This window comes from Streptomyces pseudovenezuelae, assembly GCF_001513955.1.
In the GTDB taxonomy this organism is placed as follows: Bacteria; Actinomycetota; Actinomycetes; order Streptomycetales; family Streptomycetaceae; genus Streptomyces; species Streptomyces pseudovenezuelae.
The window spans coordinates 56,748-113,740 of sequence record NZ_KQ948156.1; the positions used below are offsets into that span (position 1 = coordinate 56,748).

General features: G+C 70.1%; 47 protein-coding genes and 2 pseudogenes (2 of these 49 cut by a window edge). 18 read left to right on the plus strand and 31 right to left on the minus strand.

What is annotated here, in order from left to right:
• The 8 genes from AQI94_RS41600 to AQI94_RS41630 all read right to left on the minus strand — a co-directional run.
• Positions 1-742, minus strand: the start of a protein-coding gene (locus AQI94_RS41600; RefSeq protein ID WP_031055515.1) for an alpha-L-fucosidase. Its footprint begins 1,619 nt before the window's first position; only the first 742 of its 2,361 coding nucleotides appear in the window; the start codon lies at positions 740-742; its stop codon lies off the left edge, out of view.
• A gap of 157 nt (positions 743-899) precedes the next feature.
• Positions 900-1,076, minus strand: a complete 177-nt coding sequence (locus AQI94_RS43750; RefSeq protein ID WP_234438836.1) for a hypothetical protein — start codon at positions 1,074-1,076, stop codon at positions 900-902.
• Between the two features lie 67 nt (positions 1,077-1,143).
• A complete protein-coding gene (locus AQI94_RS41605; RefSeq protein WP_031055519.1) occupies positions 1,144-1,749 on the minus strand; it encodes a dihydrofolate reductase family protein in 606 nt (201 codons plus the stop codon).
• A gap of 46 nt (positions 1,750-1,795) precedes the next feature.
• Positions 1,796-2,272: a DUF3618 domain-containing protein gene (locus AQI94_RS41610; protein WP_031055522.1), complete on the minus strand. Its 477-nt coding sequence runs from the start codon at positions 2,270-2,272 to the stop codon at positions 1,796-1,798.
• Positions 2,269-2,688, minus strand: coding sequence for a phage holin family protein (locus tag AQI94_RS41615; RefSeq protein WP_031055524.1), 420 nt, complete (start codon positions 2,686-2,688; stop codon positions 2,269-2,271). Before AQI94_RS41615 ends, AQI94_RS41610 begins: the two co-directional genes overlap by 4 nt.
• Positions 2,689-2,796: 108 nt before the next feature.
• Positions 2,797-3,858: a YihY/virulence factor BrkB family protein gene (locus tag AQI94_RS41620; RefSeq protein ID WP_031055526.1), complete on the minus strand. Its 1,062-nt coding sequence runs from the start codon at positions 3,856-3,858 to the stop codon at positions 2,797-2,799.
• Positions 3,859-3,978: 120 nt separating this feature from the next.
• Complete coding sequence (locus AQI94_RS41625; RefSeq protein ID WP_037944869.1) at positions 3,979-5,034, minus strand: WD40 repeat domain-containing protein; 1,056 nt, start codon at positions 5,032-5,034, stop codon at positions 3,979-3,981.
• A gap of 158 nt (positions 5,035-5,192) precedes the next feature.
• Positions 5,193-5,729 (minus strand): TetR/AcrR family transcriptional regulator, encoded by a 537-nt coding sequence (locus tag AQI94_RS41630; RefSeq protein WP_031055531.1) that lies wholly within the window; start codon positions 5,727-5,729, stop codon positions 5,193-5,195.
• A gap of 75 nt (positions 5,730-5,804) precedes the next feature.
• On the opposite strand from AQI94_RS41630, the gene AQI94_RS41635 reads away from it, so the two are divergent.
• Genes AQI94_RS41635 through AQI94_RS41645 form a run of 3 tightly spaced genes read left to right on the plus strand, consistent with a single transcriptional unit; the run spans position 5,805 to position 8,603 of the window.
• Positions 5,805-6,854: an aldo/keto reductase gene (locus AQI94_RS41635; protein WP_031055534.1), complete on the plus strand. Its 1,050-nt coding sequence runs from the start codon at positions 5,805-5,807 to the stop codon at positions 6,852-6,854.
• Positions 6,851-7,570 (plus strand): DUF998 domain-containing protein, encoded by a 720-nt coding sequence (locus AQI94_RS43755; RefSeq protein WP_031055537.1) that lies wholly within the window; start codon positions 6,851-6,853, stop codon positions 7,568-7,570. Before AQI94_RS41635 ends, AQI94_RS43755 begins: the two co-directional genes overlap by 4 nt.
• 10 nt (positions 7,571-7,580) lie before the next feature.
• Positions 7,581-8,603, plus strand: a complete 1,023-nt coding sequence (locus AQI94_RS41645; RefSeq protein WP_031055540.1) for an SDR family oxidoreductase — start codon at positions 7,581-7,583, stop codon at positions 8,601-8,603.
• Positions 8,604-8,767: 164 nt separating this feature from the next.
• Here the strand turns inward: AQI94_RS41645 and AQI94_RS41650 are convergent, their stop codons facing one another.
• Positions 8,768-9,709 (minus strand): LysR family transcriptional regulator, encoded by a 942-nt coding sequence (locus tag AQI94_RS41650; protein ID WP_062230331.1) that lies wholly within the window; start codon positions 9,707-9,709, stop codon positions 8,768-8,770.
• 71 nt (positions 9,710-9,780) lie between these two features.
• Here AQI94_RS41650 and AQI94_RS41655 point away from each other — a divergent pair, with 71 nt between their 5' ends.
• From AQI94_RS41655 to AQI94_RS41665, 3 genes are all read left to right on the plus strand, one after another.
• Complete coding sequence (locus tag AQI94_RS41655; protein ID WP_031050383.1) at positions 9,781-10,668, plus strand: SDR family NAD(P)-dependent oxidoreductase; 888 nt, start codon at positions 9,781-9,783, stop codon at positions 10,666-10,668.
• A 161-nt stretch (positions 10,669-10,829) separates the two neighbouring features.
• Entirely contained in the window at positions 10,830-11,645 is an 816-nt protein-coding gene (locus AQI94_RS41660; protein ID WP_037943322.1) for a class I SAM-dependent methyltransferase, read from the plus strand.
• A gap of 267 nt (positions 11,646-11,912) precedes the next feature.
• Positions 11,913-13,844: an RICIN domain-containing protein gene (locus AQI94_RS41665; RefSeq protein ID WP_031050379.1), complete on the plus strand. Its 1,932-nt coding sequence runs from the start codon at positions 11,913-11,915 to the stop codon at positions 13,842-13,844.
• 81 nt (positions 13,845-13,925) lie between these two features.
• Here the strand turns inward: AQI94_RS41665 and AQI94_RS41670 are convergent, their stop codons facing one another.
• Positions 13,926-15,656, minus strand: a complete 1,731-nt coding sequence (locus AQI94_RS41670) for a glycoside hydrolase family 6 protein (RefSeq protein ID WP_031050376.1) — start codon at positions 15,654-15,656, stop codon at positions 13,926-13,928.
• Positions 15,657-16,298: 642 nt separating this feature from the next.
• Here AQI94_RS41670 and AQI94_RS41675 point away from each other — a divergent pair.
• Both AQI94_RS41675 and AQI94_RS41680 read left to right on the plus strand, forming a co-directional pair.
• A complete protein-coding gene (locus tag AQI94_RS41675) occupies positions 16,299-19,217 on the plus strand; it encodes a glycoside hydrolase family 48 protein (protein ID WP_062230333.1) in 2,919 nt (972 codons plus the stop codon).
• A 215-nt stretch (positions 19,218-19,432) separates the two neighbouring features.
• A pseudogene (locus AQI94_RS41680) lies at positions 19,433-20,239 on the plus strand (GH12 family glycosyl hydrolase domain-containing protein); the annotation flags it as partial.
• 44 nt (positions 20,240-20,283) lie between these two features.
• Here AQI94_RS41680 and AQI94_RS41685 read toward each other — a convergent pair.
• The gene (locus AQI94_RS41685) at positions 20,284-20,985 is read right to left on the minus strand and encodes a FadR/GntR family transcriptional regulator (RefSeq protein WP_031061263.1); all 702 of its coding nucleotides are present in this window, start codon (positions 20,983-20,985) and stop codon (positions 20,284-20,286) included.
• A gap of 338 nt (positions 20,986-21,323) precedes the next feature.
• On the opposite strand from AQI94_RS41685, the gene AQI94_RS41690 reads away from it, so the two are divergent.
• A complete protein-coding gene (locus AQI94_RS41690) occupies positions 21,324-23,552 on the plus strand; it encodes an alpha-L-fucosidase (RefSeq protein ID WP_031061260.1) in 2,229 nt (742 codons plus the stop codon).
• 99 nt (positions 23,553-23,651) lie between these two features.
• Here AQI94_RS41690 and AQI94_RS41695 read toward each other — a convergent pair whose 3' ends face one another.
• The 12 genes from AQI94_RS41695 to AQI94_RS41750 form a co-directional block, all read right to left on the minus strand.
• Positions 23,652-24,371, minus strand: a complete 720-nt coding sequence (locus tag AQI94_RS41695; protein WP_031061257.1) for a FadR/GntR family transcriptional regulator — start codon at positions 24,369-24,371, stop codon at positions 23,652-23,654.
• On the minus strand, positions 24,362-25,393 hold the full coding sequence (locus AQI94_RS41700) for an aldo/keto reductase (protein ID WP_225890412.1): 1,032 nt from the start codon (positions 25,391-25,393) through the stop codon (positions 24,362-24,364). The genes AQI94_RS41695 and AQI94_RS41700 overlap by 10 nt, the downstream gene beginning before the upstream one ends.
• Before the next feature lie 22 nt (positions 25,394-25,415).
• Positions 25,416-26,453, minus strand: a complete 1,038-nt coding sequence (locus AQI94_RS41705) for a sugar kinase (protein ID WP_031061251.1) — start codon at positions 26,451-26,453, stop codon at positions 25,416-25,418.
• Entirely contained in the window at positions 26,450-27,079 is a 630-nt protein-coding gene (locus tag AQI94_RS41710) for a bifunctional 4-hydroxy-2-oxoglutarate aldolase/2-dehydro-3-deoxy-phosphogluconate aldolase (protein ID WP_062230335.1), read from the minus strand. Before AQI94_RS41710 ends, AQI94_RS41705 begins: the two co-directional genes overlap by 4 nt.
• Positions 27,076-27,837: an SDR family oxidoreductase gene (locus AQI94_RS41715; protein WP_031051620.1), complete on the minus strand. Its 762-nt coding sequence runs from the start codon at positions 27,835-27,837 to the stop codon at positions 27,076-27,078. The genes AQI94_RS41710 and AQI94_RS41715 overlap by 4 nt, the downstream gene beginning before the upstream one ends.
• Positions 27,834-28,877, minus strand: coding sequence for a (R,R)-butanediol dehydrogenase (locus AQI94_RS41720; RefSeq protein WP_031051618.1), 1,044 nt, complete (start codon positions 28,875-28,877; stop codon positions 27,834-27,836). The genes AQI94_RS41715 and AQI94_RS41720 overlap by 4 nt, the downstream gene beginning before the upstream one ends.
• A complete protein-coding gene (locus AQI94_RS41725) occupies positions 28,874-29,311 on the minus strand; it encodes an RbsD/FucU domain-containing protein (RefSeq protein WP_031051616.1) in 438 nt (145 codons plus the stop codon). Before AQI94_RS41725 ends, AQI94_RS41720 begins: the two co-directional genes overlap by 4 nt.
• A 12-nt stretch (positions 29,312-29,323) precedes the next feature.
• Positions 29,324-30,211 (minus strand): amidohydrolase family protein, encoded by an 888-nt coding sequence (locus AQI94_RS41730; RefSeq protein ID WP_031051615.1) that lies wholly within the window; start codon positions 30,209-30,211, stop codon positions 29,324-29,326.
• Positions 30,204-31,529 (minus strand): L-fuconate dehydratase, encoded by a 1,326-nt coding sequence (locus AQI94_RS41735; RefSeq protein ID WP_031051613.1) that lies wholly within the window; start codon positions 31,527-31,529, stop codon positions 30,204-30,206. The genes AQI94_RS41730 and AQI94_RS41735 overlap by 8 nt, the downstream gene beginning before the upstream one ends.
• A gap of 93 nt (positions 31,530-31,622) precedes the next feature.
• On the minus strand, positions 31,623-32,663 hold the full coding sequence (locus AQI94_RS41740; protein ID WP_031051611.1) for an ABC transporter permease: 1,041 nt from the start codon (positions 32,661-32,663) through the stop codon (positions 31,623-31,625).
• On the minus strand, positions 32,656-34,221 hold the full coding sequence (locus tag AQI94_RS41745) for a sugar ABC transporter ATP-binding protein (RefSeq protein WP_062230336.1): 1,566 nt from the start codon (positions 34,219-34,221) through the stop codon (positions 32,656-32,658). Before AQI94_RS41745 ends, AQI94_RS41740 begins: the two co-directional genes overlap by 8 nt.
• A gap of 47 nt (positions 34,222-34,268) precedes the next feature.
• A complete protein-coding gene (locus tag AQI94_RS41750) occupies positions 34,269-35,330 on the minus strand; it encodes a sugar ABC transporter substrate-binding protein (RefSeq protein ID WP_031056702.1) in 1,062 nt (353 codons plus the stop codon).
• Positions 35,331-36,177: 847 nt separating this feature from the next.
• Here AQI94_RS41750 and AQI94_RS41755 point away from each other — a divergent pair.
• On the plus strand, positions 36,178-37,143 hold the full coding sequence (locus tag AQI94_RS41755) for an expansin EXLX1 family cellulose-binding protein (RefSeq protein ID WP_031056699.1): 966 nt from the start codon (positions 36,178-36,180) through the stop codon (positions 37,141-37,143).
• A 64-nt stretch (positions 37,144-37,207) separates the two neighbouring features.
• On the opposite strand, the gene AQI94_RS41760 is transcribed toward AQI94_RS41755, so the two are convergent.
• From AQI94_RS41760 to AQI94_RS46170, 3 genes and pseudogenes are all read right to left on the minus strand, one after another.
• Complete coding sequence (locus tag AQI94_RS41760; protein WP_031056698.1) at positions 37,208-45,580, minus strand: non-ribosomal peptide synthetase; 8,373 nt, start codon at positions 45,578-45,580, stop codon at positions 37,208-37,210.
• A gap of 135 nt (positions 45,581-45,715) precedes the next feature.
• On the minus strand, positions 45,716-45,844 hold the full coding sequence (locus AQI94_RS46495) for a hypothetical protein (RefSeq protein WP_318658140.1): 129 nt from the start codon (positions 45,842-45,844) through the stop codon (positions 45,716-45,718).
• Between the two features lie 109 nt (positions 45,845-45,953).
• Positions 45,954-46,049: pseudogene (locus tag AQI94_RS46170) on the minus strand (RNA polymerase sigma factor); the annotation flags it as partial.
• A 278-nt stretch (positions 46,050-46,327) separates the two neighbouring features.
• Here AQI94_RS46170 and AQI94_RS41765 point away from each other — a divergent pair.
• From AQI94_RS41765 to AQI94_RS46175, 4 genes are all read left to right on the plus strand, one after another.
• Positions 46,328-46,780, plus strand: coding sequence for a DUF5707 domain-containing protein (locus tag AQI94_RS41765; protein ID WP_079062584.1), 453 nt, complete (start codon positions 46,328-46,330; stop codon positions 46,778-46,780).
• A 48-nt stretch (positions 46,781-46,828) separates the two neighbouring features.
• A complete protein-coding gene (locus tag AQI94_RS41770; protein ID WP_031059602.1) occupies positions 46,829-47,059 on the plus strand; it encodes a hypothetical protein in 231 nt (76 codons plus the stop codon).
• A gap of 259 nt (positions 47,060-47,318) precedes the next feature.
• A complete protein-coding gene (locus AQI94_RS41775) occupies positions 47,319-47,744 on the plus strand; it encodes an SMI1/KNR4 family protein (RefSeq protein WP_225890413.1) in 426 nt (141 codons plus the stop codon).
• A 449-nt stretch (positions 47,745-48,193) separates the two neighbouring features.
• Positions 48,194-48,769 carry a hypothetical protein gene (locus AQI94_RS46175; RefSeq protein WP_225890414.1) on the plus strand — a complete coding sequence of 192 codons (576 nt, stop codon included), beginning with the start codon at positions 48,194-48,196 and terminating at the stop codon, positions 48,767-48,769.
• 93 nt (positions 48,770-48,862) lie between these two features.
• Here the strand turns inward: AQI94_RS46175 and AQI94_RS41785 are convergent, their stop codons facing one another.
• Positions 48,863-49,459 (minus strand): TetR/AcrR family transcriptional regulator, encoded by a 597-nt coding sequence (locus AQI94_RS41785; RefSeq protein ID WP_031059611.1) that lies wholly within the window; start codon positions 49,457-49,459, stop codon positions 48,863-48,865.
• Between the two features lie 368 nt (positions 49,460-49,827).
• On the opposite strand from AQI94_RS41785, the gene AQI94_RS41790 reads away from it, so the two are divergent.
• Positions 49,828-50,697 carry an alpha/beta fold hydrolase gene (locus AQI94_RS41790; protein ID WP_031059613.1) on the plus strand — a complete coding sequence of 290 codons (870 nt, stop codon included), beginning with the start codon at positions 49,828-49,830 and terminating at the stop codon, positions 50,695-50,697.
• A gap of 159 nt (positions 50,698-50,856) precedes the next feature.
• Here AQI94_RS41790 and AQI94_RS41795 read toward each other — a convergent pair whose 3' ends face one another.
• A complete protein-coding gene (locus tag AQI94_RS41795) occupies positions 50,857-51,429 on the minus strand; it encodes a TetR/AcrR family transcriptional regulator (RefSeq protein WP_031059617.1) in 573 nt (190 codons plus the stop codon).
• Between the two features lie 34 nt (positions 51,430-51,463).
• The gene (locus AQI94_RS44900) at positions 51,464-51,712 is read right to left on the minus strand and encodes a hypothetical protein (RefSeq protein ID WP_158806486.1); all 249 of its coding nucleotides are present in this window, start codon (positions 51,710-51,712) and stop codon (positions 51,464-51,466) included.
• A gap of 103 nt (positions 51,713-51,815) precedes the next feature.
• Here AQI94_RS44900 and AQI94_RS41805 point away from each other — a divergent pair, with 103 nt between their 5' ends.
• Positions 51,816-52,829, plus strand: a complete 1,014-nt coding sequence (locus tag AQI94_RS41805) for an NADP-dependent oxidoreductase (RefSeq protein WP_031059624.1) — start codon at positions 51,816-51,818, stop codon at positions 52,827-52,829.
• Positions 52,830-53,041: 212 nt separating this feature from the next.
• Here the strand turns inward: AQI94_RS41805 and AQI94_RS41810 are convergent, their stop codons facing one another.
• Positions 53,042-54,049, minus strand: coding sequence for a carbon-nitrogen hydrolase family protein (locus AQI94_RS41810; RefSeq protein ID WP_031059627.1), 1,008 nt, complete (start codon positions 54,047-54,049; stop codon positions 53,042-53,044).
• Positions 54,050-54,403: 354 nt separating this feature from the next.
• Positions 54,404-55,522, minus strand: coding sequence for an FAD-dependent oxidoreductase (locus tag AQI94_RS41815; protein ID WP_031059629.1), 1,119 nt, complete (start codon positions 55,520-55,522; stop codon positions 54,404-54,406).
• A gap of 53 nt (positions 55,523-55,575) precedes the next feature.
• Here AQI94_RS41815 and AQI94_RS41820 point away from each other — a divergent pair, with 53 nt between their 5' ends.
• Together AQI94_RS41820 and AQI94_RS41825 are read left to right on the plus strand one after the other, a co-directional pair.
• Entirely contained in the window at positions 55,576-56,268 is a 693-nt protein-coding gene (locus AQI94_RS41820; RefSeq protein WP_037945323.1) for a TetR/AcrR family transcriptional regulator, read from the plus strand.
• Between the two features lie 257 nt (positions 56,269-56,525).
• A protein-coding gene (locus AQI94_RS41825; RefSeq protein WP_031059636.1) for an AAA family ATPase crosses the window boundary here: on the plus strand, positions 56,526-56,993 show its 5' portion. Its footprint extends 66 nt past the window's final position; the window shows 468 of its 534 coding nt (coding positions 1-468); it begins with the start codon at positions 56,526-56,528; its stop codon lies off the right edge, out of view.

Sequence of the window (56,993 nt, forward strand, 5' to 3'; positions counted from 1 at the left end):
AGTGCGTGGAACGCACGTCGCGCAGGACCAGGGCGCGTCCCCGGGCGACCGGCTGGAGGGAGAGCGCGAACACGTGCAGCGAGGTCTGGTTGGGTTCGGGCGCGGCGGTGACCGGCAAGGTGATGGCGATCGCCTCGCGCTGGGGGTCGACCCACACCTCCGAGGTGCCGATGCCGACGCTGTGTTCGTCCTTCGCGCCGTCGGGACCGTAGCGATACGGCGTCGACAGCGAACCGCCCGCCGCGTACCAGTCGGCTCCGGTGAGGCCGGCCGTCGAGGTCGAGCCGTCCGCGTAGTGCACGCTCGCCCTGCCCGAGGCGTTGCCGTAACTCCCCGAGGTGAGGAAGTAGGCCGCCATGTAGCGGCCCTTGGGCAGGTCGACGCGCTGTCCGAGCGCGACGACGTTGTTCTTGGCGCCCGTGCCCGCGCCCGCCGCCGAGGACGGGAAGACGAACGGGACGCCGTCCACCTCCACCCGGCCGGCCGGGAGCTCCTCGCCGGGGAACGTGTAGCCGGAGCCGTCGAAGTCGCCGCCTCGCGCGGAGGCGGTGTCGATCCCGTCGTTGTCGTAGAGGCTGTCGAGCGGAACGGGAACCGGAGGGGGCACGACCGCCCAGGTTTCCGTGTGCCGCTCGCCTTCCTGAGCCGCCTGGGCGTCGGTCGCCGGGATGAGGGAAAGGGCGGCCGAGGCAGTGACACCCGCGGTGACGCCGAGGACCTGACGTCTTGGATACGTACTCATGACGGCTCCTCAATCATCGGATGTCTTGATGATTGAGGAGCCGTGAAGAGGTGTCAATGGGGTGGGCGCGCAAGGGAGTTGAATCAGAGATCGGAGGGGTTGGGTGTCGCATTCCGCGCGCGGGTCGTACGGCTGACCTGGTGGGGCCGGGAGGGCCTCAATGCCTGAGCAGCCACAGAACCCGGTCCCAGGACAGCAGGTGGTACACGACCAGCGCCGCGCCGAGCAGCAGGAGGCCAGGAGTCGCGATCACGGTCTTCCCGGACCGTGACGCATCGTCGGGCGTCGCGAACGCCCCCCACAGCACGGCCACCGCCACGGGTGCGGCGATCACGGAGACGTACTGCAGGGGTGCGGGTGTGGTGACTCATGCCCAGAGGCCGAAGCGGTTGGAACAGCTGCTAGTAGCTGTCGTAGCCAGGCTCGCCGCTCGGCCGGTAGACGCCGACGACGGTGCCGTTCTTCGTCGTCGAGACGCTGACCGGTTCCAGCGCGGTGGGGATGGCTCCGTCGGCGAACAGCCGCTTGCCGGTACCGATGATCACCGGATGGATGGTCAGCCGGTATTCGTCGACAAGGCTGTGCTTCATGAGGGTCTGGGCGAGGTCGCCGCTGCCGACGACGTTGATGTCGCCACCGTCGGACGCCTTCAGCGCGCGGACGGCGTCGACGACGTCCCCCTCCAGCAGCGTGGAGTTCTGCCACTCGACGGACGTGAGGGTCCGGGACGCCACGTACTTGTGCATGCTGTTCATTCGGCCGGTGAACGGGTTGTCGGGATCGGCGGTCGGCCAGTACGACGCGAAGATCTCGTACGTCTTGCGGCCGAGCAGCATCGCGTCGGCGGGCTCGTACCAGCCGGCGATGGCCGCGCCGACCTCGTCGTCGGTCACCGGCTTCTGCCATCCGCCGTGCTCGAAGCCGCTCTCGGCGTCCTCGTCCGGCCCGCCCGGCGCCTGCATGACCCCGTCCAGTGTCAGGAACGTACAGACAATGATCTTGCGCATGGTGCGCTCCCTTCGTCGGGGGGTAGACGACACGACCGCCGAAAACTCATCGGTGGGGGTGTTTCCTGAAGCGGCGGACGGACAGCACCGCGATCAGTACGCCGGCCGCGACGAGCAGCGGGGTGCGGTTGTCCCGTGCCGCCCGCACACCCTGGCCGGCCTTCGCTCGCACCGGCTCAGGTGCCCGCTCCCGGGCCAGCTGACCGGCATGCGCCGCTTTCTCGCGGACCTGCTCGGAAGCGGCGGCGGCCTTCGCCCGTACCGGCTCCTGGGTCTTGTCCTGCACCACGTGCGCGGCGTGTGTCGCCCTGTCGCGCAGCTGGGACCTGACCTGTGTCGTCCGGTGCGCGACCTGGTGCCTGACCGCGGTCGTCTTCTCGTGGGCCCGGCTCTTCACGTCGGTCCTGGCCGCGAGCGCCTCGACGGTCGTGCCGAGCTCCTGACGGGTCGACTCCACCTGTTCACGCAGTTCCTCCGGGGAGGGTGCTTTCTCATCGCCGCTGTGTGGCTTGTCCGGGGTCATCGCTGTGCCTTCTCCCTGATCTCGGCCATATCGGCCTTGACGCTGTCCATGGTCTGTTCCGGTGCAGGCGGAGAGGCCTTGCTGATCTGCCGCTTGCCCAGAACCGACATCAGCGCGGTGACGGCGGCCAGGACGCCGGTGACGATCAGAGCCGCCGCCCACACGTCCAGGACGAGCGCGAGCGCGGCGATCGCGGTGGCCACCAGTGCCTGGAGGGTGAGGACACCGATCAGGCCGGCGCCGCCGAACAGTCCGCCGCCCTTGCCGAATCGCTTGCCCTTCTGGGTCATCTCCGCCTGCGCCAGGCGCATTTCCTCGCGGACCAGCTGCGACAACTGCTGGGAGGCGCGCTGGACCAATTCACCGACCGGCTCCTGCGCTGCGCTGCCGGTGCGGGGGGAGCCTTCTGCGGTCATGGGGTTTCACCTGTCCTTCGTCGGCGTCCGTCGGGTTCTGTGCTGTCCGAGGTCGATGGGGAGGCGTCGACGGTGCCCCTACCGGGTCGTGGCCATGACCTCGACCGCTCACGACTCAAGGCGGCGGCGGTCCTCCTCGTCCCACTTGCGGGTGTCGCGCGGCTGGACATAGGGCTCCTGTCCGGCTGGATGGCCGCCCGCGACGGCCCGCTCGCGGTTCATCTCGGCGTCGAACTCCAGGCCGAGCAGGATCGCCAGGTTCGTGATCCACAGCCACACCAGGAAGATGATCACGCCGGCGAACGTGCCGTAGGTCTTGTTGTACGAGGCGAAGTTCGCCACGTAGAGCGCGAAGGCGGCGGAGGCGATCATCCAGATCGTCAGAGCCAGCAGGCTGCCCGGTGTGATCCAGCGGAAGCCTCGGATCTTCGCGTTCGGCGCCGCCCAGTACAGGATCGCGATCATGACGGTCACCAGGAGCACGAGCACGGGCCACTTCGCGATCGACCACACGGTCAGGAACGTGTCCCCGACTCCCAGCGTGGTGCCGGCCTGCCGTGCCAGGCTGCCGGTGAAGACGACGATCAGCGCGCTGATCACGGCCAGGACCATCAGCACCACCGTCACACCGAACCGGACCGGCAGCACCTTCCATGCCGGGCGGCCCTCGGGGACGTCGTAGACCGCGTTGGCGCTGCGGATGAACGCGGCGACGTAGCCGGAGGCCGACCACACCGCGAGGACCAGGCCCACGATCGCCATGACCGAGCCGATTCCGGCGTTGCCCTGCATCTGCTGCACGGCGCTGGTGAGGACGTCGCGCGCCGCGCCCGGGGCGAGTTTCTGGATGTTGTCCAGTACCTTCTGCGTCGCCGCATGGCCGGCGATCCCGAGCAGCGAGATCAGTGCCAGAAGGGCCGGGAACAGTGCCAGGATCGCGTAGTAGGTCAGCGCTGCGGCGCGGTCGGTCAGTTCGTCTCTCTTGAACTCCTTCAGAGTGCCTTTCAGTATGGTCCCCCAGGAGCTTTTGGGCAGGTCGGTCGGGGTGTCCGGTGACTGCCGCTCCACTTGCTCATCCGGTCCGGCACCCGTCCCCCGACCAGCCTCGACCTCGCGGTCGGCCACGCTGTGCCCGCCGTGCCTTCCATGCCGTTTCAGTGTCCGTACCATGCCGTGCGGGTTGCCGGACCTGCGGGTCTCATACCGGGCATTTTTAGAAAAATGGCACTTAGTAGGATTTGCGCTACTCCATTAATGCCTATGCATGTTTCTGGCTTGAGTCTCGCCCGCTCAGAAAGTGGACGTCCACAGACGGACCACGCCGTCGGTGAGTTGCAGGAACTGCCGGGCGCCCAGGTGGTGGCGGGTGGGGGAAAACCCCGGAACGTCGCCCAGGAGCTTTCCCCTGACCGGGTCCCATATCGACAGGCCGGTGTCGCCGCGGCTGAACAGGTGGGTGCCGTCGCTGAAGAAGGGTCCGGTCGGGCCCTCGAAGGCAAGGAGTTCCACGGCCGCACCACTCCGGCCGGCTCGACTCGTATCGAAGATCCGTGCCCCGGGCCGCATGCCGGCGTCGTGGTCGCCGATTCCCCCGATGGCGACCCGGGCGGAGTCGATCCAGGTCATGGCGTGATCCCAGTAGTCCGCCCGGCCGCACACCTCGACCCAGCTCGGGCCGTCCTCGGACTCCCGGACGTTGCCCTCGATCCATGGGCCGAGATCCCACACCGAGGGGACGCCGATCGGATGCCAGATCCAGCCGTCGTCCAGGATCCGCTTGCCGTCAGGGCTCACGAGCAGTGCGCCGTGGAAGTAGTCGAGGTAGTGCTCCGGCAGGTCGACTCCGTCGGTCGGCGCGGGGGACGACCGAGCGGTCAGTGGCTCTCCGGTTTGCGCGTCCGACACATCCAGCCGGTTCCATTCCGTGCGGTGGATCACGACGCAGCGCCCGAGGCGCTGTCCGAACGCCAGCGAGAACGGCACGGTCTCCGAGTGGTAGCCCTCGCTCTCCAGGTTCAGCGTGAGCTCGCCGGTCCGCAGGTCGATCACCTCTCCGAACCGGCCGTAGTCGTTGACCACCGCGGCGAACATGCCGTCGGGGGAGGAGTGCAGGCGCCTGCGAAGCTCGCGGTCGTTCCATGGTTCGTGGCCGGGTTCCGCCCGTACGGCTGTGGCCCCGACGGCCTCGTGATCACCGGCTGCCACGTCCCAACGGCTGATCGTCCCGTCCTCGCCCAGCGTCAGCCACACCGGCCGCTCGCCGTCGGTCACCGGCGTCAGATCGGCGATCGCCCCCAAGCGCGACGGCACCTCCACCGTACGGACGGCGTCATGACCACCTGTCATTACTGCCCTCCACGCCCCGGATCGGGCCAACAGTCTACCGGGGGGGCGAGTTGGGGTGTCTCGTGATCAACCCGGCCCTCCCGATCAGGAATCCGCCGGAACGCTTGTCATGCTGAGACGGTCCCGCCTCGCTCCCGGCCGGGTGCGCGGCGCCGCGTCTACCGGTGGGTGCCGAGTCCGTCGAGGATGAGCGCGAGCATGTGGGGAGCGCGGTCCTGTGGGGTGGACGCGGCGCGCCAGAGTGCGCCGGTGAGCTGGAGGAAGTCGCCGGGGTCGGCGTCCGGGCGGATGCTGCCGTCCTTCTTGCCGGCGTCGAGGAGTTCGGTGATGGCGGCGACGACGGGGCCGTAGCTCTGCTCGCTGATCGCCTGGTGGGCGCCGGGGCTGAGGGCGTCCCCGAGGCCGTGCTTTCTGCGCATGGCCTCGACGAGGTCGGTCGTCCAGTGGCGGAGCGCTTCCAGCGGCGGCATCTTCGCGAGCAGCCCCGGCACGGTGCCGACGATGCGGGTGACCTCGTCCTGGTAGACGGCCAGGACCAGCGCTTCACGCGTGGGGAAGTTGCGGTAGAGGGTGCCGGCACCGACTCCGGCGCGCAGCGCGATCTGGTTCATCGACGTGCTGCCGTCCGCGGTGAGCGCTTCGCGGGCGGCAGCGAGGATGCGCGCTCTGTTCTCACGGGCGTCTGAGCGGACCACGGGACCTCACCTTGCTAAGTGGAGAGTTCTCCACTACGTTATGTGGAGAGCTCTCCGCATACTCTAAGGAGCGTCATGCAATACATCAAGCTCGGCACCACCGGCCTCGACGTGTCCCCGATCGCGATCGGCGCGATGACCTACGGCGAGCCCGACCGGGGCCACCCCGTCTGGTCGAAGGGTGAGCAGGAGGCGCGCCCGCTGATCAAGCACGCCCTGGACGCGGGCATCAACTTCTTCGACACCGCCAACATGTACTCGAACGGTTCCGGCGAGGAGATCCTCGGCCGCGCGCTCAAGGACTTCGCCGACCGCGACGCCGTGGTGATCGCCACCAAGCTCCGTCACCCGATGCGGCTCGGACCGAACGGCCGGGGGCTGTCGCGCAAGGCGGTCATGGCCGAGGTCGACCATTCGCTGCGCCGGCTGGGCACGGACTACATCGACCTCTACCAGATCCACCGCAACGACCACGCCACCCCGTGGGAGGAGACGCTCGAAGCGCTCAGCGACCTCGTGAAGGCCGGCAAGGTCCGCTATCTCGGTGCCTCGTCCATGCACGCCTGGGAGTTCGCGAAGGCGCTCAACCTGCAGAAGCAGCACGGCTGGGCACGGTTCGTGTCCCTGCAGAACCACTACAACCTGCTCGCCCGTGAGGAGGAGCGGGAGATGATCCCGCTGTGCCTGGACGAGGGCGTCGGCACGATCATCTGGTCGCCGCTGGCCCGCGGCCGTCTCGCCCGCGGCTGGGACGACGCCCGCGCGACGCCGCGCTCCGAGACCGACGGCGCCTACGCGGACCTGCTGTACTCGCCCGCCGAGGAGACGTCCAACCACGCGATAGTCGACGCCGTCGGACAGGTCGCGGACGCTCACGGAGTCAGCCGTGCGCAGATCGCGCTCGCCTGGCTGCGCCGCCAACCGGTCGTCACCGCGCCACTGGTCGGCGCCGGCTCGATCCGGCAGATCGACGAGGCCGTGGCCTCCCTCGACATCGAGCTCGCCGACGACGAGGTGCGCGCCCTGGAGTCGCCGTACACCCCTCGCTATGACTGGCAGGGCGTCTCCGACGAGGCCGAGATGGAGGCCATCCGCCATCGCGTCCCCGGCATGGCTCTGGCATGAACTCCATCGTCCGCCCGGGTGCGGCCGCGCGCGCAGGGGCCCTTCTCATCCTCCTCGGCCCGCTCGTGTCCTGGACCGCCGAGTTCGTCACCGCCGCCGCATGGCAGGACCCGCCGTACTCGCCCCTGTACAACTGGGTCAGCCACCTCGGCCTGACCGGCCCGCCGCAGACCGCGTTCGGCCAGGTCGCCCATTCCCCGCTCGGCGCCGTCATGGACACCGGCTGGGTCGTCTACGGCGTCCTCCTGATCGTCGGTGCCTTCCTCGTGTTCGACCCGCGCCAGGGCGTCCGGCCGACCGTCATCGTGACGCTCGCGGTCCTCGCGGGTACCGGTGTCTCGCTCGTCGGCATCTTCCAGGGGTCCAACGCGAACGTCGACAACGGCCTGATCGCGTTTCACACCTTCGGCGCGCAGGGCGTCATGCTCGCCGGGAACCTCATGGCGATCGCCGTCGGATCCGGCGGTGCCCGCATCGGTCTCAGCAGGGGCCGGTCCCGCGCGATGGTCGCGCTCGGCACCGGGGGACTGGTCGCCTTTCCCCTCTTCATGGCCGACGTGCTCACCGGCTGGATGTGGAACGTGGGCATGTTCGAACGCGCCGTGATCTACCCCATCATGATCGGCCACGCCCTCCTCGGAAGCACCGTGGCCGCTGCCCGACGACGTCATGCGAACAGCCCGCTGAAACCTCTCGACACACGACTCGCCAGTTGAGGAGACACCCATGACACGCGTACTGGTCACCGGAGGAACGGGATTCATCGGGAGCTGGTGTGTGCTGGCCCTGCTCGACGCCGGGCACACCGTCCGCACCACTGTCCGCAACCCACGGCGCGAGCCGGAACTGCGCTCCTGGCTCCACGCGGCCACGACGTTCGACGACGACCGTCTCACCGTCGTACGCGCCGACCTCGAACACCCCGACGGCTGGGACGACGCCGTCGCCGGCTGCGACCACGTCCTTCACGTCGCCTCGCCGACGCTGCGCCTCACCCCGGCCCACGACGACGAGTTGGTCGTCCCGGCACGGGAGGGCGTCCTGCGGGTGCTGCGCGCCGCCCGAGACGCCGGTGTCCGTCGGGTCGTCCTCACGAGCGCCTTCGGAGCCGTAGGAATCGGGCATCCCGCGCGCTCGACCCCGTTCACCGAGGAGGACTGGACCGACGTCGACGCCGACATCCCGCCCTATCAGCGGTCCAAGACGCTCGCCGAGCGCGCCGCCTGGCAGTTCATCAAGGAAGAGGGCGGCACGCTGGAGATGGCGGCGGTTCACCCGGTAGGGGTTCTCGGGCCACTGCTCGGCCCCGACGACCCGCCGTCCCTGCGTCTCGTGCGCCGAATGCTCGAAGGGCGGGTGCCCGCGTGCCCTCCCTTCGGCATGGGCTTCGTCGACGTCCGGGACGTCGCGGATCTGCACCTGCGGGCGATGACCGATCCGGCAGCCGCCGGTGAACGCTTCCTCGCCGTCGCCGGGCACAGCCTGCGTGTCGTCGAGATCGCGCGCATCCTGCGTGACCGGCTGGGTGAACGCGCCGCGAAGGCCCCGACCCGTGAACTGCCCGTGTGGCTCGCACGCGCGCTTGGTGTCGCGAACCCGGAACTGCGACTGCTGAGGCATCAGCTCGGCCGGGATCTCGACGCCACGAGCGCCAAGGCGGAGCGGCTGCTGGGTTGGCGGGCGCGTCCCATCGAGGACACCGTCCAGGACACCGCGGAGAGCCTTCTGGCCCACGGTTTCGGGAAATGACCCCGCTCGTAGGCGGAGCAGCAGCTCGAACGCGGCGTCCCGCGCGGCATCCCGGTCGGTGAAGTGTGTGACCCGCCTACGCGCCTGGCCGTCCCAGGAGCCGATGGCGCGGGAAGCGAACGTCGAGCATGGGTGGGGCGCCGCCGTACATGCCCGCTCCGCCGTCATGAGGGAGGTGTGCCGGGAAGGGGTGTGTCGGCGTCGAGGGCGGTGGCGCGGAGGGCGGCGGCCACGCGGACGCTCGGGGTGGTCAGCGGGTGGGGGAGGTGGGCCAGGAGGAGACGCCGTTGTTCCTGGGGGCCGCCACGAACCGGCAGCACGCGGACGCCCGGTGGCGCGGCGGAGGCGAGCACGGCGGGCACGGTGGTCAGCCCGCAGCCGGCGGCGACCAGGTGGAGCTTGGCGAGCCAGTCGCGGGCGGTGTGGGCGATCTCGGGACGTTCGTCCAGGCCCGGCCAAACGCCCATGAGCTTGTCCTCTCCCGAGGAGGAACCGGCGATCCACCGCTGCCCGCGCAGGTCGGCCACGTCGACGTGGTCGCCGCGGGCCAGGGGATGGGCGGCGGGCACCGCGAGGCACAGGACGCGCTCGGTGAGTGTCCGCAGCGTGAGCGGGGGCGACTCGGTGTCCGGCGGCCGGAACGGCGGGGCCGAGGCGAGCAGGGCGAGGTCGATGCTGCCGGCCCGCAGGGCGCGCACCAGTGCGGGAGTGCTGCCCTCGCGGCCGACGACCTGCAGCTCCGGGTCCGTGCGGCGCAGCGCGGCCAGGGCGCGGGGCACCAGCACGGCGCCGGCGCTGGGGAACCAGCCCAGGCGGACCGTGCCCGCCTGGCCGGGCAGGCCGGACAGTTCTCGGGTCGCCGCGTCGATCTCGTCGACCACGGTCGTCGCACGGCGCAGCACGACCCGGCCGGCCGCGGTGAGCCGTACGCCGTCCCGCCGCCGCTCCAGCAGCTCGGCGCCCGCGGCCCGTTCGATCGAGGCGATCTGCCGGGAGACCGCGGACTGGGTGTAGCCCAGCGACACGGCGGCCGCGGTGAACGTTCCCTGTTCGGCGACGGCGCGGAAGACGCGCAGCGCGGTGAGTGACACATCCGAGAAGTCCATGACGTTTACGCATACTACCCGTGTCGAACTTTTGTTGGACTCATGGAACCGGGGTTCCTAGCGTGGCAGGCATGAACGCATCCCGCATCGCCCTCGTCACGGGCGCCAACCAAGGACTCGGCCGCGCCCTCGTCGAAGGACTGGCGGCCCGCATGAGCCCGGACGACCTGGTCCTGCTCACCGGCCGCAACCATCGGCGCGTGACCGACGCCGCCCACGAGGTCGGCCGGCTGCCCGGTACCCGCGCCCGTGTCGAGGGCCGGGTCCTGGACGTCACCGACACCGACGCCGTGACCCGTCTCGCCGAGGACCTCCACGCCGGCCACGGAGGGGTCGACGTCGTCATCTCCAACGCGGTCGCCCGCGTAGGGCCCGAGGAGTCACAGGCCGAGCGGGCGGACGAGTTCATCGACGTCTCCAACACCGCCACGCACGCGATCCTGCGCTCCTTCGGCCCTGTCCTACGTCCGGGAGGCCGACTGCTCGTCGTGGCCAGCAGCCTGGGCACCCTCGGCCACCTCGATCCGCGGCTGCGCCACCTGTTCGACGGTGCGACCCTCGATCAGGTCGAGTACGCCGTCGAGTCCTGGCGCGGTGCCATCCACAACAGGACCGCACAGGAGGCGGGTTGGCCGGTCTGGCTGAACGTGCCCTCGAAGGTGGCCCAGGTCGCCGCCGTCCGAGCCCTCGCCGCCGAACGCCGCGCACGCGACCTCGCCACCGGCACACTGATCGCCTCCGTGTGCCCCGGCATGGTCGACACCGCTACCTCGCGCCCCTGGTTCAGCGACTACAGCCAGGCACAGTCACCGGCCCAGGCCGCCGCAGCCCTGCTCGACCTTGTCCTCACCGAAGGCGCCGATCCCACCCTCTACGGCGAGTTGATCCGCTTCGGCAAGCCCCTGGACTGGCACGACGGCACACCCCCGGTGGAGCAGGACGGGATCCTCACTCCCTGAACGCCCGGCGCGGTCACGCCACACCGGAGCACACGGCAAGGAGGCGCGTGCCGCCCTGGCCGCCGACGGCAACGCCCTCGTCCTGGTGGTGAGTTCCACTGGAACCGACTATCTAGGCTGACGTGGTGACTGATGAGCGGGAGCGGGTGCGGCCGTCGGGAGTGTGGGCCACGGCGGTGGGGGTGGCCCGAGTGCGGGCGCTGGAGACCGCGCGGGAGAACGCGCTGTTCCGTGACCCACTGGCACGGGCCTTCGCCGCCGCCGGTGGCCTGTGGCCCTCCTCGTCGCCGCTGCCCGACGACGAGGCCGCGCGACGCCGCCGGGCAGCGGTGGCGTTCTCCATCGTCATCAGGACGAAGTTCCTGGATTACCTGTTGCGGCAGGCCTCGGCGTCCGGGGTCCGTCAGGTCGTACTGCTCGGTGCCGGCATGGACAGCCGGGCGTTCCGGATGGACTGGCCCGAGGGCACCCGGCTGTTCGAGGTGGACACCGCCGCCCCGCTGGAGTTCAAGGCTTCGGTGCTGCGCCAGGAGCGGGCGGTCGCGCGCTGCGAGCGGATCACCGTCGCGGTGGATCTGCGCGAGGACTGGCCGGGCGCGCTGGCCGCCGCGGGGCACGACCCGGCCGTGCCGACCGCGTGGATCGCCGAAGGACTGCTGATCTATCTGCCCGAGGACGCGGTGGAGGTATTGCTCTCCAGGATCAGCGCGCAGTCGGCGACAGGCAGTCGGATGGGGCTGACGCTGGGCTCGCGCGGAGTGATCGAGCGCTTCGGCGCGGGCGCCGTACCGGGATCGCCGGCCTCCATGTGGCTCTCGGAGATGCCCGAGGACCCGGTTGCCTGGCTCGCCGGGCACGGCTGGGAGGCCCAGAGCCACAGCCTGCGCGCATGCGCTGCCGCCTACGGCCGCCCGATCAGCACCCCGCCGCGGCGCGAGGAACTGCCCGGCGGACTGATCTCGGCGATCCGCCGGTAGAACCCTCCGGTCTGTCCGGCTGCAGCGAGACATGGCATGTCTCGGCGTCCATAAACAGGCACAAAGGTGCAGAAGCCTCTTCAATTGCCCTGCGGTGTATGGCTTTTCATCCCTGCACATCTGTTGACACGCGTGGGATACATGCAGGACCTTCATGCGTAACATCCGGTACCCCAGCCCCAGGCGTACCGCGCCACCCGTGTGCCTCATGTCGCCAGGGAGCGCGTGGCCTCCCTGGCGAACCGCCCTGGACGTAGGAGTGAGCTCATGTCGTCAGGAAGACTGTCCCGCCGTACGCTGCTGGGCGCGGCGGGCGCCGCCGTGGCCGCGACCGCGCTGCCCGCGTTGTCGCCCCTGCTCGCGGAGGCCGCCGCCGCGGACGCCCAGACCAATCTCGGAAACCTGGTGAACCTGCGGTTCGGCATGTTCAACCACTTCAACCTGGGAACCTTCACCAACGAGGAGTGGGCGGCCCCGAACCAGAGTCCGACGCGATTCGCTCCCACGGCGGTGGACTGCGCGCAGTGGGCGGCCGCGGCCGCGGCGGCGAAGATGAGCTACGGAGTGCTGACCACCAAGCACCACGACGGCTTCGCCCTGTGGCCCAGTGCGTACGGCACGCAGAACGTGGCCAACAGCTCGTACAAGCACGACGTCGTGCGGCAGTACGTCGACGCGTTCCGCGCCCAGGGACTGCGAGTGGGCCTGTACTACTCGATCTGGGACCGCACCTACAACGTGCAGGCCTACGACAGCCGCCACGGCGTGCCCGCAGACCAGGTGATCCAGCCCGGTGACCTGACGTTCATCCTGAACCAGATCACCGAACTGCTCACGAACTACGGCACCATCGACATGTTCATCACCGACGGCTACGCCTGGCAGATGGGCCAGCAGGCGATCTCGTACCAGCGCATCCGGGAGCACGTGAAGTCGCTCCAGCCGGACATCGTCATGATCGACCACGGCGGCCTGTCGGTGCCCTTCCTCGGTGACGCGATCTACTTCGAGGAGCCGTTGGGCGTGACGGCTCCGGCGGGCAACACCTTCGCCGCCCTTCAGGGGCAGACGGTCAGCAACGGCTGGTTCTGGCATCCGACCACGCCGACCACCGACCCCATGAGCAAGGCGGCGATCCTGTCGCACCTGGCGGACCTGGAGCCGAAGTACACCTCGTTCATCCTCAACTGCCCGCCCAACCGCGACGGGAGGCTGGACACCAACATCGTCACCCGGCTCGCGGAGGTCGGCGCCGCCTGGAGCCCGAACACCTCCCGCCCGCCGCTGCCCGCCCAGATGCCCCGCGCGGAACACCCCGTGACCCCTGTCAGCGCCTACGCCACCGGCTTCCACACCGGTGAGGGCCCCATGAGGGCCATCGACGGACTCAGCGACAAGGACTACGAGACCTGCTGGTCGACCTGGAGCCAGGCGACGCTGCCCCACGCGATCACCATCGACCTGGGCGGGGTCTGGAGCAACATCTCCACCCTGGAGTACCTCCCCAAGCAGTGGAACCGCAGCAACACCACCGACGGCGACATCACCTCGTACACCATCTCCACCAGCACCGACGGCACCAACTTCACGGTGGCCACCAGTGGCACCTGGGCCGGTGACCGCGTCACCAAGGTGGCTGAATGGCCGGCGAGGAACGCCGGATACGTCCGCATCCAGGTGAACGCCGCGACCGGCGGCTACGCCAACGTGAACGCCGTCAGGATCGGCGGCCGCACGGCCACGCCCGTCCTCGTCTCCTCCGTCCTCCCGGGCAACGGCACGGTCTACCGCATCGTCAACCGCAAGAGCGGCAAGGTCGCCGACGTGTACAACTTCGGCACCGCCGACCGGACGAACATCCAGCTGTGGCCCTGGCTGAACAACACCGCACAGAAGTGGACCTTCACCTCCACCGGCGACGGCTACTACAAGATCAAGAACGTCAACAGCGGCAAGCTGATGGAGGTGGCCGACCTCTCGCGGGCGGACGGCGGCAACGTCTCCATCTGGGGAGACGACAGTGTTCCCCAGCAGCACTGGGCGGTCACGCCGACCGGTGACGGCTACTTCTACCTCACCAACCGGCTGAGCGGACTGTCACTCAACGTCGAGGGTGGCTCGACCGCCGACGGCGCCAACATCAATCAGTTCACCTACACCCGTGCGCCCGAGGAGCAGTGGCAGATCATCGCGGTCTGACATGCCCGGCGGACACGCGTGGCTCGCCGGGGCCGGACCCTCTCGGGACCGGCCCCGGCGAGTACTCACCGTCTCGCAGTGCTACGGCAGGGGCGGGTAGGCGTTCTGCATCAGTTGCTGGAACTGGGCGGAGAACCAGTGTCCGGCCAGCGGGGCGTTCGGCAGGGACCCGGTGGGGTTGTTGCCGTTGCGGGCGTTGCCACCGTAGGTGGGGTCACACATGCGGTCGAAGCCCTTGCCCTCGTCGTTGGGAACGGCGGCGCTGGCGCCGTCGGACTCACCCGGAGGCTTGACCCACACGTAGGCGTCGATGCCGGCGGCCGGAGCCGCGGTGGGCCGTTCGCCGATGCCCGCGCCGCTCTGGTTGCACCAGTTGCCGGCATGGATGCGGCGGTCGACCCGGCTGCCGTCGACGTAGGCGTCGACCGAGGTCAGCGGGCCCGGGCCGGTGGGACGGGCGGAGCCACCCCAGCCGTTGCGGGAGGTGTCGATCAGCATCCCGATGCCGGAGTTGAACCCGGCGGCGACCAGCTTGTCGCGCAGTCCGACCGCGAAGGACTGCTCGTCCACGTACTGGTTCCAGTCCACCCACTTCGACTGGCGCACGGTCTGCCCGTTGACGCTGTCGGTGACCTTGAAGTTCGGCTCCTTCGCGGGGCTGTAGTTCGCGGTGTTGACGATGAACCCGGCCACGTCGTTCACGCTCGCGCCGTTGGTCGTGGCGACCTTGGCGAACTCCTGGACGGACGGGCCGAGGTTGCTGTCCCAGCCGAGCCAGCCGTGGTGGCCTGCGTCGATGTAGTTGTAGACGTTCGGGATGGCGCCGAGCTTGTCCAGGGCGTAGGAGACGCCCTTCTCGTAGTTGCCGTTGCTCTTCATGGTCACGCAGGCGTCGGTGGTGGTGGGGGTACCGCCGGCATTGGTGACCAGGTTGGGCAGCGAGTCGGGCTCGATGACGGTGGCGATCCGCAGACCCGCGTACTTGGACTCGGACAGGAGGGAGGCGATGGGGTCGATGTACTGGGACTTGTACTTGTCGAGGTCGCCCGGGCCGAGTTCGCCGTTGGAGGCGAGGGCTGCGCAGTCGCGGCCCGGAAGGTCGTAGATGACCAGCTGGACGACCAGGTCACCGGAGCCCTTCTGCTTCAGCGCCTCGTCGAGGTGGGCTCGCAGCCCCATGCCTCCGTTGACGCCGTTGATCGCCGCGATCCGGTCCAGCCAGACGGCGGTGGGCTGGTTGGCGATCTTGCTGCCGCCCGGTTCGGCCGCGGCCTTGGCGGACCACTCCGGGTTCACATAGACCTTGGCCCCGGAGTAGGGGTTGGCGGCCTGGGGTCCGGTCGGACCGGGGTCCGTCGGGCCCGGGTCGGTGGGGCCGGGGTCGGTCGGTCCGCCGTCGACGTTGCAGGTCACGCCGTCGAGGGTGAAGGTGGCCGGGACGGCGTTGGTGCCGCTGTAGGAGGCCTGGAAGCCGAAGCTGACCGAACCGCCGGTGGCGAGCGTGCCGTTGTAGCTCTCGTTGGCGGCGGTGACCGAGGTCCCGCTCTGGCTGACCTTCGCGTTCCAGCCGTTGGTGACCTTCTGGTTACCGCCGTACGACCACTTCACCGACCAACTGGACTTGGACGCGCTGTTGTTGGTGACGGTCACGGCGGTGGTGAAGCCGGTGTCCCACTGGTTCTGCACCTTGTAGTCCACAGTGCAGGGTGCCGCGGAGACGGCGGCGCCGGCCGGTGCCGTGAGGATCGCCGTCCCCGACGTCCCGGCGAGAACCGCCAGGGCAGCGAGAAGTGACATTCTGGTGCGACTCATCAGTGTGGGTCCTTTGTGTGGTGAGGGTTGTCGGTCGAGGGCGCGCAGGTGATCGCGCAGGCCGATGCCGTACCCGGTGCGCGTGCCGCCGTGGAGGCATCGCGGGCGGCCCCGCGGAGCTGTCCCAGGCGTCCGAAGGTGCAGGTGCAGCAGCAGCTCCCACTCGGGCACGAGTGGTGGAGCTGCCGGGCGGTGGCGAGGTTGCCGGCCCGGTCAACGGGCCCGTCGGTCGGCCACCTGTCCGGGTGTCGGAGTGCGTCGGAGCGTTCGACGCCGAGCGGCTCGTGACTCTTGCCATCGGCGTCCACGAGCCTCTCGCCCGGGACTTGCGGCGCAGACGTGCAGGTGAACTGGAGTGCAGTCGAGCGAAGGGGGGTGTCGCATGAGCGACTCCTAGCAGCTTGGCGCGCCGTGACGGCCGCGTCGACTGATGGAAGCGCTCCCACTGGTGCGAACGAAGCTAGCGTCAACCGCCACCGTTTCACAGGGTTGTTACTTAAGTTTTTTCGTCAGGTTCAGTTCAAAACGATTCAACTCCTCAACGTCTTGACGGGGTAAGCCTCCATCCTCACTATGGGAGCGCTCCCACTGGTTCAAGCCTTGACCCCCACCAAGTCGCCCCTCGCGAGGAGGACCAGAACCATGGATCCAGGACGTAGGCGCAGAGCTGCGCGGCGGCTGTGGACCGCTGTCGCGGCCGCGTTCGCCCTGCCTCTGTCGATGCTTGCCACCAGTTCAACGCCCGCTCAGGCGGCGGGCGTTCAGTGCAGCGTCGACTACAGGACCAATGACTGGGGTTCCGGTTTCACCGCCGACCTCACCATCACCAACCGTGGAACCGACGCGATCAACGGCTGGACGCTGACGTACGCCTACGCGGGCAACCAGAAGCTGAGCAACGGCTGGAACGGCACCTGGTCCCAGTCCGGCCAGGCGATCACCGTGAAGGACGCCGGCTACAACGGCACCATCGCGGCGGGCGCCGCCGTCTCCGCCGGGGCCCAGTTCAGCTACAGCGGCGCCAACACCGCGCCCACGGCCTTCGCGGTCAACGGCACCACCTGCACCGGCGCGCACCAGCCGCCGGTCACCGTGCTGACCAGCCCGAAGCCGGGTGCGGTGTACTCACAGGGCGACGCGATCCCGCTCGCGGCGACCGCCGCCGCGGCCGACAACGCGACGATCGGCAAGGTCGAGTTCTACGACGACACGACCCTGCTGGGCACCGACACCACCGCGCCGTACGCGCTCTCGACCTCCACCTTGTCCGTGGGCAGTCATTCGCTGGTGGCGAAGGCGTACGACAGCCTGGGTGCCTCCGCCGTCTCGACCCCGGTCGGCGTCACGGTGGCCTCGGGTCCCGCCCTGGTGGCCTCGCCGGGTCAACTGGGCGTCCAGCAGGGCAAGTCGGGCACCTTCACGCTCAAGCTGTCCTCGCAGCCGAGCGCCGACGTCACCGTCACCACGGCCCGGACCGAAGGCAATGCGGGGCTGTCCGTGACGGGCGGATCGTCGCTGACCTTCACACCGTCGAACTGGAACACCGCGCAGACGGTGACGGTGACGGCCGACTCCTCGGGCACGGGGGCGGCTACCTTCACCTCCACCGCGGCCGGTTATGCCAAGGCGACGGTCACCGTGACGGAGCTGGCTGCCTCCAAGGCGTACGACGCCCGTTTCCTGGATCTGTACGGCAAGATCACCAACCCGGCGAACGGCTACTTCTCTCCCGAGGGCATCCCGTACCACTCGGTGGAGACGCTGATCGTGGAGGCCCCGGACCAGGGGCACGAGACGACGTCGGAGGCGTACAGCTACCTCCTGTGGCTGCAGGCCATGTACGGCAAGGTGACCGGTGACTGGTCCAAGTTCAACGGTGCCTGGGACATCATGGAGAAGTACATGATCCCCACGCACGCCGACCAGCCGACCAACTCCTTCTACAACGCCTCCAAGCCGGCCACCTACGGTCCTGAGGCGGACACGCCGAACGAGTACCCGACGAAGCTGGACCAGTCCGTGCCGGTCGGTTCGGACCCGCTCGCGGCCGAGCTGAAGTCGACGTACAACACGGACGACGTCTACGGCATGCACTGGCTGCAGGACGTCGACAACGTCTACGGCTACGGCGACACCCCTGGCGGCACCTGCGAGGGCGGTCCCACGGCCAAGGGTCCCTCGTACATCAACACCTTCCAGCGCGGTCCGCAGGAGTCGGTGTGGGAGACCGTTCCGCAGCCGACCTGCGACGCCTTCAAGTACGGCGGCAAGAACGGCTACCTGGACCTGTTCACCGGCGACTCCAGCTACGCCAAGCAGTGGAAGTACACCGACGCCCCGGACGCCGACGCGCGCGCGGTGCAGGCCGCGTACTGGGCCGACCTGTGGGCCAAGCAGCAGGGCAAGGGCTCCGACGTCTCCGGGACCGTCGGCAAGGCGGCCAAGATGGGCGACTACCTGCGCTACGCCATGTACGACAAGTACTTCAAGAAGATCGGCAACTGTGCCGGTCCGTCCACCTGCCCGGCCGGCACCGGCAAGGACGCCTCGCACTACCTGCTGTCCTGGTACTACGCCTGGGGCGGTTCGACCGATACGAGTGGAGGCTGGGCCTGGCGCATCGGATCCAGCTACGCGCACGGCGGTTACCAGAACCCGCTGGCGGCGTACGCACTCAGCAATTACGCCGACCTGAAGCCCAAGTCGGCGACGAGCGCGGCGGACTGGAGCAAGTCGCTGACCCGGCAGCTGGAGTTCTACCGCTGGCTGCAGTCCGATGAGGGCGCGATCGCCGGTGGCGCGACCAACAGCTGGGCGGGCCGCTACGCGACTCCTCCGGCCGGCACGTCGACCTTCTACGGCATGTACTACGACGAGCAGCCCGTCTACCACGACCCGCCGTCCAACCAGTGGTTCGGCTTCCAGGCGTGGTCGATGGAGCGGGTGGCGGAGCTCTACCAGCAGACGGGGAACGCGCAGGCCAAGGCCGTCCTGGACAAGTGGGTCAAGTGGGCGCTGTCCCAGACCACGATCAACCCGGACGGCACCTACCGGATCCCCTCGACCCTGCAGTGGTCGGGCCAGCCCGACACCTGGAACGCGTCGAGCCCCGGCGCCAACAGCGGGCTCCACGTCACCGTCGCCGACTACACCAATGACGTCGGGGTGGCGGCCGCGTTCGCCAAGACCCTGACGTACTACGGTGCCAAGTCCGGTGACACGAAGGCCAAGTCGACGGCGAAGGCTCTGCTGGACGGCATGTGGGCGAACTACCAGGACAGTCTGGGCGTCGCGGTCCCGGAGACCAGGACCGACTACAGCCGGTTCGACGACAGCGTGTACGTGCCGAGCACCTTCAGCGGCAAGATGCCCAACGGTGACGCGATCACGTCGTCGTCGACCTTCGCGTCGCTGCGCTCCTTCTACAAGAACGACCCGGCCTGGTCGAAGATCGAGGCGTACCTCAAGGGCGGAGCCGCCCCCGTCTTCACCTACCACCGGTTCTGGGCCCAGGCGGACATAGCCCTCGCCATGGGCTCGTACGCGGAGCTGCTCGAATGAGCCCCCGCTGAGGTTCCGCGTACACGACTCCGTCGCCGGGAGACGGAGTCACCCCCGCCGGGCGGTCCTCGCCCCCCAGAGGGCCGCCCGGCCTTTGTCGGGAGCGTGATCGCCACGGATGTCGCGACGGCGCCTGTCAACGGAATTGGGAGCGCTCCCAAAATGAGGGCGCTCCCCTTGATCCCTGATGTGGATCTGCATGCAACAGTTGAAGCAAAGGGGCAGGGCCCGTCCAGAACAACCGCTGGGGCACCAGCGCCCCCCAGTGCATCGCCGTCACGGACTCCGGCTTCCGGATCACCCGGGCCGACGGATCGGTCCCGACGAACGGCGCCCCGAAGTCGTACCAGTCCGTCTGCAACGGCTGTCACTACACCAACTCCTGGCTCGACCCGACGCCCCGTACCGACGGTGTGAACCGAGATCATGATCTGGTTCAACCATGTGGGAGGCGTGCAGCCGGTCGGCTCGCAGACCGGCACCGCCTCCGTGGCCGGGCGTTCATGGCAGGTGTGGTCCGGCCGCAACGGCTCCAACGACGTGCTGTCCTTCGTCGCGCCGTCCGCGATCGACAGCTGGAACTTCGACGTGATGGACGTCGCCCGCCAAGCGGTCTCCCGCGGACTGGCCCAGGACAACTGGTACCTGACGAGCGTCCAGGCCGGTTTCGAGCCCTGGAACAACGGCGCGGGACTGGCGGTGACGTCGTTCTCCTCCACCGTCACCATCGGTGGCAGCGCCCCTGGCGGGCCGGGCGGAGGCTCCGGCGGCGCGTCGGCGTGCAAGGTGAACTACGGCACGAACGTGTGGCCGGGCGGCTTCACCGCCGGCGTCACCGTGGCCAACACCGGCTCTTCCCCTGTCGACGGCTGGAAGCTCGCGTTCACAGTGCCCGCCGGGCAGCGTGAACGCGAGTGCCTGGAGCGCCGGGGTCTCCTTCGGGTTCCAGGGCACCTACGACGGCAGCTTCGCCAAACCGGCCGGCTTCAGCTCTGAACGGCACGTCCTGCACCGTGACCTGACCTCGGCGGCGGGCCGAGCGGCGGTGGACCGTGAAACGCCGACGCTATGCCGGATCGGCGCTCGATCGCAGGTGCTCCCGCAGCCAGTGCTCGGTGTTGCTGACGTGCAGCAGGGCCGCGGCCTGGCTCACCGCGGAGTCGCGGGTGAGGAGCGCGTGATAGATCGCCTCGTGTTCGGCGAGGGTCCGCCCGGTGGACTGGTCGTCCACCTTGCCTCGCCAGACCCGGGCGCGCAGGGTGCGGCCCGAGATGCCTTCGAGCAGGGCGAGCAGGCTCTCGTTCCCGGTGGCCGCCACCACGGAGCGGTGGAAGGCGGCGTCGTGGGCGTTCAGCCGCTCGACGTCGTCGCTCGCCTCCCGCATCGCGTCCAAGTGGCCCTTGACCTCGGCCAGTTGGTCGTCCGTGATTCTCGCGGCGGCGAGTCCGGTGGCGAGCGGTTCCAGAAGCCGACGGACCTCCATCAGATCCAGCAGGGCACCCTTGTCGCCCTGCAGCAGCTCCACCGCACCGCCGAGCCCGTCCAGCAGCAGGCTGGGCTGGAGGCTGGTCACGTAGGTGCCGTCGCCTCGGCGTACTTCGAGCACCCGGGCCACGGCCAGCGCCTTGACCGCCTCGCGGGCCAGGTTGCGGGAGAGGCCGAGCTGGGCGGCGAGTTCCGGCTCCGGGGGCAGTTTCGCGCCGGGCGACAGCGCGCCGGAGCGGATGAGCTCACGGATCTGCCCGATGGCCCTGTCGGTCAGGGACAACGTGAGCTCCTTCCGTGAGAGTGCCGTGCGGTCCGGTACGCGGATGGCCGGGGCGGCGCGTCGAGTGTGGCGCCGATGATACGGGAGGGTGTGCGCGGCCCGTCGGCTGGGTCGCTCCAGCGCCTCAAAACATTCTATGTTTGGTGATGAACAAAAGGCATCGAAAGCGGCATACTTGTACAAAACTGCAGGTGAGAAGCCGTTTTCATCCCTGCACACCCGTTGACATGGTGAGGACATATGGCGGACCTTCTTCCGTAACAACCGACGCGAGGGGTGGTGGCCGTCGCGCCGGTCCCACCTCTTCCGTCTGTCTCCGTCCGTCACAGGGATGCCCGATGCCCAGTTCGATCAACAGACGTCAGTTCCTGGCCGGTGCCACCTGCGTGGCCGCGACAGCCGTCGCGGGGGGAGTGTTCGGCGCCGGCAGTGCGCAAGCCGCTCCCAGCACCTACACACCCACATGGAGTTCGGTGAACCAGCACCCGCCCGCCCCGGAGTGGTTCCAGGACGCCAAGTTCGGCATCTACTTCCACTGGGGTGTCTTCAGCGTCCCGGCGTACGACAACGAGTGGTACCCGCGCAACATGTACATCGGCGGGAGCAACGCCAACACGCACCACATCGCGACCTACGGCGACCCCTCGGTGTGGCCGTACCACAACTTCATCAACGGAGCGAACGACAAGGCGGGCAACTTCAACCAGTTCGCGCCCAGACTCAAGTCCGCCGGTGGGAAGTTCGACCCCGACGAGTGGGCCCAGCTCTTCGTCGACGCCGGAGCGAAGTTCGCCGGACCCGTCGCGGAGCACCACGACGGGTACTCCATGTGGGACTCCCAGTCCAACGAGTGGAACTCGGTCGCCAAGGGCCCCAAGCTCGACCTGCTGAAGCTGTTCACCACGGCGATCCGCGCCAAGAACCTCAAGCTGCTGGTGGCGATGCACCACGCCTACCACTTCAACGGCTTCTACGACCACGTGCCCGCCCAGAGCGACCCGAGCCTGAAGAAGTTCTACGGACAACTGGGTGCCACCGCGGAGAACCAGCTCTGGTACGACAAGCTCAAGGAAGTCATCGACCGCTCCCAACCGGACATCCTCTGGCAGGACTTCAAGCTGGACGCGGTCGACGAGACGCAGCGCCTGAACTTCCTGTCGTACTACTACAACCAGGCCAACTCCTGGGGCAAAGAGGTCGTCGCCACCTACAAGGACGGCTTCGACGGCCACGGCGAGGTCTTCGACTACGAGCGCGGCGGCCCCGCGGACCTGACCGCCCCGTACTGGCTGACCGACGACAGCATCTCCAGCTCCAGTTGGTGCTACACCCAGGGGATCGGCTACTACAGCATCCAGCAGATGCTGCACTCCCTGATCGACCGCGTCAGCAAGAACGGCAACGTGCTGCTGAACATCGCGCCGATGGCCGACGGCACCATTCCCCAGGCGCAGAAGGACATCCTGCTCGGCATCGGCGACTACCTGAAGCGCTTCGGGGAGTCGGTGTACGGGACCCGGGCATGGACGCAGTACGGCGAGGGACCCACCCGGATGGGCGGCGGCTCGTTCACCGCCCCGCTCGTCGGCACCGCCCAGGACATCCGCTTCACGCGCAGCAAGGACAACACCGTTCTGTACGCCACCGTCCTCGGCTGGCCCGGCAGTTCACTGAAGATCAAGACCCTGGGCTCGGACCGCATCAGCCTCTCCTCGCTCGCCTCGGTGAAGCTGCTCGGCTCGACGGCCGGCACCTACATCGACCTGGCCGCACCGAGCCAGGACTCCTCCGGGCTGACCGTGACGCTGCCCTCCTCGGCGCCGTACACCGCGGGCGCCTACGTCCTCAAGCTCACCTTCTCGGGCCGGATCCCCCCGCTGCGTCCCGCGGTCGGCGCCGTGGTCTACGGGGACGTGAACTACTCCGCGAAGTACGCGGTGCTCGGCCCGGGCACCTACACGGCCGACCAACTGGCGCTGGCCGGAGTGGACGCGCAGAGCATCTCCTCCCTGAAGCCGGCGGCCGGGAACCAGGTCGTCGCCTACAGCGGTGACAACTTCACCGGCACCTCCTGGACGTTCACCGCCGACAACCCCGACCTCAGGGTCACCGGTCAGAACGACCAGATCACCTCCCTGAAGGTGCAGTTCGATCCGTCCGCCTACTTCCGCATCACCAACGTCACCGACGGTCTCGCCCTGGACAGCGGCGGGAACGTCGCCTCGGGCTCCAATCTGAAGCAGTACACATGGGACGGCAGCCCCAACCTCCAGTGGCAGCTCGTGGAGGTCGGCGGCGGCTACTACAAGCTGGTCAACCGGACCAACGGCATGGTCGCCGACGGCTGGGGCGCCACGTCCGGCTCCGCGGCCCGGCAGGCGGCGTGGACCGGCAACAACAACCAGCAGTGGACCGTCACCCACCGCGGCGAGGGCATGTGCACCATCGCCAACCGGGCCACCGGTCTCGTCCTGGACGGCGGCGGCAACGTGGCCTCCGGCTCCGTCACCAAGCAGTGGACCTACGACAGCAGCACCAATCTGCTGTGGACCTTCACCGCCCAGTGAGACCGGCGCGCAGGCGCTGAACGGAGGTGTCGCCCGGACGGAGAACCGTCCGGGCGACACCTCGCTCTCGTCGACGCGGTGCGGGCGTCGCTGTCTGTCTCAGCCATCGGATCCCGTCATCGGCAGGGCCTGTGTGGACTCCAGGTGCTCGCGCAGCCACCGCTCGGTGTTGTCGACATGCACCAGAGCCGCGGCATGGCTCAAGAAGGCGTCACGCGTGGCCAGCGCCGCGTAGATCGCCTCGTGCTCCGCGAGGGTGCGGGCCGCCGCACGGGTGTCCACCAGACCGCGCCAGATCCGGACGCGCAGGGTGCGGCCCGAGATGCCTTCGAGCAGCGCGATCAGCGTTTCGTTGCCCGTGACGTCGACGATGGCCCGGTGGAACGCCACGTCGTGCGCGTTGAGGCGCTCGACGTCGTCGCGCGCCTCGCGCATGGCGTCCAGATGCCGCTTCACCTCGGCCAGTCCGTCGTCCGACAGCCGGGCGACGGCCAGGGCGGTGGCGGCGGGTTCGAGCAGGCGCCGCACCTCCATGAGGTCCAGTACGGCAGTGGGGTCGCCCTGGAGCAGTTCCACCGCGCCGCCGAGGCCTTCGAAGAGCAGGCTCGGCTGCAGGCTGGTGACATACGTGCCGTCGCCCCGTCTGATCTCCAGGACACGCGCCACGGCCAGGGCCTTCACCGCCTCGCGCGCGAGGTTGCGGGAGAGCCCGAGCTGGGCGGCCAACTCCGGTTCGGGGGGCAGTTTCGCCCCCGGAGGCAGAGCCCCGGAGGCGATGAGTGCGCGGATCTGTGTGATCGCCTTGTCGGTCAGGGACACCCCGGACTCCTCTCACCCGGTGCGAGGACACCGGCGCCGTCGGCGAAGGGGGTGTCGGGTCGGAGCAGGCCTCGGGAGCGCAGATCGTGCCAGAGGCCCGGGGGAAGGTCCTGCCGGTGCAGTCGCGCGTTGCGCCGGACCTGTACGGGGTCACGCATGCCGAGGGTGACGTTGAGGACGCTGGGGTGGGTGAGGGGGAAGGTGATGGCGGCGGCCGGCAGGGTGGTGCCGTGGGCCTCGCAGACGTCGGCGATGGCACGCGCGCGGTCGACTAGCTCGGGCGGGGCGGCCTGGTAGTCGTACTTCATGCCTTCGGTGGGGCGGTCGCGCGAGAGCAGGCCGGAGTTGAAGACGCCGACGGCCACGACGCCCTTGCCGTGTTCCTGAGCGGCGGGCAGGACGTCGTCCAGGCCCGACTGGTCGAGGAGGGTGTAGCGGCCGGCCAGCATCACCACGTCGGCGGCGGTCTCTCGCAGGAAGCGGGCGAGCATGGCGGACTGGTTCATGCCGGCGCCGATCGCACCGATGACGCCCTGGTCGCGCAGCGCGGCGAGGGCGGGCATGGCTTCGTCGGCGGCCTGTCGCCAGTGGTCGTCGGGGTCATGGAGGTAGACGATGTCGAGCCGGTCCAGGCCGGTGCGGGTGAGGGTGTCGTCGATGGAGCGCAGGATGCCGTCACGGCTGAAGTCCCACTGGCGGCGCAGGTCGTCACGGACGACGAAACCCTCGGTGTCGACGCCCTGCGGGTGCTCGTTGGGGACGAGGAGGCGGCCGGCCTTGGAGGAGATGACGTACTGGTCGCGGGGGCGGTCGCGCAGGGCGGCGCCCAGCCGGTGTTCGGACAGGCCCAGGCCGTAGTGCGGAGCGGTGTCGTAATAGCGGATGCCCGCGTCCCAGGCGGTGTCCAGGGCGGCGGCCGCGTCCTCGGCGGTGGTGGAGCGGTAGAGGTTGCCGATGACGGAGGCGCCGAAGCCGAGCTCGGTGAGCTCCACGGCGGTGCGGGGGATCTTTCGGCGGTGCAAGGGGTGCTCCTGAAAGGGTCGTTCAGCGTCGGACATGTGCCGTGGCGCCCGCGAGGAGCGCTTCGACCTCGGCGAGAGTGGCCATGGAGACATCGCCGGGCGTGGTCATGGTGAGGGCGCCGTGGGCGGTGCCGTAGGCGAGGGCGCGCTCCAGTCCGGCCCCGGTGAGCAGCCCGTAGATGAGGCCGGAGGCGAAACCGTCACCGGAGCCGATGCGGTCCAGGACCTGCAGACCGGGCATGCGGGGGCCGTGCACCAGCCCGTTCTCGGACGACCAGGCGAGCGAGGACCAGTCGTTGACCCCGGCCGAGGGCACCTCGCGCAGGGTGGTCGCCAGCACCGTCGCCCGCGGCAGCCGGGAGGCGACCGAGGCGAGCGCGTCGGGCACCTCGTCGTCGGTCAGCCGCACGGCACCCGGCTGCGGGCCCGCGAGTCCCAGCGCGCCCACGACGACGTCGGCGTGCCGGGCCAGACGCAGGTCGATCTCGCGGGCACGGTCGGCGCCGCCCCGGCCGTCCCAGAGACTGGGCCGGTAGTTGGGGTCGTAGGAGACGGTGACGCCGTGGCGGCGGGCGGCCGCCATGGCCTCGTCGGCGACGTCCACGGTGGTGTCGGACAGCCCGGCGAAGATGCCGCCGGTGTGGAACCAGCGCACCCCGGCCGAGAACACCGCGTCCCAGTCGACGTCGCCCTTGCCCAGCTGGGAGACGGCCGTGTGCCCGCGGTCGCTGACGCCCAGGGCGCCGCGGATGCCGAAGCCGCGCTCGACGAAGTTCAGGCCGTTGCGTGCCGTGCGCCCCATGCCGTCCGCCGCGACCCAGCGAATGTGCGAGGTGTCGACGCCGCCCTGCAGGATCAGGTCCTCCACGAGCCGGCCGACCGCGTTGTCGGCGAGAGCGGTGACCACGGCGGTGCGCAGACCGAAGCAGCGGCGCAGTCCGCGGACCACGTTGTACTCGCCGCCGCCCTCCCACACCTGGAAGCTGCGGGCGGTGCGGATCCGGCCCTCACCGGGGTCGAACCGCAGCATCACCTCGCCCAGGGCGATCACGTCGGTCATGCCGCGGCCCTCTCCACTGCCTCGGCGGTGAGCCGACGGATCTCGTCGTACTCTCCGCGTTCGAGGTGGCCGGGGGTGGCGATCCAGCTGCCGCCCACGGCGAGGACCGAGGGGTGGCCGAGGTAGGCGGCCAGCTGGCCGGGGCCGATCCCGCCGGTCGGCACGAAGCGTGCCTGCGGGAAGGGAGCCGCGAGCGCGCGGAGCATCCCGGTGCCGCCGAGCGGTTCGGCGGGGAACAGCTTCACCGTGTCGACGCCCGCCTTCAACGCGCGCATCAGCTCGGTCGCCGTCGCCACGCCAGGCGCGACAGGTACCCCCAACTCGCGTGCCTTGTCGATGACTTCCTCGTCGAATCCGGGCGAGACGAGGAAACGGGCGCCGGCCGCCACGGCCCGTTCCGCCTGTTCCGCGGTGAGCACGGTCCCGGCGCCGACGGTCAGAGCGCCGTGCGCCGCCATCGCCTTGACGACCTGTTCGGCGTCGGGTGTGCGGAAGGTGACCTCCGCACAGCGGGCGCCGCCCGCCGCGAGCGCGTCGGCCAGCGGGCCGGCACTCGCGACGGACGGCACGGTGAGCACGGGCAGGAGACGCGAACCCGCCAGTACGGCGGCCAGGCCGGTGGTCATCGTCCGAGCCATCCGCCGTCGACGGGCAGGGTGGTGCCGTGGATGTAGTCGGAGGCGGGGGAGGCGAGGAAGACGGTGGCGCCGGCGAGGTCGTCGGTGCTGCCCCAGCGTCCGGCGGGGATGCGTTCCAGGATGGCCTTGCTGCGGACCGGGTCGTCCTGCAGGGCCTGGGTGTTGTCGGTGGCGATGTAGCCGGGGGCGAGGGCGTTGACGTTCACGCCGTGCGGGGCCCATTCGTTCGCCAGGGCCTTGGTCAGCCCGGCGATGCCGTGCTTGGCGGCGGTGTAGCCGGGGACGTTGATGCCGCCCTGGAAACTCAGCAGCGACGCCGTGAAGATGACCTTGCCCTGTCCGCGGTCCACCATGGTGGCACCCACGGCCCGGGTGAGCGCGAACTGCGCACTGAGGTTGACCTGCAGCACCAACTCCCAGTCCGCGTCGCTGTGCTGGGCGGCCGGGGTGCGGCGGATGGTGCCGGCGTTGTTGACGAGGATGTCCACCGGTCGTTCCCGGGCGGCGAGATCCTGGCCCAGGGCGTGGACGGCGGCCGGATCGGCGAAGTCGGCGCGGATCGCCTCGAACGAGCGCCCGGCGGCCAGGATGTCCTTCTCCACCTGACTGCCGGACTCCTCCAGGGTGGCACTGACCCCTACGATGTCGGCGCCGGCCTCGGCGAGCGCCCGGGCCATCGCCCGGCCGATCCCGCGCCGCGCCCCGGTCACCACGGCGAGCTTCCCGGTGAGGTCGAAGGCGTTCATACGGCGGCTCCCTGGGTGTCGTCGGTGCAGTCCACGAGGATCTTCATCACGTCCGCGCCGCCCTCCAGGGCCTCGAACGCGGCCGAGGCCTCGGTCAAGGGCACGACCTTGCTGATCAGCCGGTCGGCGGGGACGGTTCCGTCGGCGACCAGGGTCACGGCCCGCTCGAAGTCGCCGCGCTCGTACAACCGGGCACCCACCAGGCTCAGTTCACGCCAGAAGAAGCGGTGCAGATTCACCTCGCGGGGACGGGAGTGGATCGCCACCAGACACAACCGGCCCCGAACCCCGAGGACATCGACCGCCGTCTCCACCCCTGCCGCCGCACCCGACACCTCGAAGGCGACGTCCGCGCCGGCCTCGCCGGTCCACTGCTGGACGAGTCCGGTGATGTCGTCGGCGGCCGGGTCCCAGGTGCTCAGACCCAACTCCCCGGCGAGCAGGCGGCGGTGGGCGTTGAGTTCCACCACCCGCACCTCGGCGCCGGTGGCCCGGGCGACCAGGGCGATGAGGATGCCGACCGGTCCGCCGCCGACCACGACGACCTTCTCACCCTCCCGCACTCCGGCCCGGCCCACGTCGTGCACCGCGACCGCGGTCGGCTCCACGAGCGCGGCCCGGTCCAACGGCAGGGATTCGGGCAGCCGGACGAGAGTGGCGGCGGGCACGGTCCAGCGCTGCTGCATCGCGCCGGGCGAGTCGATCCCGATGAAGTCGAGATGCTGGCAGATGTGCTGGTGACCGGCGAGGCAGGCCGGGCAGGTGCCGTCCCAGCGCAGCGGGACCACGGTGACCGCGTCCCCCGGCTGCCAGCCCTCCACCCCTTGGCCCACGCGCACGACGCGGCCCGCCATCTCGTGCCCGAGCACGGCGGGCGCCGAGACCCGGGCGTCCATGTCCCCGTGGAAGATGTGCAGGTCGGTGCCGCAGATGCCGACGTAGGCGGGGGCGAGTTCCACCTCCCCCGGCCCGGGCTCGGAGTCGGCGGCGGGCGCGGTGTCCAGGGTGCGGGCCGAGGTGTAGCGCACAGCGAGAGTCATCGTGGGGTCAGGGTCCCTTCCGCGCGGACGCCGATGGTCAGCAGCAGGTTGGCGTAGGTACGGGTGTCGCCGGTGACGACGGCGAGTGCCAGGTCGGGGGAGCGGGCGGCGTCGTAGAAAGCGAAGCGGTCGAGCGTGTCGACGGGGACCGGTGCCAGTCGGTCGCGGTACTCGGCGATGGCCGGTGGCTCCGGCTCGCCCTCGGGCGGCACCATCACCTGCGCCGACTCCACGGGCAGGGCGCGCAGCAGCACGTCCAGGACGGTGGTGACGTCGAGGGTGCCGGGTGCCAGGTTGAGGTGGACGGTTCTGGCCCGTTCTCCGACAGCGGTGCTGGCGGGGTAGTGGCCGTCGGCGAGCAGGACACGGGCGCCGTGCCCGGCGCCCGCGAGCGCTTCGAGGATGCCGGGGTGCAGCAGTTCGGTCAGCAGCACGCAGTCCTCTCCTTACTTCTCGTTCTCGTGGTCGGTCAGCCGGTAGAAGGCGGTCGCCGTGTCGCGGAGCACCGCCTGCCTCTCGTGCGGGGAGCAGTCGCCCAGCAGGTGCTCGACCGCTTCGGCCCAGCGGGCCCAGCCGCCGGCGAGGACGCAGACGGGCCAGTCGGAGCCGAACATCAGCCGCTGGGGGCCGAAGGCGTCGAGCAGGATGTCCCACACCGGGCGGATGTCGTGGAGGGCCCAGGTGCGGTGGTCGGCCTCGGTGATCAGCCCCGAGACCTTGCACACCGCCTGCGGATGCGCGGCCAGCGCTCGTATTCCGCGTTCCCAGTCGGCGAGTTCGTGCCGGGCGATGGGCGGCTTGCCGGCGTGGTCGAGGACCAGCGGCAGGCCGGGAAGACGCTCGGCGAGGCGGACCGCCTGGGGGAACTGGTGGCTGCGGATCAGCACGTCGTAGCCGAGGCCCCGGTCCTGCACGGCGCGCAGGCCCCGCTCGACGGACTCCCGCTGCAGCCACTCGGGGTCGGACTCGCCCTGCACCAGGTGGCGCAGGGCTCGCAGATGTCCGCCCCCCGGCGCGGAACGCAGTGCGTCGAGTACGTCGCCGATCGCCGGGGAGGTCAGGTCCGCCCAGCCGACCACCGCCCCGATCAGGGGCTCTTGGCCGGCAAGGGCGAGCAGTTCCACCGTCTCCTCCACGGAGGCCACGCACTGCACGACCACCGTGCTCGTCAACGACCGCCCTGCGAGGGGCCGTTCGGCGGCCCGGCGCAGGTCCTCGATGCCGTGGCTGCGGCGGATCGGCTCGTGGCCGGGTGCGTCGAGCCAGGGCTGAGGACGCTGGTCCAGGTCCCAGACGTGGTGGTGGGCGTCGACCAGGGGGAGGACGTCAGACACGGGCGGCCCAGACCGGGCCGTCGGGGTAGGTGTACTCCTTGAGGGAGGCGGGGTGCATCTGCGCGCTCAGTCCGGGCAGGGTCGGGGCGAGGTAGTGGCCGTCGACGACGCGGACCGGGTCGACGAAGTGCTCGTGCAGGTGGTCGACGTACTCGATGACCCGGTCCTCGGTGGTCCCGGAGACGGCGACGTAGTCGAACATCGACAGGTGCTGCACCATCTCGCACAGGCCGACGCCGCCGGCGTGCGGGCAGACCGGCACGCCGAACTTCGCGGCCAGCAGCAGGATCGCGATGTTCTCGTTGACACCGCCGACGCGGGCCGAGTCGATCTGCACGATGTCGACCGCGCCGGCCTGCAGGAGCTGCTTGAACACCACCCGGTTGGCGATGTGTTCGCCGGTGGCGACCTTGATGGGGCTGAGCGCCTTGCGGACGGCGGCGTGGCCGAGGATGTCGTCGGGGGAGGTGGGCTCCTCGATCCAGTACGGGTCGTAGGGGGCCAGTTCGCGCATCCAGTCGATGGCGGGCTGGACATCCCATCTCTGGTTGGCGTCCACCGCGATGCGGACGTCCGGGCCGACGGTCTCGCGGGCCGTGCGCAGGCGCCGTATGTCGTCCTGAAGGTCGGCCCCGACCTTCAGCTTGATCTGGGTGAAGCCGTCCGCGACCGCCTCGCGGGACAGCCGGGCGAGCTTCTCGTCGGAGTAGCCGAGCCAGCCGGGAGTGGTCGTGTAGGCGGGGTAGCCCCGGTCGAGGAGGTGGCCGATGCGCTCCTCGCGGCCCGCTTCGGCGCCGCGCAGGATCTCCAGCGCCTGCTCGGGGGTGAGGGCGTCGGACAGCCAGCGGAAGTCGACCTGCGCGACCAGCTCCTCGGGCGACATCTCGGCGAGGAAGCGCCACACCGGCTTGCCCGCGCGCTTGGCCGCGAGGTCCCAGGCGGCGTTGACGACCGCGCCGGTCGCCATGTGGATGGCGCCCTTCTCCGGTCCCAGCCACCGCAGTTGGGGGTCGTGGACCAGTGAGCGGGAGAAGGCGCCGAGGTCGGAGCAGACCTGCTCCACCGACAGGCCGACCACATGCGGGGCGAGCGTGGCGATGGCGGCGGCCTGGGCGTCGTTGCCGCGGCCGGTGGTGAAGGCCAGGGCGTGGCCCTCCAGTCCGTCGCCCGCATCGGTGCGCAGGACCACGTAGGCGGCGGAGTAGTCGGGCTCGGGGTTCATGGCGTCCGAGCCGTCGAGGTGTTCGGAGGTCGGGAACCGCACGTCCAGGACGTCCAGGGCGATGATGCGGGCAGTTGAGGGCACGGGGGAGGACATGGCGGCAACTCCTGTGAGAAGCAAGGGAGATCGATCCCCCTGCGACGAGACGTGAACGCGGCGGAGGTCGGGCGGCCGGTGCGGCCGCCCGGGTCACTCCTGGACCTTGCCGCCGGTGATGCGGGAGATGGCGAGGGCGACCAGGATGATCAGGCCGTTGAGGGCGCCGATCCACTGCGCCGGGACGCCGGCCAGCGTGAGCACGTTCTGGATCATGAAGAGGAGCAGGATGCCGCAGAACGCGCCGAACATGGTGCCCTTGCCGCCGTTGAGGCTGATGCCTCCGATGACGGCGGCGGCGAAGACGGTGAAGATGTAGCCGTTGCCCTGCGCGGAGGCGACCGAGGCCAGACGACCGGAGAGCATCAGCCCGGCGAGGGCGGCGAGCACGCTGCCGGTGACGATGACGATCCACAGCACCCGGTCGGTACGGATGCCGGCCGCCTTCGCGGCGTCGACGTTGCCGCCGATGGCGTACAGCGAGCGGCCGAAGCTGGTCCAGCCGAGCACCACGATGGCGATCGCGAACAGTGCCAGGCAGATCCAGATGGAGGCGGGCATGCCGAACCATTCGGCGGTGCCGGTGTACAGCATCGACTCCGGCAGCTGGAAGAAGGTCTGCCCGCCGGAGATGCCGGTGAGGATCCCGCGCAGCACGATCAGCATGCCGAGGGTGACGATGAAGCCGTTGAGGCCGAAGCGGATGATCAGCAGCGAGTTGATCACGCCGACCAGCGCGCCCACGGCGAGCGTGACCGGGATCGACCAGGCACCGGGCAGCAGCCCCAGACCGTGTCCCGCACCGGTCGGCACCACCAGCCAGGCCGCGACACCGGGCGCCAGGCCCATGGTCGACTCCAGGGACAGGTCCATCTTCTTGACGATCAGGATCATCGTCTGGGCGAGGACCAGCAGAGCCATCTCGGACATGGTCTGCAGGACGTTGATGAGGTTGTCGGCCTGCAGGAAGACCGGGTTGACGATCTGGCCGACGATCGCGATGACGACGATCGCCGGGACGAGCGCCAGGTCCCGCAGCCGGGCCAGCGGGATCCGGCCGCCGAGCAGCGCGGTGCGCTTCTGCTTGGGTTCCACGGCCTGGGCGGCGGTGTCCGCGAGGACGGTGTCAGGCATTGAGGTCCACTCCTTCCATCGCGGCCACGAGGTCGTGGTCGTGCCAGCCGCGGGCTATCTCGGTCGTGACCCGGCCCTGGAACATCACCAGGATCCGGTCACACATACGAAGGTCGTCGAGTTCGTCGGAGGCGATGAGCACGCCGGTACCGGACTCGGCGGTCTCCTCGACCTTGCCGAGGAGGAACTCCTTGGAGCGCACGTCCACCCCGGCGGTCGGGTTGATCAGGACCAGCAGGCGGGGGTCATCGGCCAGGGCGCGGGCCATGACCACCTTCTGCTGGTTGCCGCCGGACAGGCTGGAGACCGGCAGGTCGGGCCCGGGGGTCTTGATGGCCAGCTTCTCGATCATGCCGTCGGCGAGCCGGTCACGGCGTCCGCGGCTGAGGAAGCCGTTCTTCCCGATCCGTTTCGGCACCGACAGGGTGGCGTTGTCGGCGATCGACATGTCGGGGACGAACCCCTGGTGGTGCCGGTCCTGAGGGACGAACCCGGCACCGGCCGCCAGCGCGGCGGGCACGCTGCCCGGGCGGGGCCGGCGTCCGGCGATCTCCAGGTCCCCGGTCGCCGCGGCCCGCAGTCCTACGACGGTCTCGGCGACCTCGGTGCGCCCGCTGGCGGCGGCGCCCGCGAGGCCGACGATCTCACCGGCGCCCACCTGGAAGCTGACGCCGGTGTACGTGCCGTCGCTGCCCAGCGCCTGCACCGACAGCGCGGGTGCGGCGCTCCGGTCCAGGGTGGTGGAGCGCTCCTGCCGCAGACCGGCGGCGGCCTCGCCGGTCATGGCGGCGACCAGTTCGGCACGGGGCAGGTCGGCGACCGGGGCGGTCACGATGTGCCGGGCGTCGCGGAACACCGTCACCATGTCGCAGATCTCGTAGACCTCCTGCAGGTGGTGACTGATGAAGAGGAAGGTGACGCCCTGGCGTTGCAGGTCGCGGATCCGGTCGAAGAGCCGGCTGATCGCCGCCGCGTCGAGCTGCGCGGTCGGCTCGTCCAGGATGATGAACCGGGCCCCGAAGGACAGTGCCCGGGCGATCTCCACGAACTGCCGCTGCTCGACGTCGAGTTCACCGGCAGGGGTCTGCGGGTCGACATCCACCGACCAGGTCGACAGCAGCTCCTGGGCCCGGCCGCGTACACCGCTCCAGCTGATGAGCCGGTTGGATCCGTGGTGGTGCCGGTTCAGGAAGAGGTTCTCGGCGACGGTCAGGGTGGGGATGATCGTCGACTTCTGGTAGACGCAGGCCACGCGCTGTCGCCAGGCGTCACGGTCGCTGAGTCGTGGTGCGGGGGCGCCGCCGAAGGTGACCGTGCCCTCGTCGGGGGCGTGCAGGCCGGTCAGGACGGACACGAGGGTCGACTTGCCGGCGCCGTTGCGGCCGACGAGCGCGTGGGTCTCGCCGGGTTTGATGGTGATCCGGGCGCCGTTGAGGGCCACCGTGGGTCCGAATCGTTTGACTATGCCCGCCGCCTCGACGACGGGCAGGGCTGTGGGGGCCCGCCCGTCGTCCGCCGGTGCGGGCGCGGGGCTGACTTCTCGCTCCCCGTCGCTCATCTCAACCGCCTTGTACTGGGTAACCGTTGGATGCCTGAAGGGGCGGGTCAGCCGAGGTTGTTGCCCCACAGCGCGGAGTCGTCGCTCTTGACGCTGGCGACGCCGCCGTAGGAGGCGCCGTCCGAGGTGACCAGGGGCGCGGAGAGCTGGTCCTCCAGCAGACCGTCACGGACCTGGATGATCGTGCTGTCGTGGTCGGTCTTGCCCGGCTTGAACGTCTTCCCGTCGATCGCGGCCTTGAGGTAGTACAGGGCGTACTTGGCGTACAGGTCGGCCGGCTGGGAGACGGTGGCGTCGATCTTGCCGGCGGCGATGTCCTTGAGCTCCTCGGGAATGCCGTCGTTGGACACGACGAAGACGTGCTTCTTGCCCTTCGGGTCGACCAGCAGGCCCTTCTGCTTGAGCACCTGGAGCGTCCCGGACAGGGCGAAGCTCGACTGCATGTAGACGCCCTTGATGTCCGGGTGGGCGGTCAGGTCCGTCTGCAGCTTCTGCGCGGCGACCGCGCCGTCCCAGTTGGTGGCCTCGCCGAACACCTTGATGCCGGGGTAGTTCTTCTTCATGCAGTCGTTGAACGCCTCGGTGCGGTCACGGCCGTTGATCGAGTCGAGGCCGCCCTCCAGCATGACGACCTTGCCCTTGCCGCCGAGCTTCGTGCCGAGGAACTGGCAGGCCTTCTCGCCGTACGCGCGGTTGTCGGCCCGCACCACCATGAAGACCTTGCCGCTGTCGGGGCGGGTGTCCACCGTGACGACCGGAATCTTCTTCGCACCGAGCTGGGCCAGGGTCGGCGCGATGGCGGCGGTGTCCTGCGGAGCCATCGCCACGCCCTTGACGCCCTGGCTGATGAACGTCTGCACGTTGGCGGTGAGCTTGGCGACGTCGTTCTGGGAGTTCGTGGTCTTCAGGGACAGACCCAGCTGCTTCGCGGATTCGGGCGTGTACTTGATGTATGAGTTCCAGAAGTCGGTGTCGGACCGCGGGTAGTCGACGCCCACGAGCGGCTTGTCACCCGACGACGCGGTGGTGGAGCCGCTGTCGCAGGCGCTGAGCAGGGTCAGTGCGCAGACGACGGAGGCGGTGGAGCTGAGTGCGGTTCTGAGTCTCATGGGTATTTCCTCGCGCTGGTCCCGGAGCGGGGTTGTTACGCCGGTGCGACGGTTGGATGTCGCTGGACGGAGAGATGGGATGTTTATAGGTCGGCCCTGGCTGAATGTCCAGAGGGTGCGGCGAAACTTCTGGAGATTGCGGCAGGACTTCGCAGGTGGAAGGTCATATTCGGGTCCGGCTCGGGTAATCCATCCCATGAATGTTGCCGATCCGTGATGGGATGTCTCTTGCGTCGACCTCGCAGGGCGAGCGCGGCTGGGTCGGTTTCGCGACTGCAACCCGGCGGTCGCGATCGGCGGCAGGCGTCTCGCCGGCGTCTGGGACGGGTGTCAAGGGACGAGCAGGGAACGAGTAGGCGCTCGCACGACTCCCTCCCCGGTCGCCCGGGCCGGGGCGGGCCACCCGCTCGCAGGTGACCGACGCGGGCTCCGCGGCCGGCGGGCCGTCGGGTCGCCGGCCGCGCTTGACCGAGGTGTCAGCGGTCGCGTAGGCCCTGTCCCTGCCCGGTTCGTCCCCCCGGGGTGCCGCGGCGAAGGTGGCGTCGGCCTCGACGAGAGTGGTGCACCCGTCCTCGGTGCGACCGACGCCGGGCCTGCCGTCGGTCCGCGGTCCGCGCAGGGCGTGCCGAGGCTGAACAGCTGTTGCATGCGCAATGGCCGCGGAGCACCCGTCGATCTTCGTCACCTGGGCGTGGGACGGCTGGGCATCAACGTGATGTTCCTGACATATGCGGCAAATCCTGCGCCGACGCACAGGAAAAAGAAAAGATCACCTCTCGGCAACCTTTTCGCGCGCGGTGGCCACTGAGGGGTGAACCATCGGCTTTTCTCCCCGGAACGGACGGACATGAGCACAGCTAGGCAGGTCGCGCGCGAGCGCAGGCGCAAGCGCAGAATGATGTGGGGCACGGTGTCACTGGTCGCCGCGAGCGTGGTCGCCTGCCTGGTGATGGCCCTGCTTCCCGGCGACAAGGACGACACGACACCGGCGGCGAGCACGACCGTCGCCGCCGCCGGCGAAGCGGACGCGGGGCAGACGCTGTCCACCCCGTCCGCGAAGGCGAAGACGTCCCCCAGCCCGTCGGCGTCCCGGAGCGCGACCGCCTCCCCGAAACCGTCCAGGACCACCGGCAAGAAGAAGCCCGCACCGGCCAAGACCACGCCTTCGGCGCATTCCGGGTCCGCCACGGCCTCGCTCGCCGGACGCATCAGGTCCGGCACCGACTACCAGGGTGTCGCCACCGCGTACGACGCCGGCGTCGGGGACGGAGCCTGCGGGTTCGGCCCCAGCCCCGACATGATGATCGCGGCGATGAACACCACCGACTACCAGACGGCCAGGGCCTGCGGGGCGTACGTCCACGTCCGGGCGGCGAACGGCCGCTCCGTCACTGTCCGCATCACCAATGAGTGCCCACTGCCCTGCGCGCCCGGACAGATCGACCTCAGTCAGCAGGCGTTCTCCCAGCTCGGTGACCTTCATCTCGGCCGGATCGCGATCACCTGGAACCTGGTCAGCCCCGCCGACGCCGGCACTCTCTCGCTCCGTTACAAGACTGGCTCCAGCCAGTACTGGTGTGGCATCCAGGTCCTCAACCACCGCAATCCGGTGGCGGCACTGGAGGTCAGTACCTCGGGAGGCTGGCGGCAGTTGGGCCGCACCTCCTACAACTACTTCCTGTCCGCCGACGGCACCGGCTGCGGCAAGGCGATCAGGATCACCGACATCTACGGGCAGCGGCTGACCGTGAACGGCATCGCGATCCGACCGAACGTCGTCCAGTCCACCAGCGTCCAGTTCGCTAAGCACTGACCCACGCCACGGGGGGGCGGTGGCCCGTGGCTCACCGGGACGGGCCCGGTGAGCCGGGGACGGCTCAACGCGGGCTTTGCGGTGGGGGCAGGGCGCTCAGGGCCTCCGATGGGACGGTGTGGTCGAGGAGGTGGAGGGGCGCGGGGCGCACTCCGACGGCTTCGGCGGCGTCCCAGTGGGCGAGGGCCCGCGGGAGATCGACGAGACCGTGGACGAGGGGGAGTCGGGTCCCGGCGGGCCGGCCGGTGAGGTGGGCGTGCAGGAGGGACTCCAGGCGGCAGGACGCAAGGGTGCCGGGCAGATGGAGTGCGGGATGGTGCTGGGTCCCGGTGGCGGCGTGGCCGGTCAGGGCGGCGGCCGGGAGATCCGGCGCCAGGTGGGTCTCGGTGGCGTCCAGGGCCAGCAGGCCGCCGCCGAGGATCAGTACGTCCCCTGCGTCACGCATGCGGCGCAGGGCGCGCGCCGTGTCGAAGCAGTGCGGGAAGGAGTCGTCCACGACGATCGTGCCGGGCCGCAGCCGGTCCACGTCCAGCAGGGTCGTCGTGCCACCGCTGACCGCCGCGACGACGACGTCGGCCGCCTCGTAGATCTCGGCGGGCAGGGTCCTGGCGCCGTCTGCTTCGACGACCCGCACGGGCGTCAGCGGATGGTCGGCCGACAGTTCGGCGGCCAGGCCGTGCAGACGGGGCGCGGTGCCGGGCAGGTCGCAGAGCAGCAGACGGGCCGGTGGGCGGGGGCTGCGGGCCAGGAGCAGGCGTAGCGACGACGTGCCGATGGAACCGCAGCCGACGACGGCGAGGGTGAGTTCGCCGAGGTCGCGGCCGGTCGCGGCGAGGGCGGTGTGGACGGTTTTGACGACGGCGACGGTCGTCGTGGCGTGCCCGGTGGTGAGGGCGGTGGGCGTCGGCGCGGTGCCGGCCACCGGGCGTTCGCGCAGGACGTCGAATCCGTAGCCGGTCAGGGACGGGATCATGCCGGCCAGCGAGACACAGCGGGCGCCGAGGGACGCGGCGTGGTCGACGGCGCGCGCGGTGAGGCCGGCCAAGGTCGTCGGGTCACCGGTACGGAGCGGGCCGGTGAGTTCGTCCGCGAACAGCGGGAGGGACACGAAACCGGATCTGCCCAGGGGAGTGCTGAGGTGCTCCAGGAGCCTGGCCCTGCCGTCGGGGAACAGGAGGGTCCGGATGTCCTCGCGGCTGGGCGCCGCGTGTGCGGGGAGTCCGGCGAATGCGGCCAAGTGGTGGGGCGCGGGCAGGTATCCGATGAGCGCGGCGTCGAGCGTGCCGTCGAGGGTGGCGGTGGAGGACGAAGGGGCGGAGATCCTTTCGCGAGGGGCGTGTTGCGTCAGCTGACCTTGCAACTCCTGTGCGAACGAGGCGAGTTGTGCCGACGTGAGAGCGGTCGCCGACCCGCGGACCGTGACGCGCAGGCCCTCGCCGTCGTCGGAGGGGCGTACGGCGAGGAAGACGTCGGTGCCCACGGGAGGCGGGACGAGTTCGGTGTCGGCGCCGTCGGGCCGGAGGGCCAGGGCCGTGTCGGGGAGCGTGCCCAGCGCGGTGAAGTCGAGGAAGGTGAAGAAGAACTGGGCGGTGCGGGGGAGCCCTTGGGGCGTGCGCAGGTCCAGGGGGCCGGCGGCGCGGGCCGCGATCGACTCGGCGGCGACACGGCGCAGGTCTTCTTCGAAGCCGGGGTCGGGGGAGGGCACCGGGTCGAGCCCCGGGCGCAGGGCCACGGCCTCGCTGAACGGGCCGAAGACGCGGTGGGCGTCCTGCGTGGTGTCGTCCCGCCCGGTGACGGCCATGCCGAGGACCAGGTCGCGGCGTCCCGTGAGGGCGGCGAGGGCGCGGAAGTACGCGGTCAGGACCGGGGCGTGCAGCGTGGTGCCGCAGCTCCGGGCGAGGCCGCGCAGGGCTCGGGTGCGGTCCGCGCCGAGGGTGAAGCCGGCGGTGTGGAAGCCGGGAACGGCGTCCTCGGGACGGAGGGCGCGCAGGACCGGCGCGGTGTACGGCGTGTGGTGGCGGGTGCGGTACGCCTCGGTCCGGGGGTCGGGAGTCGGCGGGGTCACCGGGCGGCGCTGAGCGGTGCGATGCAGGACGTGATCGCGGAAGGTCGAGCGCAGCGGCTCCAGGCCGTGGGGGAGGCCGCGGGTGAAACGGCCGTACACGGTGAGGAGTTCGCGGGTGAGGAGCGCCGCGCTGAACCCGTCGCCGATGAGGTGGTGGGCGTGGACGAGGAGGACGTGTTCGTCCGGTGCCACGGTGAAGAGGTGCAGCCGCAGCAGGGGCCATGCCCAGGGTTCGAAGCGCCGTCTCGTCTCCTCGGCCACGCGTTGCTCCAGCAGCGCGGGGTGGCGAAGAGTCTCCGTCCGGACGGGGAGCCGTAGCGAGACGGGGAGTTCCTGCTGCACGGGTGGGCGGGCGCCGGCCGGGAAGACCGTGCGGAGCATGGGGTGCCGCGCCACGAGGACGTCGACCGCGCGCTGGAACCTGTCCGGGTCGAGCGGGCCGCGGATGCGGAATCGGGCGGACCAGGCGGGGTTGCCGCTGGAGGCGCCGGACGGATCGGTGGAACCGGGTGTGCCGGAGGCGAGGGCGTCGGCGAGGAGGAAGCCCTGTTGCGAGGGGGTGAGGGGGTAGGGAGTGAAGAGGTCTGCGGCGGCCCCTCGTTCAGACCCCAGGGGCGCGTTCGGCTCGGCGACGGCCGCCGCGCCGATGTCCGAGGCGACCTCCGAGGACGCGGCCGCGTCGATCGCGGTGGCCAGGGCGCTGAGCGTGCTGTGCGTGTAGACGGCGGTCGGGCGGGGCAGTGCGGGGCGTTCGTGGCGCAGGCGGGAGAACAGTTCCAGCACGGTGATGGAGTCGCCGCCGAGTGCGAAGAAGTCGTCTTGGCGGCTGATGCCGGACTGCGGGACGTCCAGCAGCTCGGACCAGACCTTCGCGAGGTGGCGCTCGGTGGGCGTGGAGACGGGTGCGCGCGCAGCTTCGGTGTGCTCGGACTCGGTGTCCGCGGTGTCCCCAGGGGACGCGAGCCGGGTGCGGTCGATCTTCCCCGTGCCGGTGAGCGGCAGGGCCGGGAAGGAGTGGATGCGAGCGGGGAGCATGTACGGGGGCAGGGTGCGGGCGAGGAAGCCGCGCACCTCGCCCGGGTCGAGGGTGTGCGCCGCGGTCCGGGGCTCGGCGTACGCCACCAGCCTCCCGTCGCGCAGCAGTACGGCCGCGCGGGCGACGCCGGGGTGAGTGAGCAGCGCGGCCTCGACCTCGCCGAGTTCGACGCGATGGCCGCGGACCTTGACCTGGTCGTCGAGCCGGCCCAGGAACTCCAGTACTCCGTCGGCCCCGCGGCGGACGCGGTCGCCGCTGCGGTACCAGCGGCGACCGTCGCGTTCGGTGAAGGCGGCCGCGGTGAGACGGGGCTCGCCCACATAGCCGGGGGTGAGACCGGTTCCGGCGATGAGGAGTTCACCGGCTTCGCCCGGGCCGCACGCGCGGCCGTCCTCGTCGACCACCATCAGTTCGGTCCCGGCGACGGGGCGGCCGATGGGGAGGTGGCGTACGTCGTCGGCGGGCCGGGCGTCGATGATGTGGCAGGTGGCGTTGATGGTGGCCTCGGTCGGACCGTAGAGGTTGGAGATCCGAGGCGGGGTGCGGGGTTTGTCGCCCGGGGCGTCCAGGAGGTCGAACCAGCGGCGTACATACGCGGCGGGCAGGGCCTCCCCGCCCACGTGGACCCAGCGCAGGGCCGAGAGGTCGGGGGCGGTACCCGTGCGGCGGACGCGTTCCTCGGCGGCGGTCAACAGGCGTTCCCAGAGCGTCGGAACCGAGCTCCAGACCGTGATCCGGTCCGCGACGACATGGTCGAGCAGCGCCTCGGGGTCGCGCAGCAGGTCGCGCGAGAGGGTGTGCACGGTTGCCCCGCTCAGCAGCGGGGCGAGCAACTGCCGCACGGAGGCGTCGAAACACACCGACGCGGTCTGTGCGAGCCGGTCGCCCGGGCCGTAACCGAAGGTGGCCAGTGCCCAGTCGAGGTAGTTCGTCATCGACCGGTGGGTGACGGGGACGGCTTTGGGGCGGCCCGTCGAGCCGGAGGTGAAGATGACGTAGGCGATGGCCTCGGGATCCGTGGTCCTGTGCTCGGGCTCGGCGACAGGTCCCTCGTCCAGGGGATCTGACGCGGCGACGGCTGTGATGCCGTCCAGAGCGGCGACCGCCGGGCGGCTCGCCGTGTCGCAGACGAGCACGCGCACCCCCGTGCGGGCCAGTTGGTCCCGGTGCCGCGCGGTGGGATGGGTGGCGTCCAGCGGAACCCAGCCGGCGCCGGCCCGGAGGATGCCCACGACCGCGATGACCGTGTCCGTGCCGCCCGGCTCGGTCAGCAGCCCCACCAGGTCGCCGGAGCCTACGCCGTGGGCGCGGAGCCGGGCGGCGAGAGCGGCGGACGCCGTGTCGAGGGCGCCGTAGGTGAGCGTGGACCGCTCGGCACCGGCGACGGCCACGGACCGCGGTGTGGCCCGGAACCGGGCACACAGACGGGCGACGATCCCGCCACCGTCCCCGAGGACCGCGCCGGCCGCGGGGTCCTCGCCGTCCGTGTGGCCCAGGGCGCGGGTCGGTGTGCGGGTCGGTGTGCTGACGTGGTGTTCGGGGCCGGCCGCCTGCGTGGGTGAGGGCTCGGCGACGGTGGCGCGCAACTCGGCGACGTACTCGTCGGCGAGACGGCGCACGGTCTCGGGGCGGAACAGCCGGGCCGGATGGTTCCACGACAGGCGCAGGGTGGCGTCCGCCTCCCAGCACAGCAGGCTGAGCCGGGTCGCGGCGGAGGCGGTGGCCGCGGCCGTGGGGGTGACGGTGACGGGCCAGTCGGGGCCGTGGACCACCGGGAAGCGGGCGAAGCTGAAACCCGCCTCGGCCGCGGTGCGCGGGGCCGGGCCCGTGGCGGGCCGCAGCGCGGCGAGCAGCCGGGCGAAGTCCGTGCTGCTCAGGGTCGCGTGGGCCTCGGCCTCGCGCCAGATCAGCCGCAGCCGCTCCGCGAGCGTGCCGACGGGCTCCTCGGGGTCGATGTCCACGAACACGGGCAGCGTGTCGGCGAGCGGGCCCACCAGACGGTCGATGCCGGGCATGCGCGATTCCCGCCGGGCTCGCGCCACGTTCACCGCGACGGCGCGCCGTCCGCTCCACCGGGCCAGACAACGGCCGTACACCGCCAGCAGCAGGTGGAACAACGAGACGCCGTTGCGTGCCGCGGTCTCGCGCAGGGCGGCGCTGAGGGCCTCGTCGATGCCGGTGGTGTGGTGGACGAGCGGTGGGGTGGGGGCTCCGGCGGGGTCGCCGTCGTACGGCAGGGAGGGGGCGGTCGTCGGCGTGGTGGGTGTGTGCTCGGCCAGGCGCTCGCGCCAGTACCGCTGGTCCTGTGCGAACTGCGGGGACCGGCGTTCGGCGGTGAGTGCGGCCACGTAGTCGGCGAACTCGGCGGGGGAGGCGGACAGTGAGGTGTCCTGGTCGCCGTCGTCGGCGGTCGTGCGCTCGTCCTGTCCCGCGCTGTCGGGCCGGGCTTCGTCCTCGCGCGCGAGGGCCGTGTAGAGCGACCAGAGTTCGTCGCAGAGCAGCTTGAGGCTGAAGCCGTCGGCCGCGGCGTGATGGACGACCAGGAGCAGGTGGGCGACGTGTGCGTCGTCACCGTCGTGGACGAGGACGGCTCGTACCGGGTCCTGCGTCCTCAGGTCGAACGGGCGGTTGCACAGCTCCTGTTCCAGCCGCGCGATGTCGAGCGGCTCACGGACCTCGTACCAGCGCGGCGGCGTGTCGATGGGCCCGGCGGGCGTGGCGTACTGACGGGGGCGGGCGTCGCCGGTGATCCGCATCCGCAGCATGGCGTGGCGGGCGGCGAGGCGGGCGAGGGCCCTGCCCAGGAGGGCGGTGTCGAGGGGGCCGGTGACGCTCTGGCGTACGTAACCGTAGGCGGTGACTCCCTCGTGGAGGGATTCGGTGGCGTGGAAGGCGAGTTGCAGGGCGGTTAGGGGGAGGGGAGCGAGGGGGGCGATGTTGCCGTCATCGGGCCCTGTAGGGGTGGGGCTCGATGTCGGCGGGACGGTTGCCAGATGGGCGGCCAGTTCGCCGATGGTCCGGTGCTCGAAGAAGAGGGTGGCCGGCAGGGGGCGTCCGAGTTCGCGTTCCAGCCGGCGGGCGAGATCGACGGCGCTGAGGGAGTCCAGGCCTAGGCCGAGGAAATGTTCGTCGACGCCGATGTCGTGGGGCGAGCGGTGCAGAGCGTCGGCCAGGAGGCGGCGTATGAGGTCGGTGTGCGAGGTCGAGGGCGAAAGTGACGGCGAGAGCGACGGCGACGGCGAGGTGGTGGGGGTGCGGTCGGTGGCCAGGTCGGGGGCAGGGGACTGGTCGAGGGGTACGGACGCCTCGTTGGCGTCGGCGCGACGGTCGTCGCGGGGCCGGGCGGCCGTGGTGGAGTCCGCCGTCGCGGAGGCGGGAACAGGGTCCGCGACGTCCGTGCCTGTCACGAGGACGTGAAAGCGCTCCTGGAGTCCTACTGCCGACACCGGCAGCCCCAGCGCACCCGCCCAGATCCCCCGTACCGATTCCTGAACCTCACGCGGCGACCGACGAGACCACTGATGAGACGACGAACGAGACGACGAACGAGACGACGGACGAGACGACCGACGAGAAGCGAACACCCCCGCCCCCGCCGCTCCGCCCCCCGTGGTGACCGAGGGGCCGGCCCAGCGGCCCTCCACCGTGGCGTACCGCCCGGCCTCGAAACGCGCCCGCAACTCCCCGCGGCGCAGTTTCCCGCTGGTGGTGCGCGGGAAGCCCGCCGGCGGCAACGGCAGTACCCGGACGTCGTCATGGCCGAGGGCCTCCCTCAGCCGGCCGGCGGCCGCGCGGAGCACCGGTGCGGCGGCGGTGGGATCGGGACGCGTCCACTGCACGAACGCGACGACCCGCTCGCCCCCGCCGTCCGGATCCGTCGATCCCACGACCGCCACGGCCCCGGACGGCAGCCCCGGCGTCGCAGCGACCGCCGACTCCAGGTCCGATGCGTGGAAGGTGCGGCCGTTGACGAACACGACGTCCTTGTGGCGCCCGGTCACACACAACCGCCTGTTCCGCAGGAAGCCGAGGTCACCGGTGCGCAGCCAGCCGTCGTCGCCGAACGCGGCCGCGCTCGCCTCGGGAGCCCGGTGGTACCCGCGGGCCAACTGCGGCCCCCGCACCTCGACATGCCCCACCCGCCGGTCACCCACCGGGCCGCCGGAGTCAGCGGTGATCCGGACCTCGCACCCCTGCACCGGCCTGCCCAGGTCCATCAGCTCCACCGCGTGCCCGCCCGGTTCGGTCTCCACCACCCGGTTGCGACTGAGCGCGGCGCGGTCCAGCACGAGCGGTGCGGCGGTCTCGCCGAGCGGCGGTACGGTCACGGCGAGGGTGGCCTCCGCAAGGCCGTACACCGGGAGCGGGGCGCGGGGATCCAGTCCGGCCGGAGCGGTCCGGGCCGTGAACTCCCGCCAGACACGCGGTGAGATGGGCTCGGCGCCGACCAGCAGCAGGCGCACGCAGCTGAGATCGAGGTCGGCGAGGGCGGAGGCCGGAACGCGGCGTACCGCGAGCCCGAGAGCGAAGTTCGCCGCCGACAACAGCGTGGCACGGTGGCGGGAGGCGGCTTCGAACCACAGGGCCGGCCGCTTGGCGAAGGACAGCGGTTCTATCCGTATCTGCTTCAGCCGCGCGGCCATGGGCACGAGATGCGTGCCGATGAGGCCCATGTCGTGGAAGTAGGGCATCCAGGTCGCGATCACGTCCTCCGAGGTGATCGCCATCGCGGCGCGGATCTGGCGGAGGTTGGCGAGGACCGCGGCGTGGGACAGTTCCACCCCCTTGGGGGCGCCCGTGCTGCCGGAGGAGAACTGCAGGAAGGCGACGTCGTCGGAGGCGGGCCGGGGGAGTTGCCGCGGCGGGCGGCCGCGACGAAGACGGTCCAACCGCAACAACCTTGTGGAGCCGTTGAGTTCGCTGCCCGACCCGTTGTCGTCGCTGTGGTCGTAGCTGCCCCCGACGGCGGTGGCGACCGCAGCCGTCGACTCGTCCACCATCACCGGCGGCCTGCCGAGCAGTTCCCACACCGGCCCGACACGGCGCGGCTCGGCAGCGAGCGGGACCGGTACGGCCCCGGCTGCCAGTGCGCCCCAGAACATCGGCTGGAAGCTGTCACCGCGGTCGGCGACCAGCGGGAGCGGGGTGCCCGGTTCCACGCCCGCCGCGAGGAGTCCGCCCGCCACGCGCAGTGCGTCGTCGCGGAGTTCGGCGAAGGTGACCGCGTGCTCGGTGCCGTCTCCCCGGACGTGCACGACGGTCTGGCCCGGGACCTCCCGCGCCGCCTGGAGCAGGATGTCCAGCAAGGTCGACGCGGCCTCGTCGTTCACGCCCATATTCGATCTCTCCACTGTCCGGACTCTACAAGTGGGCCCGTCGGGCCCAGGGTTAGCTGTCGAACGTCCGCGAGTCCCCTGCGGACAGAGGGCTTTGGGGTGGGACGGCAGGGTCGGCGGAGCGGTGCTCCGGGGTCAGCGCAGCCAGGCGCTGTACTCCAGTACGGCCCCGGCTCTGATCCCGTACCGGGGATCGTCCCGGGTGATGGTGGCGGTGGTCTCCAGGCCGAGCACGGTGCCGGTGCCGAGGTCGAGGATCAGCATGCGCCGGGCGCCGAGGGCGTCCTACACGTATGCCTCGCCCCGGCGCCCCAACCGGTCGGTGACCCGCCTCGCCGGACGCAGCCCCTCGGCGTCGGCCAGGAGCCGGACCAGTGCGGCCGACTCGCGGGCGCCGAGCGTCAACGTAGCGGCTGACGGCCCAGTAGTGCTCGCGATAGGCGGCGGCGAAGATCTCGTCGCTGCTCATGTCCGGTTCGTGTCCGGCACTGCCGGGATCGTCACACCCTTCTTTCGTGAGTTTCCTCGCGTCGTTCGAGTGTGACGGGCGAGGCCGAGGTTGGTTGGCCAGGACCCGCAGGGACAAGTCGTCCGCGATTCCGGGACGCGATGGGTGCAACGGCCGTTACTCAGGCTGCAGTTGAGTACGCATGCTCATACCCGGCGCCCGCCGCGCGGCAAGGATGGGTGCACGGCGCCGACGAGAGCCGGTGGCATCCAATTGAGTCTGTGTCAGGAGAACCTCTCATGTCGCGTCGTATCGTCGTGTCTGTCGCTGCCGGTGTCGTCGTGCTCGGTGGTGCGGGTGCTTTCGCCCTTGCCTACGCCGGGGACCAGGCACCCGCGTTGGCGCACAGCACGGCCCGCTACACCGCTCCCGCCGCCGACCGCGATGGCTCGCTGGTGTTCACGACCGACGTGACGGCGTCCTCCGATGTGAAGAGCGTGAAGGTGCTGGCGTGGCCGGCGGACTCGTCGTTCGCGAAGAAGGGGCTGACCACCAAGGAGATGGCGGGCGTGGAGTCGGCCGTCTGCAAGCCCTCGGGTGGGGACACTCAGCGGTGCACCTACAAGGTGGCCGTCACGCGTGCCGATGCGGAAGGATCCCCGAAGGGGCTGTGGCACGTGGCCGTGTTGGTCACCGCGAAGGACGGCGACACGACCCTGGACACCAAGGCTGCCGACTTCACGGTGGCCTGAACCGAACCTACCGCGCCTCGTCCACGGGGCCGGGGAGAACAGGTGGCGATGGCGGCGCACGAGCCGTGGCGGATGTCGGTGGACGGCGAGGAGTTCGAGGTCAGCGAGCCGGACGGGAAGCCCGGCACCTACCACGTCACCTGGCTGACCGGACCCGACCCCCAGTACGGATTCGGGTTCACCACCCACCCTCCGGTACGCCCCGGCAGGGAGCATCTGGAGGAGGCCGTAAGGGAGTTCCTCGCCCAGGTGGATCCCGACACGGGACACATCGAGTGATCGCCGACGCTGAACGGCGGGACGGGCTCGTCCTGCACACCGGAGACCAGCGGGAACGATGGCCTCAAGCCGCCTATCAAGGTGCGGTGACGCGAACGAACGCCCGTACTGTGCTGCTGTGAACAGTGACGATGCCGACCGCGGGGCGCTCTGGGACGGCGCTGCGGTCCGTGCCCGTGTCGCCGCCATGGCCCAAGAAGACCCTCGGCGTCGGCGCTTCGGGTCCTCACACCATGGATACCGACTTCGGCCTCCTCTCGTGGAGGACACGATCGGGCTCTTCGAGCAACAGCATGGTGTCCGGCTGCCCGCTTCCTACCGCAGCTTTCTCCAGGACGTCGCCGACGGAGGTGCGGGACCGGACTACGGGCTCCTGGGCCTCGGGGAGGAAGTGGACGGCGAAGAGGCTCTGCACGACCTTCGAGCAGAGGGCCGGCGCGCGGGCTTCCTGTCCACGCCGTTTCCGCACACCGACGAGTGGCGAGGGCCGGGGAAGGGCGGTGACGCCGACTACTCGGTCGAGGGGAGCCTGGTCATCGGGGAGTGCGGTTGCGGATCGTTCCACCGCCTGGTCGTCACGGGGAGGAACGCCGGTCACGTCTGGCTCGACGATCCTGACTGGGGCGGCCTGACGCCAGGTCCGGACTTCCGGGACTGGTACCGGGCATGGCTGGCTGCGCCCTGACTGCCGCGGCCCGAGCCCGTCCCGACGAGGGTTCGAGGATGTGGGCCGTCAGCTTCAGGGGATGCTCGAACCAGCACCGATGACCACCGGCGCTGTTCATCGGGCAGGGCGTGGGCATGGCAGGTGTGTCCCGGGGCGGACACCGCCCTGCTGTACGACCTGCTCGTGCGGCGTGGTGCGACGGTCGGCTACGTCAAGATCAAGTCCCGGTTCGCGATGCTCGGGACGGTCACCTCGGGAGCCGCCATCGTCCTCGGCGGCCGACTCCAGCAGTTCTCCTGGGGAATCGTCTACGTCGGTTCGGCGTCGTGCCTCGTCCTGGCCGTGGGTGCTGATGGCACGGGTGCCCGAGATCCGCGGCGCGGACGCGGTGGACGAGCAGGAAGGAGCCGAGAAGGAGCATCGCCACGGCATGGCGGGCGATGCTCCGGGTCGCCACGCCGGCACTCGTGACGCTTGTCGTGGTGTCCGGGTTGATGCACGCGACTTTGACGCCGTACATCATTTTCACGCAGAAGACCCTCTCCGATCAGGGAGCGGGCACCGCTTCGGTCAGCGTGGTCATAGCGGCGGGATCCTTCGTCGGCGGGCTCACTCCCGTGCTGTCGGACCGCGCGGACCGGCGCCTCGGCCACCGGGTCATCGTCCCGGGGTCTCTCCTGACGCTCGCCGTGGCGCTCGGCCTGAGCGGTCTCGGGCTTGGCTGGGTCACCATCGCCGCCTTCCTGCTCCTGGTCGGAATTCCCGAGATCACCGCCGTGACCGTGGACAACGTGCTCAACGAGGCAGTGCCGTCGCGCCACCGGGCGAGCCTGCTGTCGATGATCGCGTTCGTGGAGCCGGCGCTCATCGGCCTCGGGTATCTCGGCCTCGGCGCCCTCAGGGACGGCTTGGGTACCAGTGTCGGCATGGCCACCTACGCCACGGTCCCCGTGCCGGTATGTCTCCTGTGGCTCCCGGTGCTCTTCCGAGGGGCACGGGTGACCACCGAGATCGAGAAGCCCGCAGACCCAAAGCCCTCCTGAAGCCGAAGGCTCATGACCTGCCTGCCATGGAGAGGAGTTGGCTTGCCGTGGGCCGAAATGCGTCGCTCCCGCCCCTCCTACGGGCGGGTCGGTTCACCGGCCGACGTGCTCGCCCTCGACGCCCAGCAGTGCGAGGGCGTTGTCGATGCCCTGCTCAAGGAGTTGCTCGGAGAGGTGCGCGTCGGCGAGGGCGCGGGAGAGCTGCAGCGTCCCTGCCATCATGGCGTAGGCGCTGAGCGCCTTGGTGCGGACCGACAGCGGATCATCGGGCGCGAGGCGGGCGGCGATACCGTCGACGACCATCAGTACGCCGTCGGTGTACGCCCGCTTGGTCGCCTCCGTGCAGCGTCCTATTTCGTCGAGCAGAGCGGCGGAGGGGCAACCGTCATCGGCGCTGTCTCGATGCCGGGTGGACAGATACCACCGAACGATCTGTTCGACCCCGGCGTGACCGGGTGCCGCGTGCGCGACGACGTTCGCGTTCTGTGCCTGCAGTTGGTCGGCGATCGCGGTGGCCACGAGGTCGTCCTTGGACGCGAAGTGCGTATAGAAGGCGCCGTTGGTCAGGCCCGCGTCCTTCATGAGTGCCGTGATGCCCGAACCATCGATGCCATGGCGCTTGAACCGGCGTCCTGCCGTCTCGATGATCCGCCGCCTGGTCGCCTGCTTGTGCTCACTCCTGTAGCGCATCCCGTACCCCTTCACTCGCCGGAGGGGTCGTGCGCCCCGGGCCGGCGTTCCACCCCATTGTATTGTGAACGTAATTCAATTATGGCTGACGTGTGACAGTCGCTCGCCCGCCGTCGCGGCCTCGGCGGCGATGTCTCGATGTCGACGTGTTCGGGCACCGCTTGCGCCCTCATGAAATTACGGTCATACTTCAATGGTCGGCGCGTTACTGAGGGACCCGGCTCGCAAGGTCCCGCTCCCACGGTCTTCGATCGCCGATCCGCAGACTGCAGCCGCAGTCGAGAGACCAGGCAGCTGCGCAGTGCCGACCCCGTCACGGAAAGCGGGGCGTCGCAGGGCGCAGAGACCGCACGCTGAAGGGCACGACCATGAATGACGTTCAGGGCGTAGGAGGCGACGTGGTGACGTCGTACAAGCTCGCGCCGAACCGCACCGTGACCGTCGGCGGGCTGACCTTCGCCTACCGCGATCTCGGCCCCAGGACCGGTACACCGGTGGTCTTCTTCAACCATCTCGCCGGCGTCCTCGACAACTGGGACCCCCGTGTGGTGGACGGATTCGCGGCGAAGCGCCGGGTCATCACCTTCGACAACCGGGGTGTCGGCGCCACCAACGGTTCCACTCCGAAGACCATCCAGGAGATGGCCAGGGATGCCGTCACGTTCATCCGGGCGCTCGGGTTCGAGCTCGTGGACATCCACGGCTTCTCGATGGGCGGCATGATCGCCCAGGTGGTCGCGCAGACCGACCCGCAGCTCGTCCGCAGGCTGATCCTCACGGGCACGGGTCCGGCCGGCGGCGAGGGCATCAAGAACGTCACCCGGCTGTCCAACATCGACACCGTCCGAGCGCTGTTCACCCTGCAGGACCCGAAGCAGTTCCTCTTCTTCACCCGCACCGCCAACGGGCGTCGGGCGGGCAAGGAGTTCCTGGCCCGCCTGAAGGAGCGCACCGAGGGCCGGGACAAGGCGATCTCCCTCACCTCCTACACGTCCCAGCTCAAGGCCATCCACCGCTGGGGACTGGAGCGGCCCCAGGACCTCTCCGTCATCCGGCAGCCCGTGCTCGTCGCCAACGGCGAGAGTGACCGGATGGTGCCCTCGAAGAACTCGCACGATCTGGCGCGACGGTTGCCGAACAGCGAGTTGGTGATCTACCCCGACGCCGGCCACGGCGGAGTCTTCCAGTTCCATCGGCAGTTCGTCGAGACGGCCCTGGAGTTCCTCGAAAGGCAGTAGGCGCGGAATGCGGCTGGTGCTGGGGGCGGCTGGGGCGGCCCCACGGGAGATCGTCAGCCGTCACGCACGGGCGTCCCGGTGGGCCCGAAACCCGCGCGTGCGCGGCACGTCACGGCTCAGGTGGCCGTCGGCCTGCCTTCCGCGGAGTGTCCGACGCGCTCACCGCATGAATGCGAGGGCGTTCGCAATGCCCTGTTCGAGGACCTCGTCGGCGAACTTGCGGTCGGAGAGCGCGCGGGACAGCTGCAACGTCCCCACCAGCATGGTGAACAGGCCGAGCGCCTTGCCGCGAGCGGACTTCGGATCCTCGGGTGTCAGGCGGGCGGCGATCTCGTCGACGATGGCCTTGGCGCCATCGGTGTAGGCCTGCTTGGCCCCGTCCTCGCAGCGGCCGATCTCGTCGAGCAGGGCGGCGGAGGGGCAGCCGACGTCGGGGTGGTCCCGGTGCTCGGGCGACAGATACTCGCGAACGAGGTCTTCGAGCCCCGCGCGGCCGGGCCGCAAGGCGTCGTACCGCTCCACCTGCGCGCGCAGTTGGTCCGCTACGACGTTCGCGACGAGGTCGTCCTTGGAGTCGAAGTGGGCGTAGAAGGCCCCGTTGGTCAGCCCGGCATCCGACATGAGCGTGGAGACACCGGATCCGTCGATCCCGTCCAGCTTGAACCGCTGCCCGGCCTTCTCGATGATCCGCTGCCGCGTCACCTGCTTGTGCTCCTTGGTGTAGCGCGCCACAGGGTTGCCTCCATTCGCTCTGCCGGGGCCTTTGTCAGGCACCCCATACTAATCTATTGTCTGATGCATGTAATATTACGATCGACAGGTAATGGTGGAGTCGCCGTGCCGTCGTCAGTAATGCCGGGCGTGGCCGACGGCGCCGCCAGCCGTGGAAGGTGGAGGAAGCGGCGGCGTTCCACGGGGTGTCGACGCGCACCCGCTCGCCCAGGTCGGGGTGGGCGAGAGCCGGTGAGGCACCGGTGATGACGTCGGCCTGCTGCCTCGTCGCGAGGGTGGTCATGGATCTCTCCTGCGACGGATTGAGGGCCGACGGGGAGATCCGTACCGCCCATCACTTGGACCACTGAGAGACGATCGACAAGATCACGAAGAGGTTGGCTGACATGAAGGCATTCGTCGTCGAGAAGTACGGCAAGGACGGCGTGTCCGCCGCAGATGTACCCGAGCCCACGGTCGGGGACCGAGACGTCCTGGTGAGGGTGAGTGCCACCAGCATCAACCCGTTGGACAAGATGGTCCGCGACGGAGAGTTCAAACAGCTCCTGAAGTACAGGGCTCCGTTCGTGCTCGGCCATGACGTGGCCGGCGTCGTGACACGGGTCGGTTCCGCCGTACGCGACTTCAACGCCGGCGACGAGGTATTCGCCCGGCCGCGTGACCTGCGGATCGGCGGTTTCGCCGAGCTCATCGCGATCGACCAGGACGACGTCGCGCCCAAGCCGGAATCGCTCACCCTGGAGGAGGCGGCCGCGGTGCCGCTGGTGGCCTTGGCCGCTTGGCAGATCCTCGTCGACCGTGCCCGTGTGAAGCCGGGTCAGAAGGTGCTCATCCATGCCGGTGCGGGTGGCCTCGGGTCTACGGCCATTCAGCTCGCCAAGCATCTTGGCGCCACGGTGGCGACGACCGCGAACAGCCGGACCGGGGAGTTGGTGAGGAGCCTCGGTGCCGATGTCGTCATCGACTACACCAAGGAGGACTTCTCGAAGGTCCTGTCCGGCTACGACGTCGTGCTGGACTCCCTCGGCGGGGCCAACCTCGAGAAGTCCCTGACCGTGCTGAAGCAGGGCGGCCTCGCTGTCGGGGTCGCAGGTCCGCCGGATGCCGGGTTCGCCAAGCAGCTCGGTGCCCCGTCGTTCATGGGGGTGTTCATGAACCTGCTCAGCCGCAAGATCCGCAAGCGGGCCAAGAAGCTGGGTGTGCGCTACGAGTTCTTCTTCATGCAGGCCAACGGCTCCCAGCTGCGCACACTCGGCGCCCTGTACGACAGCGGGCAGCTTCGCCCGGTCATCGACCGGGTGTTCCCGTTCGACCGGACGCTGGAGGCGATGGCACACGTCGAGCAGGGCCGCACCAAGGCCGGCAAGGTCGTGGTGTCGATGGCGTCCGACATCCACTGAGGTCGGCCGGCGGTAGGCCTGCGGCGATCGCACCAAGGTCCGCCCCGCCCGTACCTACCGCCCCACCGGAAGCCTCGGAGTCGCCGCGCGGCTGGGCCGGCTCCGCCTGGCAGCTCATCTCCACGAGTGCTGCCCGCCGGGGAATGCTGGAAGAGGTTCGCGTGCCCGGGAGTCGTCCCGGGCACGCGAACCCCTCGGATCTGTCGCTGGAGTCAGAAAGCCGCTGTCCGGTCTTCGCTGCGCGGGTCGTTCACCTGGTGCTCGGTGTAGATGCCCGCGCGCGCCTCACGACGCCAGGGACGCCCGTAGGTCACCGCGTCGGCGGCGGCCTCGGAACTGTCGTCGAGGTCCACGACGGCTACCGAGGGCGAGCCGTCCCCGGGACACCGCGCGAGCCAGTCGCCGTTGGGGGCGACGATGCCGGACGGCGTGGGGTGCCGCGTGGGCACGGACAGGCTGACCCAGTAGCTGTTGACCGTGGCGTGGCCTTGGGCCTGTGCGGCCGTGTTGCCCGGGGTGCCGCTTGTGGAGAACAGGACGCAGTCGACATCCAGTCGCTCGTACTCCGCGAACAGCTCCGGGTAGTGGATCTCCATGCCGAGCAGGCAGCCGAAGCGCACACCGTCGACCTCGAAGGTCACGGGTGAGACGCCCGGCGAGTACATGTACGAGACCTTCGTCCTCGACAGCAGGCGCTCGTCATAACGCGTGACGACCTCGCCGCGGTCGGAGATGACGTAGAGGCTGTTGTGCGGGCGGTTCGGCTCGCTCAGGCGGTGCACCGACGGGATCACCGTCCACAACCGCAACATGCCGGCCAACGTGGCGATCGCGGCCAACTCCGACTGCAGCACCCGCCATTGGCACCGGTCCCAGTCCGCGGGGCCGACCGCGTCCGGGCCGTCGACGGACATGACGAGCTTGCTGGGAAAGCAGATCGCGCCTTCAGGGAAGTGCACGATCCGCGCTCCCCGCGCACGCGCCTCGCGCATCAGGGCACGGACCTCACGTCCGCTCTCGCGCAGCGCTTCACCGTCTCGGGGGTCTTCGCGTACGGGACTCTGCGCCACGGCGAGACGTACGCTCTTGATGTTCCCTGCTTCCGGCATGACGTCTCCTGGGGGAGTCGGAAGGAAGTGCCGCAGGGCGGACGTGTAGGACTCGCCGGTCTTGGCGGCGCGGGCACGCACCTGGCGCTTGAAGTTCCTACGGGCGGTCATCGCGGCCTTCCACGCCTGGAGCGACAGCTCCCCAGCAACCTCGCCCGAGGCGATCGGGCTGCAACAACGGCCTGAGACGCTGGTCCCTTTGCCTCCGACGGGAGACCGTGCTGGGGACGGTCGCGGGAGGTTCGGCGTAGGCCACGCAGTCGGTCATCATGCCGCCGCTCGCAGACTCCGTCAACAACTCCCCAGTGCGTGCAGCGCACCGGCGAACGTCCGGCTGCCGGCGGGGAACGCATCAGTCCAACACAGCGCGCCCGGCACGGACTTGTCGCACGTGCAGTCCCGTGAAGTCATGACGAGCTGCCGGGGCCGGCCCTGACGCCGGGGCCGGTGCTCTCGCGCCGGCGGTCAGGATGACTGGACCGCGTCGAACTGGGCGAGGGCTTCGGCCGGGTCCGGGCTCACGAGGCGTTCCAGCCCGGCTGTCGTGATCTGCGCCCATCGCCCGGCCCGCGCCCACATCCGCTCCTCGAAGGCGCGGACGGCCTCGTCCAGATCGCCATCGCCGGTGGCGATGGACTCGGCGAGCTCGGCGCCTTCCAGCATCGCGAGGTTCGCGCCCGCCCCCAACGGGGGCATCAGGTGGGCGGCGTCGCCCAGGAGCGTCACTCCGGGGACGTGGGTCCAGGTGTGGGACACGGGCAGGGTGTAGAGGGGGCGGTGGATGAAAACGGTGCCGTGGCGGAGGAGGTCGAGGACGGGAGCGGCCCAGCCGTCGAACAGGGCCAGCAGGCTCGCCCGCACGGCCTCCACGTCGGCCAGGTCCAGGTTCGTGTGCCAGTCCAGCGGTGCGCGGAACTTGGCGTACACCTTGACGTGGCCGCCGCTGTTGCGCTGGGCGACCAGGGAGCGGTTCGCCCCGTACGCAGCCACCGAACCGTCGCCGATCAACCGGGCGAGGTCGGGGTGGCGGGTGTCCACGTCGTCGAGGAAGGTCTCGAACGAGGTGACGCCGGTGTAGTGCGGCGTCACCGGTGACACTGCCGGGCGGGTCCGTGACCAGGCGCCGTCCGCGCCGACCACGAGGTCGAACGACTCCTGCCGCCCGTCCGCGAAATGGATCTGTGCCCCTCCGGTCGGCCCCGGCACCACCTGGGTCACGCTCCGGCCCCACTGGACGTCGAGAGGGTCGAGCAGCAGGTCACGGAGTTGCCTGCGATCGATCTCGGGATGGGCCCGGTCATCCGGACGGGGGCGCCAGTCGCGCAGGACCGTCCCGTCCGTGTCGAGGATGCGCATGGCCTGGCCCTCGGGACGGGACAGCGATTGGAACCCCGTCAGCAGTCCCGCCTTGTCCAGCGCGAGTTGGCCGAGTCCTTCGTGCAGATCCAACGTGCCGCCCGGAGGGCGTGCGTCGGGGCCGGGATCGCGTTCGAGGACGGTGACGGGGTGGCCATGGCGGTGCAGGACGCGGGCGAAGGCAAGGCCGCCGGGACCGCTCCCGACCACCGCGATGCGATGTCTCATGTCGATACACTGTATTGATTCGTGACGACGTATTGCAACAGTACGGTGGGACCATGACTGTGTGGGACAGGCCGGAGCCGCCTCTTCGCCCCGTGCCGCTCGACCGCGAGCGGATCGTCGCCGCCGCCATCGCGCTGGCCGACGAGGGCGGGCTGGAGGCGGTGTCGTTGCGCAAGGTCGCGGCCCGGCTGAACGCCGGCCCGATGCGACTGTACGGATACATCTCCACCAAGGAGGAGCTGTTCGACCTCATGGTGGACGAGGTCCAGACCGAGATCCTCCCCGAGGAGCAGCCCGGTGACTGGCGGGAGGCGCTGCGCACCCTCGCCCTGCGCACCAGGCAGACCGCTCTCCGGCACGAATGGCTGGCCGACCTGCTCGGCGGCCGCCCGGCCCTGGGCCCGAACGGCCTCGCCGTGACCGAGGCCAAACTCGCCGCCCTGGACGGCCTGGCCGACATCGACACCGTCATGCGCGCGGTGGAGACCGTCAGCGCCTACTTCACCGGCGCGATCAGGCGCGAGATCGCGAACCTCCGGGCCGAACGCGTCACCGGCCTGTCCAAGCGCGACTGGCAGCGCGCGTCCGGCCCGCATGTGACGAAGATGTTGGCCACGGGCCGCTTCCCGGCGCTGGCCAAGGCGGTGCACGACGGCACGGACGTGGATGCCGAGACTTCCTTCACGACCGGCCTGGAGTGGGTCCTCGACGCCGTGGCCACCAGACTCACCCCGCCGTCGGCGTGACGCGTTCGTGTCCGAACCCGTCTCCGTCTCCGTCTCCGTCTCCGAGGACATCCTCGGAGACGGTGGTGGGTGACCCCGAGCGAGTACGACCGGGTGCCCGCGGGCGCTGCCTCGTGAGCGTCCTCGGTCTCCTCACACGCCTCCGGGTCTCCTCGAACACGAGGACGCGAGGTGACGGGAAAAGGTCACCTGTCGGGGTGTCTCCGTTCCTGAACGCCCCGGCGCCGACAACGGCCGCCGATAGCGTGGCCGACGTGATGGTGGGCACCGAAGAAACCCGGCTGGTCGTGCTGCGTGGCAACAGTGCCTCGGGGAAGTCGTCCGTCGCGACGGGTCTGCGCGAGCGGTTCGGCCGCGGCCTGGCCGTGGTCGGCCAGGACAACCTCCGCCGCATCGTGCTCCGCGAACGGGACCGGCCCGGCGCCGCGAACATCGGACTGATCGGTCTGACGGCCCGCTACGCCCTGGACGCCGGATTCCACGTCGTCATCGAAGGCATCCTGTACGCCGACCGCTACGGCGACATGCTCGCCGAGGTGCGCGCCGACCACCGCGGCCCGACCCACCACTACTACCTGGACGTACCGTTCGGCGAGACCCTCGCCCGACACGCCACCAAGCCGATCGCCGACGACGTCAGCGAGACGCAGCTGCGCGACTGGTACCGGCCGCGCGATCTGCTGCCCGGCGGAGTCGAGACCGTCATCGGCGCCGACAGCGTCCTG

What these genes read in the sequence shown, in the direction of transcription:
- AQI94_RS41605 (WP_031055519.1), bottom strand. Translation starts at nt 1,749, where the DNA reads ATGCGCAAGATCATTGTCTGTACGTTCCTGACACTGGACGGGGTCATG.
- AQI94_RS41610 (WP_031055522.1), bottom strand. Translation starts at nt 2,272, where the DNA reads ATGACCCCGGACAAGCCACACAGCGGCGATGAGAAAGCACCCTCCCCG.
- AQI94_RS41615 (WP_031055524.1), bottom strand. Translation starts at nt 2,688, where the DNA reads ATGACCGCAGAAGGCTCCCCCCGCACCGGCAGCGCAGCGCAGGAGCCG.
- AQI94_RS41620 (WP_031055526.1), bottom strand. Translation starts at nt 3,858, where the DNA reads ATGGTACGGACACTGAAACGGCATGGAAGGCACGGCGGGCACAGCGTG.
- AQI94_RS41625 (WP_037944869.1), bottom strand. Translation starts at nt 5,034, where the DNA reads ATGACAGGTGGTCATGACGCCGTCCGTACGGTGGAGGTGCCGTCGCGC.
- AQI94_RS41635 (WP_031055534.1), top strand. Translation starts at nt 5,805, where the DNA reads ATGCAATACATCAAGCTCGGCACCACCGGCCTCGACGTGTCCCCGATC.
- AQI94_RS43755 (WP_031055537.1), top strand. Translation starts at nt 6,851, where the DNA reads ATGAACTCCATCGTCCGCCCGGGTGCGGCCGCGCGCGCAGGGGCCCTT.
- AQI94_RS41645 (WP_031055540.1), top strand. Translation starts at nt 7,581, where the DNA reads ATGACACGCGTACTGGTCACCGGAGGAACGGGATTCATCGGGAGCTGG.
- AQI94_RS41650 (WP_062230331.1), bottom strand. Translation starts at nt 9,709, where the DNA reads ATGGACTTCTCGGATGTGTCACTCACCGCGCTGCGCGTCTTCCGCGCC.
- AQI94_RS41655 (WP_031050383.1), top strand. Translation starts at nt 9,781, where the DNA reads ATGAACGCATCCCGCATCGCCCTCGTCACGGGCGCCAACCAAGGACTC.
- AQI94_RS41665 (WP_031050379.1), top strand. Translation starts at nt 11,913, where the DNA reads ATGTCGTCAGGAAGACTGTCCCGCCGTACGCTGCTGGGCGCGGCGGGC.
- AQI94_RS41670 (WP_031050376.1), bottom strand. Translation starts at nt 15,656, where the DNA reads ATGAGTCGCACCAGAATGTCACTTCTCGCTGCCCTGGCGGTTCTCGCC.
- AQI94_RS41675 (WP_062230333.1), top strand. Translation starts at nt 16,299, where the DNA reads ATGGATCCAGGACGTAGGCGCAGAGCTGCGCGGCGGCTGTGGACCGCT.
- AQI94_RS41690 (WP_031061260.1), top strand. Translation starts at nt 21,324, where the DNA reads ATGCCCAGTTCGATCAACAGACGTCAGTTCCTGGCCGGTGCCACCTGC.
- AQI94_RS41705 (WP_031061251.1), bottom strand. Translation starts at nt 26,453, where the DNA reads ATGACCGACGTGATCGCCCTGGGCGAGGTGATGCTGCGGTTCGACCCC.
- AQI94_RS41710 (WP_062230335.1), bottom strand. Translation starts at nt 27,079, where the DNA reads ATGACCACCGGCCTGGCCGCCGTACTGGCGGGTTCGCGTCTCCTGCCC.
- AQI94_RS41715 (WP_031051620.1), bottom strand. Translation starts at nt 27,837, where the DNA reads ATGAACGCCTTCGACCTCACCGGGAAGCTCGCCGTGGTGACCGGGGCG.
- AQI94_RS41720 (WP_031051618.1), bottom strand. Translation starts at nt 28,877, where the DNA reads ATGACTCTCGCTGTGCGCTACACCTCGGCCCGCACCCTGGACACCGCG.
- AQI94_RS41735 (WP_031051613.1), bottom strand. Translation starts at nt 31,529, where the DNA reads ATGTCCTCCCCCGTGCCCTCAACTGCCCGCATCATCGCCCTGGACGTC.
- AQI94_RS41740 (WP_031051611.1), bottom strand. Translation starts at nt 32,663, where the DNA reads ATGCCTGACACCGTCCTCGCGGACACCGCCGCCCAGGCCGTGGAACCC.
- AQI94_RS41745 (WP_062230336.1), bottom strand. Translation starts at nt 34,221, where the DNA reads ATGAGCGACGGGGAGCGAGAAGTCAGCCCCGCGCCCGCACCGGCGGAC.
- AQI94_RS41750 (WP_031056702.1), bottom strand. Translation starts at nt 35,330, where the DNA reads ATGAGACTCAGAACCGCACTCAGCTCCACCGCCTCCGTCGTCTGCGCA.
- AQI94_RS41755 (WP_031056699.1), top strand. Translation starts at nt 36,178, where the DNA reads ATGAGCACAGCTAGGCAGGTCGCGCGCGAGCGCAGGCGCAAGCGCAGA.
- AQI94_RS41760 (WP_031056698.1), bottom strand. Translation starts at nt 45,580, where the DNA reads ATGGGCGTGAACGACGAGGCCGCGTCGACCTTGCTGGACATCCTGCTC.
- AQI94_RS46495 (WP_318658140.1), bottom strand. Translation starts at nt 45,844, where the DNA reads ATGCTGATCCTCGACCTCGGCACCGGCACCGTGCTCGGCCTGGAGACC.
- AQI94_RS41765 (WP_079062584.1), top strand. Translation starts at nt 46,328, where the DNA reads ATGTCGCGTCGTATCGTCGTGTCTGTCGCTGCCGGTGTCGTCGTGCTC.
- AQI94_RS41770 (WP_031059602.1), top strand. Translation starts at nt 46,829, where the DNA reads ATGGCGGCGCACGAGCCGTGGCGGATGTCGGTGGACGGCGAGGAGTTC.
- AQI94_RS41785 (WP_031059611.1), bottom strand. Translation starts at nt 49,459, where the DNA reads ATGCGCTACAGGAGTGAGCACAAGCAGGCGACCAGGCGGCGGATCATC.
- AQI94_RS41790 (WP_031059613.1), top strand. Translation starts at nt 49,828, where the DNA reads ATGAATGACGTTCAGGGCGTAGGAGGCGACGTGGTGACGTCGTACAAG.
- AQI94_RS44900 (WP_158806486.1), bottom strand. Translation starts at nt 51,712, where the DNA reads ATGACCACCCTCGCGACGAGGCAGCAGGCCGACGTCATCACCGGTGCC.
- AQI94_RS41805 (WP_031059624.1), top strand. Translation starts at nt 51,816, where the DNA reads ATGAAGGCATTCGTCGTCGAGAAGTACGGCAAGGACGGCGTGTCCGCC.
- AQI94_RS41810 (WP_031059627.1), bottom strand. Translation starts at nt 54,049, where the DNA reads ATGACCGCCCGTAGGAACTTCAAGCGCCAGGTGCGTGCCCGCGCCGCC.
- AQI94_RS41815 (WP_031059629.1), bottom strand. Translation starts at nt 55,522, where the DNA reads ATGAGACATCGCATCGCGGTGGTCGGGAGCGGTCCCGGCGGCCTTGCC.
- AQI94_RS41820 (WP_037945323.1), top strand. Translation starts at nt 55,576, where the DNA reads ATGACTGTGTGGGACAGGCCGGAGCCGCCTCTTCGCCCCGTGCCGCTC.